The sequence below is a fragment of the Paraburkholderia nodosa genome, from assembly GCF_001718195.1.
GTDB lineage: Bacteria > Pseudomonadota > Gammaproteobacteria > Burkholderiales > Burkholderiaceae > Paraburkholderia > Paraburkholderia nodosa_A.
This window is the reverse complement of sequence record NZ_MCNV01000006.1, coordinates 283,460-329,021: the sequence shown is the minus strand read 5'-3', so window position 1 is coordinate 329,021 and position 45,562 is coordinate 283,460. Positions and strand designations below refer to the sequence as shown.

Sequence of the window (45,562 nt, the reverse complement as noted above, 5' to 3'; positions counted from 1 at the left end):
CGGGGTAGCGCCCTTCAACCGCGACTCGGGAGCGTTTCGCGGCAAACGAATGATCTTCGGCGGACGTGCCGCTGTCAGGCGCATGTTGTACATGGCGACGTTAGCGGCCGTACGCTTCAACCCGGTCATTGGGGCCTTCTACCATCGGCTCGTCGCCACCGGCAAGCCGAACAAGGTTGTTCTGGTTGCCTGCATGAGAAAGCTGCTGACTATCCTCAACGCCATCGCAAAAACAGGAAAGCCGTGGGATGAATCCATCCACACGGCTTGACAGGTAAGACAGTTGCTCATTACCGCCTCGCAAGGAGGCGGTTCTTTGCGCCGGCAAGCAGGCAGAAGCGTGTCGCTCAGATGGGCTGATCGGTCGACGGCTTCTCCCACAGGTTCACGCCGCCTTCGGTCGCATAGCGGTCGATCTCCGCGAGTTCTTCCTTCGAGAACTCGAGGTTCTTCAACGCCGCGACGTTCTCGCGCACCTGCTCCGCGCGGCTCGCGCCGATCAGCGCCGAGGTCACGCGGCCGCCGCGCAGCGTCCAGGCGATCGCCATCTGCGCGAGGCTCTGGCCGCGGCGCAGCGCGAGGTCGTTGAGCTTGCGCACGTGCTCGATGTTCTGCTCGCTCAGGTGCTCGCTCTTGAGCGAGCCGCCGCCCGGACGGTTCACGCGCGCGTCTTCGGGCACACCGTTCAGGTACTTGTTCGTGAGCACGCCCTGCGCGAGCGGCGTGAACGCGATGCTGCCCGTGCCCAGGTCCTCGAGCGTGTCGAGCAGTTCTTCCTCGACCCAGCGGTTGAGCATGTTGTACGACGGCTGGTGAATGAGCAGCGGCACCTTGTATTCGGCGAGCAGTCGCGCCATTTCGCGCGTCTTCGCGGGCGAATACGACGAGATGCCGACATAGAGCGCCTTGCCCTGCTGCACGGCCGTGGCCAGCGCGCCCGCCGTCTCTTCGAGCGGCGTTTCCACGTCGAAGCGGTGCGAATAGAAGATGTCGACGTAGTCGAGGCCCATGCGCTCCAGGCTCTGATCGAGGCTCGCGAGCACGTACTTGCGCGAGCCGCCGCCCTGGCCGTACGGGCCCGGCCACATGTCCCAACCCGCCTTCGACGAGATCAGCAGTTCGTCCCGGTAAGGACGGAAATCGTCCTTGAAAATGCGGCCGAAGTTAGTTTCGGCACTGCCGTACGGCGGCCCGTAGTTGTTCGCGAGGTCGAAGTGCGTGATGCCGAGATCGAACGCGGTGCGCAGGATATCGCGCTGGGTCGAGATCGGCGTGGTGTCGCCGAAGTTGTGCCACAGACCGAGCGACAGCGCGGGCAGCTTGAGCCCCGACTTGCCGCAAAAGCGGTACTGCATGTCCGAATAGCGTTCTGAGGCTGCTTCGTAAGCCATGATCTGAATCCTCGGCGAAAACGGGAAGTAAGCGAAGGGATGGGCGCGACGTGCCGTGGGGCGCGACGCTCGCGTGAGGCAGCTATGTTAGCCAATCCGCCCAAGCCGTGCAGATGCCCACTATGCGGGAAAGGCGATGGGGAGCGCGTGTCAGGCCGGTGAAAAAACCGCACCCTGGACGCGCCGCGGCCGCTCGCCTACACTGCGGCGTCCATCCTTTGCGAGAGGTTGTTCATGGCCAAAGCGATTTCGATCGCGCTCATCGCCTGTGGCGTCGTCCTGTTGTACTTCGGCGGCCAGTCGCTCCATTCGTTCGCGAACGACATGTCGCGCCTCTTTACCGGCGCGCCCACCAATCGCACGATCCTCCTGATTGGGGGCGGCATCGCCGCGACGCTCGCAGGCATCACCGGGCTCGCGATGTCGGGGCGTCGGCGCTAACGAAGAGCACGGCTGCATCGCCTCAGAACCTCACCTCGGGCTTCGAGGCCGAGCGCGTGCCCGGCAGCGGCACGTTGCTCGCGCCGTGATAGGTGTACACGAGCGAAAACTTCACCTGATCGCTCTGGTTCTGCCCCGCCGAATGCAGCGTGTTGCAGTGGAAGAAGACCACATCGCCGGCGGCGAGCGTCGGGGCGATGGCGCGATCGATCCACGCCTTGTTCTCCGGCAGGTCGGCGCGGAAGAATTTCGCGGCGTCGAACCTGTCCGAGGTGAACGGCGCGTCGTGCGAGCCCGGCACGAACCACAGGCCGCCGTTTTCCATCTTCTCCGGCCCGAGCGCGAGCCAGACCGACACGAGGTCGTCGCGCTCGAACGACCAGTAGCGCACGTCGCGGTGCCAGCCCGTCAGGCTGCCGTAGTGCGGGTGCTTCGTCATCATGCAGTTGTGATGCGCACGCGAGAGGACCGGCTCCTCGCCGAAATACAGCTCCATCCACCCCGCGATTTCCGGCGACGTGGCCCACTCGCGATACAGCGCGTGGCGCGAGTAGGCGTCGAGCAGGCGCCGCACCGTGTTGCCGCCGGGAGCGGCCTTCGATTCGGGCGCGCCGGGGTAGCGCAAATCGGCTTCGAATTCGAGCGGCGCCGCAGCCGCCTGCAACTGCTCCTGCGCAACCCGCTTGATCGCCTCGCAGCGCTCGGGCGAAACGAGCCCTGGCACGACCACGAAGCCGCGCTCGCGCAGCGCCTGCACCTGTTCTTTCTTTGAATGGACTGACATGGGACTTCCGTTATGCGATCTCGATGCGAGCAAGGGCCGCAGCCTGCGTTCGTCGCTTCGTCAAACGATAAGGCTGAGGCGTCGGCGCGCGCCGACTCATCGATTGTAAAGCGTGCCGGCACGGCGGGAAGGACCACTCGCTCACACGAAGTGGCTCCATGCGCGCCGCGGATCGACCCGCACGCGAATGGCGCACGCGCACCGCGATGAAGACAAAGGGCGGGATCGTGTGCATCAAAGACGCGCAGGGCCGGGTATTAACCGACTTTTTGCGGTCACGATTCGCGTGTAGCCTGTCGCGATGTTGTTCGACTTCGCCGAATTCTCATCGCACGGACGGATCGCCGTGAACGCCTTGCCACACAAGGTGCTCCAACAGAAGAATCCGTCGCGTCGCGTCCTACGCCGCGCCATGCGGCCCGTCTCCCGTCCACCGACATCGTGACGCCCTGAAAGACAGGCACGTTTGCTGCTCGATGCAAAGCGTCGCGCAAGGCGCACCTCGAACCCGATTGCTCAACCGCCATGCATACCCTCTTCGATACTCAACGCATGACCCACGCCGCCCACACTGCCCTGAAAGCGGCACGCCCAGCCCGCCGTCACCTCGTGCGCGCACTGCGACACCACGCCGCCCGCACCCGCGCGCTCACGCAACAAGTGCGCGAAGCGAAGCCCGTCGACGGCATGCGCAGCTGGTTCCACTCGTTCTTCGCCGTGCTGCGCATGCGCTCGGGCTCGCGTCACTTCTCGCTGCGCACGCTGCTGTATCGTCCGAATGCACCGCTGCGCACGCTCGCCGCGCCTTCCACGGTTCATGTGGCGCGCAGCACGCGCAAGCCGCGCCGGATGGCCGCGAGCAGTGCGGGCTGGTTCGGCTTCGCGATGCGCTGAGACCCGCGCGCGACCCACGCCGCGCGATCCGCAGAAAACAAAAAACCCCGCACGGGCTTGCGCCCTGCGGGGTTTTTCTTCGCTTGCTTCACTTGAGCCGGCGCGAGGCCGGCTTATGCGAACGCTTACGCGACGGCTGCGCTCACCGGCTCCGTGCCGGCGGCTTCGGCCAGAGTCAGCGCCTTGTCGGTCGCTTCCCACGAGAATTCCGGCTCTTCACGGCCGAAGTGGCCATAAGCGGCGGTCTTTTCGTAGATCGGGCGCAGCAGGTCGAGCATCTGGATGATGCCCTTCGGACGCAGGTCGAAGTGTTCGCGCACGAGCTTCGTGATCGTCGCGTCCGAAACCTTGCCGGTGCCGAACGTGTTGACCATGACCGAGGTCGGCTCGGCCACGCCGATGGCGTACGACACCTGAATCAGGCAGCGCGACGCGAGGCCGGCGGCCACGATGTTCTTCGCGACATAACGGCCGGCGTAGGCTGCCGAGCGGTCCACCTTCGACGGATCCTTGCCCGAGAACGCACCGCCGCCGTGCGGGGCTGCGCCGCCGTACGTATCGACGATGATCTTGCGGCCCGTGAGACCGCAATCGCCCTGCGGGCCGCCGATCACGAAGCGACCGGTCGGGTTCACGAGGAACTTGATGTCGCCCTTGATCAACTCGGCCGGCAGCACCGGCTTGATGACTTCTTCGATCACGGCTTCGCGCAGCGTGCCGAGGTCGATGTCCGGCGAGTGCTGCGTGGAGAGCACGACGGTGTCGATGGCGTGCGGCCGGCCGTCGACGTAGCGGATCGTGACCTGCGACTTCGCGTCCGGGCGCAGCCAGGGCAGACGGCCGTCGCGGCGCAGGTTCGACTGGCGCTCGACCAGACGGTGCGACAGGTGGATCGGCAGCGGCATCAGCTCGGGCGTTTCGTCGCACGCATAGCCGAACATCAGGCCCTGGTCGCCGGCGCCCTGGTCGAGGTTGTTGTCGTGCGCGCGGTCCACGCCCTGGGCGATGTCCGGCGACTGCTTGTCGTAAGCGACGAGCACCGCGCAGCCGCGGTAGTCGATGCCGTAGTCGGTGTTGTCGTAGCCGATGCGCTTGATGGTGTCGCGCGCGACCTGGATGTAGTCGACGTTGGCCGTCGTGGTGATTTCACCTGCCAGCACGACGAGACCCGTGTTGCACAGCGTTTCCGCTGCAACGCGCGAGTACTTGTCCTGCGTGAGGATGGCGTCGAGGATCGCGTCCGAGATCTGGTCGGCGACCTTGTCCGGATGGCCTTCGGAGACGGATTCGGAGGTGAAGAAATAGTCGTTTGCCACGTGTCTAGCTCCTTGTAGCTGGTGACGGTTGAGTTCACGTAGCCAGCTTCGGGAGCTTTGAAGCGGCGACGCTTTAGCGGAATTGCTGCCCGGTTGCCATGATTCGCGTTCGATTACGCGTAGTTCACAGCCCACCGGCTTCGCCCCGCAAGTTGTCTATTAACTCGGCGAAGCCCTTATTATAGCGACTTCCTTAAATTGTCGCAGAGTCTCTCCCGCGTGCCGCTCATCGTCCCCTTCACAGTTCGCAAGCCCTGCAGCGGAGTTGCCGCATGATAGGCAAACTCGGCTCCCGTTTCGCCATCGGCCTGCTCAAGCTGTTCGCGATCCTGCCCTATGGCTTCGTCGCGCGTCTGGGCGACGGCCTCGGCTGGCTGCTCTACAAGATCCCGAGCCGGCGCAAGCGCGTCGTTCATACGAATCTGCGCCTGTGCTTCCCCGAATGGAGCGACGAAAAGCGCGAGGAAGTGGCGGGGCTGCACTTTCGCCACGCCATTCGCAGCTACATGGAGCGCAGCGTGCAATGGTTCGCCTCGGCGAAGAAGCTCGAAAAGATCGTCGAACTCGACAGCGAGATCGATCTCACCGATCCGAACCTGCCGCCGACGCTCTTTCTCGGCCTGCATTTCGTGGGCATCGAGGCGGGCTCCATGTTTCTGAACTATTCGCTGCACCGGCCGTGCGGCTCGCTCTACCAGCCGTTCTCGAACCCGGAATTCGAAGCCGCGGCCAAGGCGGGACGCAGCCGTTTCGGCGCGGAAATGGTGAGCCGCGCGGACAGCGCGCGCGCCGTGCTGCGCTGGCTGCGCGACAAGAAGCCCGTGATGCTCGGCGCCGACATGGACTACGGCATGCGCAATTCCACGTTCGTGCCCTTCTTCGGCGTGCCGGCTTGCACGCTCACTGCGGTGGGACGTCTGGCGAAGGTCGGTCATGCGCAGGTGGTACCGTTCATCGGCGAGGTGTTGCCCAATTACAAGGGTTATCGGCTGAAAGTGTTCAAACCTTGGGAAAATTATCCGACCGGCGACGACGATCTCGACGCGCGCCGCATGAACGCTTTCCTCGAAGAGCAGATTCCGCATATTCCCGAGCAGTATTACTGGGTCCACAAGCGCTTCAAGACGCGGCCGCCAGGCGAGCCGAGCGTCTATCACTGAGCGTTGCGCACACGACCCGGGCCCGGGTTTTCGCCCGGGCCTCGCTTACAATGACGGCATGAAACTCAAATTCACCAAGATGCACGGCGCGGGCAACGACTTCGTCGTGCTCGACGGCTACAGCCAGGACCTCGCGCTCACGCCCGAGCGTGTGCGCGCGCTCGCCGATCGCCACTTCGGCATCGGCGCGGACCAGTTGCTGCTGGTCGAGAAGCCGACCGTGGAAGGCGTCGACTTCCGCTATCGCATCTTCAATTGCGACGGCGGCGAGGTGGAGCACTGCGGCAACGGCGCGCGCTGCTTCGTGAAATTCGTGCGCGACCGCAAGCTCACCGATTCGAATCGCGTGCGCGTGCAGGTGCAGAAGGGCACGATCACGCTCGTCGTGCAGGAAAACGGTGAAGTCGTCGTCGACATGGACCGCCCGGAGTTCGAGCCGGCGCACGTGCCGTTCAACGCGAACGGCCTGGAAGGCCGCCGCGAAGGCAACGACACGCTCTGGCCGCTCGACGTGAACGGCGCCCGGCGCTGGGTGTCGGTCGTCTCGATGGGCAATCCGCACGCGGTGCAGGTCGTCGACGACGTCGAGGCGTACCCGGTGAAAGCCGAAGGCGCGGTCATCGAAACGCATGCGCGCTTCCCGAACAAGGTGAATGCCGGTTTCATGCAGATCGTTTCGCGCCATGAAGTGAAGCTGCGCGTATTCGAGCGCGGCGCCGGCGAAACGCTCGCGTGCGGCACGGGCGCGTGCGCGGCCGTGGCGGCGGGCATTCGCCGCGGGCTGCTCGACACGCCCGTGAAGGTGCATACCCACGGCGGCCTGCTGACCATCGCCTGGGACGGCGCGCGCGACGAATCCGCCGCGCTCACCATGGCGGGCCCGGCCGCCACGGTGTTCGAAGGCGAGATCGAGCTGGCCGACTGACACGCAACATCGGCCTCGTACGGCGCGCGCAACGAGAGAACGTCGCGCCGCACGACTACTCGATAACAATCAACCGCATGACAGACTGCGCGCCGCCGTGCGCGCCTCACAACTACAACGCGTCCACAACATGAACGATCGCGAAGTTGCCGACTATCTGCTCGCCCACCCCGATTTTTTCGTTGAGCACGCCGAACTGCTCGCGACGATCAAGCTAGGCAATCCGCACGGCAAGGCTGCCGTCTCGCTGCAGGAGCGCCAGATGGAAATGCTGCGCGAGAAGAACAAGCATCTCGAGCGGCGTCTTTCTGAGCTGCTGCGCTACGGCCACGAGAACGATTCGATCGCCGCGAAGTTCAACCGCTGGACCACGCGCATGATCGCCGAGCGCGACCCGTACGCGCTGCCGCGCTCGATCACGCAGAACCTGCGCGACGTGTTCGACATGCCGCAAGCCGCGCTGCGCGTGTGGGACGTCGCCGAGTCCTACAGCCAGGCCGATTTCGCGCGCCATACCGGCGAGGAAGTGCGTATCTTCGCGAATAGTCTCGACACGCCGTATTGCGGCGCGAACACCGGCTTCGAGGCCGCGCAATGGCTCGACTCGAGTGAAGGCGCCGCCGAATCGGTCGCGATCATCGCGCTGCGCGCCCCCGCTGTGGCCTCGAACGACGCGCCAGGGGGCGAAGCTTTCGGCCTGCTGGTGATGGGCTCGCCCGACCCGCGCCGCTTCCACGAAGGCATGGCCACCGACTTTCTCACGCAGATCGGTGCACTGGCGAGCGCGGCGCTCTCGCGCCTGCTGCCGCACTGACGCACACCGAAGCCGCCCAACGTGAACCCAACCGATCCGATCGCCGACTATCTCGCGATGCTCGAACACGAGCGGCGGCTCTCGGAGCACACGCTGCGCGGCTACGCGCATGAACTCGACGAGCTGAAGAAGCTCGCGAGCGACAAGCCGCTCGAAACGGTCACCGCCGCGCAAGTGCGCGGCGCGGTGGCGCGCGCGCACGCGGGCGGCCTCTCGGCGCGCTCGATCGCGCACCGGCTGTCGGCCTGGCGTGCCTTCTATCGCTGGCTCGCGGGGCGCATCGAAATGGACGCGAATCCCGTGGCCGCCGTGCGTGCGCCCAAGCGCGCCAAAACGCTGCCGAAGGCGCTTTCCGTCGACGACGCCGCGCATCTCATGGAAGCGCCCGCCATCGCCGGCTCGGAAGAAGGCGGCCCGGAAGCGCTGCGCGACCGCGCGATGCTCGAGCTGTTCTACTCGTCGGGGCTGCGGCTCGCCGAACTCGTGGGACTCGACGTGCGTTACGTCAAGCGTGACGGCTACGAATCGGCGGGCTGGCTCAAGCGCGACGCCGCCGAAGTCGAGGTGCTGGGCAAGGGCAACCGTCACCGCATGGTGCCGGTCGGGCGCAAGGCGCTCGACGCGCTCGACGCCTGGCTCGCCGCCCGCAGCGCCTTCGTGAAGCACGACGACGCCCCGCTCTTTCTCTCCGTGCGCGGCAACCGCATGGCGCCCGGCGTGGTGCGCGAGCGCGTGAAGCGCGCCGCCATCGCGGCGGGCATTCCCGCGAACGTGCACCCGCACGTGCTGCGGCACTCGTTCGCCACCCACCTGCTGCAGTCGAGCGGCGACCTGCGCGCCGTGCAGGAACTGCTCGGCCACGCGAGCATCTCGGCCACGCAGGTCTACACGTCGCTCGACTTTCAGCATCTCGCGAAGGTCTACGACACCGCGCATCCGCGCGCCAAGAAGCGCGATTGATACGCCACGGCGCTCGCGCAACGCTGCGCGACACGAGTGCCGTTACCCAGCATCGAAGCCATCATGAATATAGTCACCCTCAAGCCGTCCAAAGAAAAATCCCTGCTGCGCCGCCATCCGTGGGTCTACGCGAACGCGATCGACCGCGTGGAAGGCAAGCCCGCGCCAGGCGCGACCGTGATCGTGCGCTCGGCCGACGGCCGCTTCCTCGGGCGCGCCGCCTACAGCCCGCATTCGCAGATTCGCGCACGCGTGTGGAGCTTCGACGAAAACGAGCCCATCGACCACGCGTTCTTCAAGCGACGCGTGCAGCGCGCCGTGGCCGACCGCCGCGCGATGGTGAGCGGCACGGGCGCGGTGCGCCTGATCTTCGGCGAGGCCGACGGCCTGCCTGGTCTGATCGTCGACTACTACATCGAAGACGGCGGTGATGTTGCACAAAGCGGCCGCGGCCAGCTCGTGTGCCAGTTCATGGCGGCGGGCGTCGAGGCGTGGAAGGAGGCGATCGTCGCCGCGCTCACGTCGGCCACGGGCTGCCCGAACGTCTACGAGCGCTCGGACGTGTCGATCCGCGAAAAGGAAGGGCTCGAACAGATCACCGGCCTGCTCGCAGGCGACGAACCGCCGGCCACGATCATCACGAGCGAGAACGGCGTGCGCTATCACGTGGACGTGCGCAACGGGCACAAGACCGGCTTCTACGTGGATCAGCGCGACAACCGCGCGCTCGTGCAGACGTACGCGCGCGAGCGCGAGGTGCTCAACTGTTTCTGCTACACCGGCGGCTTCTCGCTCGCGGCCATGAAGGGCGGTGCGAAACGGGTCGTGTCGATCGATTCCTCGGGCGAAGCACTCGCCACCGCGCAGAAAAACGTCGAGGCGAACGGCTTCGACGCCGCGCTCGCCGCCTGGCTCGACGCCGACGCCTTCAAGACGCTGCGCCGCCTCTATGACGATGGCGAGCGCTTCGATCTCGTGGTGCTCGATCCGCCCAAGTTCGCGGCCTCGCGCGAGCACGTGGACCGCGCCGCGCGCGCCTACAAGGACATCAACCTCACGGGTTTCAAGCTGCTGCGTCCGGGCGGTCTGCTGTTCACGTACTCGTGCTCGGGTGCGATCGATTCGGCGCTGTTCCAGAAGATCGTGGCCGGCGCCGCCGCCGACGCCAGGGTGGACGCGCGTATCCTCAAGCGCCTTGGCGCCGGTGTGGATCATCCGCTGCTCACGGCATTCCCGGAAGGCGAATATCTGAAAGGCCTGCTGTTGCAAATCGCCTGAGGCGGCCTTACTTGAGGCTTTTCGGCGCCGCGCCGGAACGCCTTTCGGGCCGCCTGTTCGCGCCCCGATTGAGTCTCACGCCCGGCCGCCGCATGCGGGCGCGGCGCAGATATGTTTCAATAGGAAGTTATGTTGTAACACTCGAAGGCAGCGACAGCACGAAGCGGCGCGCCTGAACGTACCCCTCGAACACCTACCAGGCAGACAGCATGGCAACCAGCATGATTCCCGTCACCATCCTGACCGGCTTTCTCGGCAGCGGTAAAACCACGCTGCTCAAGCGCATCCTGAACGAGAAGCACGGCATGAAGATCGCCGTGATCGAGAACGAGTTCGGCGAAGAGAACATCGACAACGAAATCCTCGTGCAGGACAGCACCGAGCAGATCATCCAGATGAGCAACGGCTGCATCTGCTGCACGATTCGCGGCGACCTCGCGCGCGTGCTCGGCGATCTCGCGCAGCAAAAGCGCGACGGCAAGCTGGACTTCGACCGCGTGGTGATCGAAACCACCGGCCTCGCCAATCCGGGCCCGGTCGCGCAGACGTTCTTCATGGATAACGAGATCGCCGACGAATTCCTGCTCGACGCGATCATCACGCTCGTGGACGCCAAGCACGGCAACCATCAGCTCGACGAGCACGAAGTGGTGCAGCGCCAGGTCGGTTTCGCCGACCGCCTCTTCATCACGAAGGCCGACCTCGTCGACGAGAATGAACTCGCCGATCTGCGCCATCGCGTGCTGCACATGAATCCGAAGGCGCAGATCCGCCAGGTCAATTTCGGCGAGGCCGACATCAAGGAAGTGTTCGACCTGCGCGGCTTCAACCTGAACGCGAAGCTCGAAATCGACCCCGACTTCCTCGCCGAAGACGATCACGCTCATGCGCATCACGATCATGACCACGCGCATGACCATGACCACGCTGATTGCGACCACGATCACGGCCAGTGCGACCACGAAGGCCACGATCACGCCCACCACCATCACGCACACCACGACGACAAGATCAAGTCGTTCGTCTACCGCAGCGACCGTCCGTTCGATCCGAACCGCCTCGAAGACTTCCTCGGCGGCATCCTGCAGATCTACGGCGAGCGCCTGTTGCGCTACAAGGGCGTGCTCTACATGAAGGGCGTGGACCGCAAGGTGGTGTTCCAGGGCGTGCACCAGATGATGGGCAGCGACCTGGCCGCCAAGTGGCTGCCGATCGAGAAGAAGGGCAGCAAGATGGTGTTCATCGGCATCGAACTGCCGCAGGACCTCATCACCGACGGGCTCGACGCCTGCCTCGCCTGAGCGGCTCCCCCGCTTTTCCCGATACGCCCGGCCCGCTGCCGGGCGTTTTCGTCTGGAGTTTGCACTGCGACGCAGCGCCGGCGCCAGGTTTGCGGCCGGCGCAAAGCATTCCTTCCGGTTCTGTGCGTCAAATAACGTACCCGACCATCGCTTTTTCACGATTGGCGCGTTATATTTTCTGGATATCGACCGGTGCGCAAACGGCCTGGCGACAGGCGGGTGGCAGCAGGGATTTCCCGCTTGCGGCGCGAGTTTGCGGTTCGGTTACAATACGGCCCCACTGGAAGAGAGGTGCCCCGGAATTCCCGAGGGACGCCCCGCCGGCAGCGCATCGCGTCGCAGCGCGCAGTCGGTACGATATATGCCTCAGAAGCATCTGATGACCGGTTTCCAGAGGAGTTCGGCCCCGCAGCGGCGCTTCGGGCGTCACGACAGTTCATCGTCCGTGCCCGCCAGCGCGCATATAACGGCGCGGTAACTGCGCCTGGCAAAGTGGTAAAGGTTGGTAACGGCCACCGCGGCCACTGCGGGCAACACAAAAGTGCAGGCAAGATGTGCCAGTTTTGCCTCACTCATTGAAGAAGCAAGCCAGATGACGACGAAACGACTCTTGACCGAAGCCGAAATCCTGAAGATGAGCGACAAGGATTACATGAACGAGGATCAGCTCGCCTTCTTCAAGAACCGGCTCGAACAGCTGCAGGCGGAAATCCTCCGCAATGCGGGCCAGACCACCGAGAATCTGCGCGAAACCGTGATCGTTCCCGATCCGGCCGACCGCGCGACGATCGAAGAAGAGCATGCGCTCGAGCTGCGTACGCGCGACCGCGAACGCAAGCTGCTCAAGAAGGTGCAGCAATCGCTCGCGCGCATCGATTCCGGCGACTACGGCTGGTGTGAAGAAACGGGCGAGCCGATCGGCATCCCGCGTCTGCTCGCGCGCCCGACCGCCACGCTCTCGCTCGAAGCGCAAGAGCGACGCGAACTGCGCCAGAAGCTGTTCGGCGATTGAGCTTTATTCTGGCCGCGAAGCCCTGCTTGCGCGGCTAGCGACTTGCCTTCCCTGTCGAAGCGCACGGAGCCCCGTGCGCTTTTTTCTTTTGCGCGTGGCCGCGGCGCCACCGAGCCGCCGTGCCGTTTTCTGCGCCCGCGGCCCTTGATATGCCCATCGCCGCCCTAAACTCCAGGTGATATGCGCTCGCGGCGCGCGAGAAGCGCGCGCGACGCGCCCGGATTCAGGGCGGCCGCGCCCGCAGCGTGCACGGCGCGCGAGCACCGCGGCGCCCACCCGAAAGCGGCAGGCATACCACCTTCGCATCCAACCCGGCATCAACGGTAAAAAGGAACGCACATGGAGCAATTTCACGGCACGACGATCGTATCCGTGCGGCGCGGCGACAAGGTCGCGCTCGGCGGCGACGGCCAGGTCACCCTCGGCAACATCGTCATGAAGGGTGGCGCGAAGAAGGTCCGGCGCATTTACGGCGGCAAGGTCATGGTCGGCTTCGCCGGCGGCACCGCCGACGCGTTCTCGCTGCTCGACCGCTTCGAAGCCAAGCTCGAAAAGCATCAGGGCAACCTCACGCGCGCCGCCGTCGAACTCGCCAAGGACTGGCGCACCGACCGCATGCTGCGCCGCCTCGAGGCCATGCTGATCGCCGCCGACTCGACCACCACGCTCGTGATCACCGGCAACGGCGACGTGCTCGATCCCGAAGAAGGCATCTGCGCGATCGGTTCGGGCGGCGCGTATGCGCAGGCCGCGGCTCGCGCGCTCGTGGAGAACACCGAACTCTCGCCGCGCGAGATCGTCGAAAAATCGCTCGAGATCGCGGGCGACATGTGTATCTACACGAATCACAACCGCGTGATCGAAACCATCGAATAACTCGCCAACCGACCGTACCGACGAGAAGGAATCAGGATGAGCACCATGACCCCCGCCGAGATCGTCTCGGAACTCGACAAGCACATCATCGGCCAGGCGAACGCGAAGAAGGCCGTGGCCGTCGCGCTGCGCAACCGCTGGCGGCGCCAGCAGGTCGCCGAGCCGCTGCGCCAGGAAATCACGCCGAAGAACATCCTTATGATCGGGCCGACGGGTGTCGGCAAGACCGAAATCGCGCGTCGTCTCGCGAAGCTCGCGGATGCGCCGTTCATCAAGATCGAAGCGACCAAGTTCACCGAAGTGGGCTACGTGGGCCGCGACGTGGATAGCATCGTGCGCGACCTCATCGAAATCTCGGTGAAGCAGACGCGCGAAACGGAAATGCGCAAGGTGCGCAGCAAGGCCACGGATCAGGCCGAAGACCGCATTCTCGACATCCTGCTGCCGACGGCACGCCCGGTAGGTTTCGGTTCGTCCGATGCGGCGAGCCACGCCGAAAGCGGCGACAACACGACACGCCAGACCTTCCGCAAGCGCCTGCGCGAAGGCCAGCTCGACGACAAGGAAATCGAGCTGGACGTCGAGCAGCCGCAAGTGGGCATGGACATCATGGGCCCGCCGGGCATGGAAGACATGACCGAGCAGATCCGCTCCATGTTCGCCAATCTCGGCGGCGGCAAGAAAACGCGCCGCAAAGTGAAGGTCAAGGAAGCGCTCAAGCTGCTGACCGACGAGGAAGCCGGCAAGATGCTCAACGACGAAGAGGTCAAGCAAAAGGCCGTGCAGAACGTCGAGCAGAACGGCATCGTGTTCCTCGACGAAATCGACAAGATCGCCTCGCGCAACAACGAAGGCAGCGGTGGCGAAGTTTCGCGTCAGGGCGTGCAGCGCGATCTGCTGCCGCTCGTGGAAGGCACGACCATCAACACGAAATACGGGATGGTGAAGACCGATCACATTCTGTTCATCGCGAGCGGCGCGTTCCATCTTTCGAAGCCGAGCGATCTGATTCCCGAGCTGCAGGGCCGTTTCCCGATTCGTGTGGAACTCGACTCGCTCTCCGTGAAGGACTTCGAAGCGATTCTGGTCGCGACCGACGCGAGCCTCGTGAAGCAGTATCAGGCGCTGCTCGCCACCGAGGACGTGCAGCTCGATTTCGCCGAAGACGGGATTCGCCGCCTCGCGGAAATCGCCTTCTCCGTGAACGAGAAGACCGAGAACATCGGCGCGCGCCGTCTGTACACGGTGATCGAGAAGCTGCTGGAAGATGTCTCGTTCGCGGCCGGCAATCACGCGGGCAAGAGCGTGACCATCGACGCTGCCTATGTCGACCGCGCGCTCGGCGAAGTGGCGCAGGACGAAGACCTGTCGCGTTACGTGCTCTAAACGTTATGCACGACGCATGAAAAAGGGACCCCGCGGGGTCCCTTTTCTTTTACCGCTCCGGACTGTGCTTACTGGCGCACCGGGCGCTTCGCGAGCTTGCGCTGCAGCGTGCGGCGGTGCATGTTGAGCGCGCGCGCCGTGGCCGAAATGTTGCCGTTGTGCTCGGCCAGCACGCGCTGGATGTGCTCCCATTCGAGGCGCGCGACCGAGAGCGGCGCCGGGTGCTCGATGGCCTCTTCGGCCTGCACGGCGCTCGCATCGCTTTGGAGTGCCGAGAGAATCATCTCGACGTTGGCGGGCTTGGCCAGATAGTTGTCCGCGCCGTCCTTCACGGCCTGCACCGCTGTGGCGATGCTTGCGTAGCCCGTGAGCACGAGCATGCGTGCGTCCGGCTGCAGTTCGCGCAGCGGCGCGATGAGTGACAGGCCCGAGTCGTTGCCGAGATGCAGGTCCACGGTGATCTGCGAGAACTTCTGCTGATTGGCGAAGCGAATCGCCTCTTCCGCATTGTGTGCCTGCTTCACCTCGAAGCCGCGCCGCGTGAGGCCGCGCGTGAGGATGTCGGAGAACACTTCGTCGTCGTCGATGACCAGAAAACTCATATCGCTCATGCCTGATTCTCCGTGTTGTTACGCGGCGTCGGACCGGGTCGGCCCCTCGCCTGATCCAATCTCCGAACCCGCGGGCGCTGCGCCTTCGCGCGCCGCCGCGGGGTTCGCCTGACCCGCCTTGACCTGCTTCGCCGGCAAGCGCAACACCGCACGGGTGCCGCGTGGACGGCGCGTGCGCGTGCCGCTGCCGGTTACGGCGCCGGTCGACGTCTCGTCATCCGCGCCGCTCACTTCGCCCGACGCGCTGCCGGGCGGCGTGACGTCGTTGAGTTCGATCGAGCCGCCAAGCCGCGCCGCCGACGAAAACGCCAGATACAGCCCGACGCCGTGACCGCCCTGGGTGCTGTCCACGGGCGCGGCGCCCAGCGAGGCGCGCAGCGAGGAAGGAATGCCGGGCCCGGCATCGCAAACTTCGAAATCGACGTAGCCGGCCCGCGCGGCCGCATAGGCGCGCAGCGTCACGAAATCGCGGCTGGCGCGCGCGGCGTTGTCGAGCAGGATGGTGAGGATCTGGCCAACGGCGACGGTGTCGTCGAGGGCGAAGTCGTTCAGTCCATTGTCGAGGAGTTCGAACTTCACGTGCGGATGGCGCAGGCGCCATTGCTCGACGAACGGCCCGAGCCATTCGCTCACGAGCTGGCGCGCGCCGGTGGATGAGGCGCGGCTTCTGAGTCGTGCGAGCGCCGAGGTGCAAAGCGAGATCTGCTTGTCGAGCAGTTCGAGGTCGGGGGCATACGGTTCGAGGCCCTTGTCCGTGCGCGCGACGTCGCGCAGCTCCTCGGTGAGCATGGCGATGGTCGAGAGCGGCGTGCCGATCTCGTGCGCCACGGTAGCGGCCTGCACGCCCAGCGCCACGGCACGCTCGTCGCGCAACAGGCGCTGCTGCGCGTCGCCGAGCGCGGTGTCGCGCTGGCGCAGCGCACGCGACATGCGCGCGACGAACCACACGATCAGGCACACGCTCACCATGAAGTTCACCCACATGCCCGCGCGATAGTAGTCGAACAGGTTGGCGGGATTGTCGAGATTGAGCGGCACGTTATCGAAGCCGAGCAGCACGTAGCAGGCCACTGCGAAGGCCGCGAGCCAGGCGGTGAGATACCACGGCAACACGGCGGCCGCGATGGCGAGCGAGGGCAGGTAGAGCGAGACGAACGGATTGGTCGTGCCGCCCGAAAGAAAGAGCAGCGCGGAAAGCGCGCCGAGATCGACCCAGAGCTGGCCGAACAGTTCGAGATTCGATTCCGGACGATCCTGCGTGACGCGCAGCCAGGTCACGCCGTTGAACGCCACTTCCATGGCGATCACGAACAGCATGGCGGGCAACGGCAACTGCACGCCGATGAAGAGTTGCACGAACGCGATCGTGCAGAGCTGGCCGATGATGGCGAGACTGCGCAGCCAGAACAGATGGCTGAGATTGACGCGAGCACTGACGGTTATGCGATGCATGCTGTCAGTTTACCGGTTAAGACTTATCTGATTCATCATCTTGAAAGGGTTTGCTTCAATCCATGTCATCCGCCGACCACTTTTGCTTCGGCGCTTTCTGACAAGCAAGACGGAACAATGCAAGCCTCGCCCCCTGACGTACTCCACGCTGTGCGCAATCTCTTTCTCGATTTCATCGACGCTGCCACCGCCAGCGGGACCGACGAGGCGACCGATGCGTCCGCACACGAATTGCTGGCCGCCACGCGCGCCGAGCTGCGCGGCCTGGACGACGACACGCTCGTCCTCATCGCCGCTCGCGCACAGGATAGCGCGCTGGCGCAAGAAGCCATACGCCTGAGCGCCGCGCTTGCCCGGCTCGCACCGGAGCGGGCCGCCGCGTGGTTCGCAGCGGGCCTCGCGCTGCAGTTTGCAAACCGTCACGCCGAAGCGGTAGAACCTTACCGCCACGCGCTGGGAATCGCGCGTACGTTTCCAAATCTGCGCAACAATCTTGCAACAGCTTTGATGCAGATCAATTTTGGAGACCGCGAGATTCTGCAGCTGCTCGAAGAAACGGTCGCCGAAGAGCCCGACAACGTCAACGCCTGGATCAACCTGGCGCGCGTGTTCCCAACCGATACCGACGCGGCGCGATCACTCCACGCCAGCCACCGCGCGCTCGAACTCGCGCCGCAAAGCCCACTCGCTCTGAACAACCATGCGATGGCCTGCAAGGAAACGCAGCAGTGGGACGAGGTCGAACGCGCCGCGCGCGCCGCCTGCCAGTATGCGCCCAACGACGCATCGCTACGTTCGAACCTGTCGATGATCCAGCTTCTGCGCGGCAACTATGCCGAAGGCTGGCCCGGACACGAGATGCGCTGGCAGGGCTCCAGTGAACTGGCCATGGGCCGCCCGGCGTTCCCGAAGCCCGAGTGGCGAGGCGAGCCGCTCGCGGGCCGCACATTGCTGGTGTGGGGCGAACAGGGCATGGGCGACCTGCTGCAATTCTGCCGCTACGTGCCCATGCTCGCCGAACGCGTGCATCGCGAAGGCGGCCGGCTCGTCTGGAATTCGTTTCCGCAGATGGGCGCGCTGCTCGCGCGCAGCCTGGGCCGCCATTGCGACCTGTACTGCGCGGGCGGCCCCGTCGAAAACCTGCCGCCCTACGATTGCGAAGTCTCGCTGTTGAGCCTGCCGCTGATATTCGGTACTGAAGAAGCGACTGTCCCGGGCCCCACCGGTTATCTCAAGGCCGATCCCGAGGCGGCGGCGCGCTGGCGCGAGCGCCTTGCGGGCGAACAGCGTCTGAAGGTCGGGCTCGCGTGGACGGGCCGCCTCACGCACAAGCGCAATCCGTTTCGTCGCATCGGACTCGAGCGGTATGCCCGGCATTTCGGCGGCATCGAGGGCGTGGCGTTCTATTCGCTGCAGCCCGGCGCACAGCAGGACATCGCCGCGGCGCACGAAGCGGGCTTCGAGGTGACCGACTTCAGCGCCCAGTGGAAGACCTTCGACGACACCGCCGCGTTCGTCGACGCGCTCGACCTGGTGATTTCCGTGTGCACGTCGAGCGCACACCTTGCGGGCGCGCTCGGCAAGCGCGCCTGGGTGCTGCTGGACGTGAATCCGCATTGGGTCTGGCTGCTGGATCGACGCGACAGTCCGTGGTATCCGAATACCCGGCTGTACCGTCAGCAGGCGTTCAGACAGTGGGAACCGGTGCTCGACGAAGTGAGCGCCGATCTCGCGGCGCTCGCGCACGCTGCGCAACGCAGCACGCCCTTCACGGCATAGCGCTCCTGCCCTTCGGCGCGTCGCTCGCTGCCGGCGCCGCCGCCGCCGCGAGACATTGGGGGCAGAGGCAGCGCCCGCGCGGGTCCAGCTCGCTCGCGGGCAAGGCGGGCAGCGACTTGCACCAGCAATCGAAGGGTTCGGTGTTCCTGCCGCAATCGAAGCTGTTGCCGCAGCGGGGGCAGCGGGCGCTTTTCATGCCGGTGGCGGGCACGGCGGAGGCGGTCATGGCGCGCACTCCTCTCGAAGCCATGGGTTGGCGACAGGAAGATGATGCCACAGCCCGCGCGCACGTCTTGCACCTCGCTTTTCACGCCCGCCTTTCCCAGCCGATTTCGCCCCGTTTTGCGGCGCGCCGATGCGCTCGCGCCCGTGTTGCGCATGTGCCTCGCGAAGCGTCCGGTGCCCGTCGTTTTCCCCGCCGTTTTCCCTGCTGCACCGCGCCAGTCCTGTACAATCCGCCCTGTTTCGACCGTTTTGCGGCCGCGTTCTTCGTCCGCGGATCTTCGTCCGCGAGTTTCGTCTGTTTTTCGTCCAAGTCTCCGCCGCCATGTCCGAGCCCATCGACCTTTCGCAGATCGCCCCCACCCTGAAAGCCGAAATTCTGGCCGAAGCGCTGCCTTACATTCGCCAGTATCACGGCAAGACCGTCGTCATCAAGTACGGCGGCAACGCCATGACCGAAGAGCGGCTCAAGCAGGGCTTCGCGCGCGACGTCATCCTGCTCAAGCTCGTGGGCATCAATCCGGTCATCGTGCACGGCGGCGGCCCGCAAATCGATACGGCGCTCAAGAAGATCGGCAAGCAAGGCACGTTCATCCAGGGCATGCGCGTGACCGACGAAGAAACCATGGAAGTCGTCGAGTGGGTGCTCGGCGGCGAGGTGCAGCAGGACATCGTCACGCTGATCAACCACTTCGGCGGCCACGCGGTCGGCCTGACCGGCAAGGACGGCGGCCTGATCCACGCGCGCAAGCTGATGATGCCGGACCGCGACAAACCCGGTCAGTACATCGACATCGGCCAGGTGGGTGAAGTCGAGGCCATCAACCCGGCGGTCGTGAAGGCGCTCCAGGACGACGCGTTCATTCCGGTGATCTCGCCGATCGGCTTCGGCGAAGACGGCCTCTCGTACAACATCAACGCGGACCTCGTGGCGGGCAAGCTCGCCGTCGTGCTCAACGCCGAAAAGCTCGTGATGATGACGAACATCCCGGGCGTGATGGACAAGGCGGGCAATCTGCTCACCGACCTCTCGGCGCGCGAGATCGACGCGCTCTTCGAAGACGGCACGATCTCGGGCGGCATGCTGCCGAAGATCTCGTCGGCGCTCGACGCAGCCAAGAGCGGCGTGCGCTCGGTGCACATCATCGACGGCCGCATCGAGCACTCCGTGCTGCTGGAAATCCTGACCGAACAGCCGTTCGGCACGATGATCCGCTCGCACTAAGCGCCTTCCTCCCAGCGGCGGCGCCGTGCCGCCGCCGCGTCTCACGTCCGCGATGACCGACTCCAGCCTTCATGCCAGGCGTGCCCGGCGCCGGCCGCGCCGCGTCGCCCGCAAAGTGGGCACTCCCGTCTGGCTCTTCGACCTCGACAACACGCTGCACAACGCGTCGCGCGCGATCTTCCCGGCCATCAACGCCGGCATGACGCAGTACATCATCGACGCGCTCGGCGTGAGCCGCGACGAAGCCAATCACCTGCGCACGAGCTACACGCGCCGCTACGGCGCGACGCTGCTCGGGCTCACGCGCCATCATCCGATCGACCCGCACGACTTTCTCAAGGTTGTGCACACCTTCGACGACCTGCACGGCATGCTGCACGCCGAGCGCGGCCTCGCCCGCACGCTCGCCGCGCTGCCCGGGCGCAAGATCGTGCTCACCAACGGCCCCGAGGACTACGCGCACGCGGTGCTCGCGGCGCTCGGCATCGAGGGGCTGTTCGAGCGCGTGATCGCCATCGAAGGCATGCGCTCGCGCAGCTACTGGCGCGCCAAGCCCGATTGCGCGATGCTGCGCGGCACGCTGCGCCGGGCCGGCGTGGCGCTCGCCGATGCGATCCTGATCGAAGACACGCGCAGCCATCTCAAGCGTTACCGGCGCCTCGGCATCCGCACCGTCTGGATCACCGGGCATTTGCCGGCGCATCTGCCGGGCACCGGCAGACCACACTATGTCGATCGTCGCATTCGTTCGCTAAAATCCCTGAAACCAGGCCTGCAGTCGGGACGCTCGAAGTAAAACGGGGGAGCGCCAACCCAGAGGCCAACGCCAGGGACGATATCCATGCAGCCGACACAAACGCGTGAAGCAGTCGAAGCAGCAGATTCGCCGGGCGCGGCCCGCCGCGCCCCCCGCCCGAAACCGGGCGAACGCCGTATCCACATTCTCCAGACGCTCGCCACCATGCTCGAGGCGCCGCGCGGCGAGAAGATCACCACCGCGGCGCTGGCCGCGCGCCTGGGCGTTTCCGAGGCCGCGCTGTATCGCCATTTCGCAAGCAAGGCCCAGATGTACGAGGGCCTCATCGATTTCATCGAGCAGACGCTCTTCGGCCTCATCAACCAGATCGTCGAAAAAGAGCCGAGCGGCGTCCTGCAGGCGCGTGCGATCGCGCTGATGCTCGTCAACTTTTCCACGCGCAACGCCGGCATGACCCGCGTACTGACCTGCGAAGCCCTCGTGGGCGAACATGAGCGCCTCGCCGAGCGCGTGAACCAGATGCTCGATCGCGTCGAGGCGTCGCTGCGCCAGTGTCTGCGCGTCGACCTCGCCCAGGAGGCCGAGCGCAAGGCAATTTCGGGGTCTGACCATGTCAACACGAAGCCGGCCGCCAAGGGATACGATCCAACGGTCCGGGCGAATCTGGTCGTGCGCTATGTGATTGGTTGCTGGCATCGCTACGCGCAAAGCGGCTTCACGCGTTCACCGAGCGAGCACGCCGACGAGCAGATCCGCATCATTCTTCAATAGCGCGGCCGCGGCGGCGTTGTTCCGTGGCGGTGGCTCGCGTCGCTAACAGGAAGGAGAACCGTCGCATGAACCGTCCCGTTCCTCCCCTCGGCCTGCCGCCCATCCTGATGGGCCTCTCCGCCCATTGGGGCTGGCTCATTGCGCGAGGCATTGCCGCCATCGTGTTCGGCGTGCTCGCCTTCTCGCTGCCCGGCCTCACCGTGCTCACGCTCGCCATCGTCTGGGGCGCCTACGCCCTCGTCGACGGCGCATTCGCGCTCATCTACGGGGCGCGCGGCGGCGGCACGCGGCGCTGGACCTACATCGTCATCGGTCTGATCGGCGTGATCGCGGGCCTCGTGGCGTTCTTCTGGCCCGGCGAGACCGCCATCGTCCTCGTCATGATCATCGGCGTCTGGGCGTTCTTCACGGGCATCTTCGAGATCGTCTACGCGATCCAGTACCGGCACGCCATCGCGCATCCGTGGGCGGTCGGGATTTCGGGGCTGCTCTCGGCCACGGTGGGCTTTTTCTTCGCGATGTTCCCAGGTGCTGGCGCGCTCTCGCTGATCTGGGTGATCGCCGCCTATGCGGTCCTCTACGGCCTCCTGATGATCATCGCGGCCTTGCAGCTGCGGCGCTGGCGCAACGCGAATCCGTCCGCACCCGGCAAGTGATAAGGCTTCGCGGCCTCGCGCGGTGCGCGGGCACGTGAAGGGACGGTGCAAAAGCGCGGGGGCGGCAGCGCGCCGCCCGGGCCGCCTTTCCCGTGCGCCGCGTCGCTTTGCACTTTTTCCGATATACTCTGCGTTCCTTTTGCAATACCCACGCGCCGATTTGCTGACTCGATTGCGGGCGCGTGAACTCTCAAGGCCTGGGCCCGGGAGTTCGATATAAATGCGGCTAAAGAGGTCGTCAGCTGCGCCAACCCTTTCGCACTCCGCGCCCGCCGACACCGTTTAGCCGCCCGAAAAACCAAGGCGGAACGAATGGAATCGATCGGCATCGTCGCTCCTCAAACACTGCATTTCGACGAGCCTCTGCAACTGCAGAACGGCACGGCGCTGGCCGGGTACGACCTCGTGGTCGAAACCTACGGCACGCTCAACGCCGCGCGCAGCAACGCGGTGCTCGTCTGTCACGCGCTCAATGCGTCGCACCACGTGGCGGGCGTCTACGCGGACGACCCCAAGAACGTGGGGTGGTGGGACAACATGGTCGGCCCGGGCAAGCCGCTCGACACCAACCGCTTCTTCGTGATCGGCGTGAACAATCTCGGCTCGTGCTTCGGCTCGACCGGCCCCATGAGCCTCGACGCGGCCACCGGCCAGCCCTATGGCGCGAAGTTTCCGGTCGTGACCGTCGAGGACTGGGTGGACGCCCAGGCGCGCGTGGCCGATCGCTTCGGCATCGAGAAGTTCGCCGCGGTGATGGGCGGCAGCCTTGGCGGCATGCAAGCGCTTGCATGGAGCCTGCGCTATCCGGATCGTCTCGGCCACTGCATCGTGGTCGCCTCCACGCCCAAGCTCTCGGCGCAGAACATCGCGTTCAACGAAGTCGCGCGCTCGGCCATCCTCTCGGACCCCGACTTCCATGGCGGCGACTACTACGCCCACCACGTGAAGCCGCGCCGCGGCCTGCGCGTGGCGCGCATGATCGGCCACATCACCTATCTGTCCGACGACGACATGGCCGAGAAATTCGGCCGGGCGCTGCGCCGCGCGGAAGGCGCCGAGAACGCCTACAACTTCAACTTCGACGTGGAATTCGAAGTGGAGTCGTACCTGCGCTATCAAGGCGACAAGTTCGCCGACTACTTCGACGCCAACACCTACCTGCTGATCACGCGTGCGCTCGATTACTTCGATCCCGCGAAGGCGTATGACGGCGACCTCACGCGCGCGCTCGCGCACACGAAGGCGAAATACCTCGTGGCGAGCTTCGCGACCGACTGGCGTTTCGCGCCCGCGCGTTCGCGCGAACTCGTGAAGGCGCTGCTCGATCACAAGCGCCAGGTGACCTACGCGGAAATCGACGCCCCGCACGGCCACGACGCCTTCCTGCTCGACGACGCGCGCTATCACAATGTGGTGCGCGCTTACTACGAACGTATTGCTGCTGAGGTGGGCGCATGAACCAGAGCGCTTTCGACAGTCTTTCCGCCCGTCCCGACTTTCGCACCATTGCGCGCTGGATCGAACCGCGCGCGAAGGTGCTCGACCTCGGCTGCGGCGACGGCTCGCTGCTCTCGCTGCTCACCGAGGAGCTGGAGTGCACGGGCTACGGCATCGAGATCAACGACGCGGGCGTGCTCGCATCGGTGAAGAACGGCATCAACGTGATCCAGCAGAATCTGGAAGACGGCCTGCGCCTGTTCGAGGACGCGAGCTTCGACTTCGCGATCCTCTCGCAAACGCTGCAGACCATTCACCAAACGGCCGCCATCCTGCGCGAGACGGCGCGCGTGGGCAAGGAGTGCATCGTCTCGTTCCCGAACTTCGGCTACTGGCCGCACCGGCTTTCGGTCATGCGCGGACGCATGCCGGTTTCGAAGTCGCTGCCCTACCAGTGGCATAACACGCCGAACGTGCGTGTTCTCACGGTGAAGGACTTCGAGGCGCTCGCGCCCGAAGTGGGCATCGAAATTCTCGACCGCGCCGTGCTCCATGGGGGTCAGACCGTTCGTTGGGGTGTGAACTGGCGTGGTAGTCTTGCGGTCTATCGCGTGAGAAAAAAATGACGCCGTGCGCGGCGTCGCGTGTTTTTCTGCCCGACCAGTTCACCTGGAACCGCACCCAACACCGCCGCCGCTAACGACGACATGCAGAATCCGCCCCACGAGGCACCCGCTCTTACCGCTCACGAATCCCACCCCGGCTGGCGTGCGTATCTGAATACGCACATGCTGATCTGCGTGTTCCTCGGCTTTACCTCCGGGCTGCCGCTCTTCACGCTCGTCTATCTGGTGCAGGCGTGGCTGCGCTCGGAGGGCGTCAATCTCAAGGAGATCGGCCTCTTCGCGCTGATCCAGTTCCCCTACACCTGGAAGTTCGTCTGGGCGCCGCTCATGGACCGCTACGTGCCGCGTCTGCCCGGCTGGCGCCCGGGGCGGCGGCGCGGCTGGATGCTCGTCACGCAGATTCTCGTGGCGCTCGCCATCGGCACGCTCGGCTACGTTTCGCCGAAAGATTCGATCTGGACGGTTGCCGCGCTCACCGCGCTGGTGGCGTTCTTCGGCGCGAGCCAGGACATCTCCATCGACGCCTACCGGCGCGAACTGCTCACTGATACGCAGCAGGGCCTCGGCAACGCCGTGCACGTGAATGCCTACAAGATCGCGGCACTCGTGCCGGGCTCGCTCGCGCTGATCCTCTCCGATCATCTGCCGTGGAGCACCGTATTCGTCGTGACGGCGGCGTTCATGATTCCCGGCATGATCATGACGCTCGTCGTGAAAGAGCCCGAAGTGCACGGCGCGCCGCCGAAGAACCTGCGCGAAGCGATCGTGCAGCCGTTCGCCGAATTCGTGCGCCGCGACGGTCTCGCCGCGGCACTCTTTGTGCTCGCGTTTATCTTCCTCTACAAACTCGGCGATACGATGGCGACGACCCTGTCCACATCGTTCTTCCTCGACATCGGCTATTCGCGCACGGAGATCGGCGTGATCGCCAAGATGACGGCGTTCGGCGCGAGCCTCGCGGGCGGCATTGTCGGCGGCGTGGCGCTCGTGAAGATCGGCATTGGGCGCGGGCTGTGGATCTTCGGCTTCCTGCAAATGATTTCCACTCTGGGTTTCGCGTGGCTCGCGCAGCTCGGCGCAGGCTCGCCCTCGCTCGCCGCCATCTACGATGCCGTGCTCGCCGTGAGCCACGCGGTTTCGTGGGCCGCAGGTCTCTTCGGCGCCACCGTGCAGTTCACGCTCGATCCGCGCGCCGTTGCGCTCGCGCTCGTGTACGGCTTCGAGACCTTCGCAACGGGACTCACGCTCGCTGCGTTCACTGCCTATATTGCAAGCACGACCGATCCGCGTTACACCGCCACGCAGTTCGCACTCTTCACGAGCCTCGCCTCCGTGCCGCGCACGCTGGCCTCCGCCGCGAGCGGCTACGTGGTGGCGAAGATCGGCTGGTTCGACTATTTCATCGTCTGCACGGTGCTCGCGGTACCGGGTATGCTCCTGCTCATTCGTATTGCCCCGTGGAGAGTCCGGTCGTGAGCACGCATGAGACCGTCGCGCAAAGCCCGCGTGCGCTGCAGCGCAGCGGCGCGCGCGCGCGTGCGCTCGTGCTGGCGCTCGCCACCGCCTGGCCGGCGCTTGGCGCATGGAATGCGTGGGCTGCCGAGAACCCCGCCGCGACGAACGCCCCCGCCGCCGTGCCAGGCAATCCTGCACTGCCGCCAGCCGGCAATGGCGCGACCAACCCGGCGAATAACACGAACGGCGCAGCAAACATCGGCGCAAACGCGAGCGCTACGCCGGGCAGCGTCGCCCCCGGCGCGCCGAACACGGGCCGCGTGGTGCGATTCGGCAACGCCGCCGTGTACCGCAATCTGATTCCCTCGCCGATGCTCGAAGCGCAGGCCACGGCCGAGTTCAACGAGATCGTGCGCGGCGCGGCCCATTCGAACCGCCTCTATGCCGAAAGCGATCCGCACGTGCAGCGCGTGCGGGCGTTCGTCGACCGGCTCGCGCCTTACTCGCTGAAGTGGGGCGATCGCGTCAAGAACTGGAAGTGGGAAGTGGCGGTGATCCGCTCGAACGACATCCGCATGTACGCGCTGCCGGGCGGCAAGATCGTCGTGTATGGCGGCCTGCTCGATCGCGTGAAGCTCAACGACAACGAGTTCGGCATGCTGCTTGGCCACGAGATCGCGCATGCAGTGCGCGAGCACGTGCGCGAGCGCCTGGGCGAACAACAGGCCGCGCAGATCGAATCGGGCTCTGTGCCGCAGCTATTCGGGCTCGCGGATCTCGGCGTGTTTCCGCTCGGTATCGGCTCGCAACTCGTGGAAATGCACTACGGCCGCGCCGACGAAACCGAAGCCGACGTGATCGGCAGCGATATCGCCTCGCGCGCGGGATTCGATCCGCGCGCGGCGCTCACGCTGTGGGACAAGCTCGCGGTGGCGACGCGCGCCGACCGCGACCAGGGATTCATCTACGTGCATCCGTACACGCCGGCGCGACGCGCCGATATCGCCAAGCGCCTCGCCGACATGATGCCGCTCTACGCAAAGGCCATGGGCAAGCCGCTCGCCGAGTTGCCCGACTACGAGGGCATCCCGGCCGTGCAAAAGCGCAAGGTGGTTTCGGCGCCCTGAAAGCGGTTTCACAGCGCGCCGCGGTGAGCGTCAGCTCTTGACCTTGTGGTCGTAGTCGATGGTCAGCGGCGCGTGGTCGCTGAACTTGATGTCCTTGAAGATCGAGGTCTTTTTCGCCTTGTGCGCAATGCCGGGCGTCGCGATCTGATAGTCGATACGCCACCCCACGTTCTTCGCATACGCCTGGCCGCGGTTGCTCCACCACGTGTATTGCTCGGGGCGCGGGTCGAGCGTGCGGAACACGTCCACGTAGCCCACGTCGTCGAAGAGGCTCGTGAGCCATGCGCGCTCTTCGGGCAGGCAGCCGGAGTTCTTCTGGTTGCCCTTCCAGTTCTTGATGTCGATTTCCTTGTGGACGATGTTCACGTCGCCGCACAGGATCACTTCGCGCTCACGCTTGAGTTCCGCGAGATGCGGCATGAATTCGTCCATGAAGCGGTACTTCGCGGCCTGCCGTTCGTCGCCGCTCGAGCCCGAAGGCACGTACACGGAGATCACCGAAAGCTTGCCGAAGCGCGTTTCCACATAGCGCCCTTCCGGGTCGAACTCCTCGCTGCCAAAGCCGATGATCACCTCGTCGGGCTCGTGGCGCGAATAGACGCCCGCGCCGCTATAGCCCTTCTTGACCGCATGCTGGAAGTAGCCCGTGAAGTCGTGCGGGGCGAGGAATTCCGGGGTCATGTCGTCCTGCGAGCACTTGATTTCCTGCACGCAGAGCACGTCGGCCTTCTGTTCGCCGAACCATTCGAAAAAGCCTTTCTTCGCCGCCGAGCGGATGCCGTTCAGATTCGCGGTGATCACACGCAACATGTCTTCTTTCCTCTTGATTGTGCGTTGCCTCGCACGGCGCGCCGAAGCGGAACTGCACCGCGCCGCGCGAGGGAATACGGTCGGTCTCAGTCGATCCTGAGACCCTTGAGTTCGGCCTTGGCCGGCGGAAATTCGAGTTTCAGACTGTCCATCAGGCGCAGCAGCAGTTCGGCCACCATGAGGTTGCGATGCGACTTCGAGTTCGCGGGAATCACGTACCACGGTGCGTACTCCGTGGAGGTAGCCGCGAGCGCGTCGTGGTACGCGGCCTGATAGGCGTCCCAATGCCTGCGCGCTTCGAGATCGGAGACGTCGAATTTCCAGTGCTTGGTGGGGTCGTCGATGCGCGCCTGGATGCGACTGCGCTGCTCGTCCTTCGAAATGTGCAGCATGCACTTGATGATCGACGTGCCGCTCTCGGCGAGCAGCGCCTCGAAATGGCGAATCTGCCGGTAGCGGCGCTCGCACTCGGCCGAATCGATCTGGCCAATCACGCGCGGCACGAGCACGTCTTCGTAGTGGCTGCGGTTGAAGATCGCCAGCTCGCCGGCCGCGGGCACTTGCAGGTGCACGCGCCAGAGAAAGTCGCGCGCGGCTTCGATGGGCGTCGGCGCGCGAAACGGCACGATGCGCAGGCCGAGCGGATCGACCTCGTGAAACACGCCGCGAATCGTGCCGTCCTTGCCGCTCGTGTCCATGCCCTGCAACACGAGCAGCACGCGCTGATGGCGCTGCGAATGCAGACGCTCCTGCAATATGTCGAGCTGGTTGCCGATCTCGGCGAGCCGGTCGCGGTCACCGTCCTTGCTGCCGGTCGAGAACGGTTTCGCGGCGGGGTCGAGCGCGTTGAGCGAGAACGTCTCCGCCTTCTTGTCGCTGAAGTACGGCACGCGGTAACTGTCGAGACTCGGGATGTGGGACATGCGTTGTTCTCCTCTCTCTCGTGAATTTGACGGCGCCAGCGCCGCAGCCCGCCTGAAGCGGCAAGGCGGCGCCGCGCTGCTACGCACGACGCCGCCTCGCTAGCATGCCCGAATCAGGGCGGCACGCTACTCAAACCCGCCCAAACTCAGCCCAGCTTCTTCTTCAGCAGCTCGTTGACCTGCTGCGGGTTCGCCTTGCCCTTGGTGGCCTTCATCGCCTGGCCGATCAGCGCGTTGAACGCCTTTTCCTTGCCGGCGCGGAATTCTTCCACCGACTTCTGGTTCGCGGCGAGCACCTCGTCGATGATCGCTTCGAGCGCGCCGGTGTCCGAGATCTGCTTGAGGCCCTTCGCTTCGATGATGCGATCGGCAGCGGCTTCGTCGGCAGCCTTCTCGTCCCACATCGCCTGGAACACTTCCTTGGCGATCTTGTTCGAGATCGTGCCGTCGGCGATGCGCGCGAGCAGCACGGCGAACTGCGCGGCCGAGACCGGCGAAGCGGCGATGTCGAGGCCTTCGCGGTTGAGCTGCGACGAGACTTCGCCCATCAGCCAGTTGGCGGCGGCCTTGGCCTGCGCCGCGCCCGCCTTCGCCACCACGGCTTCGAAGTAAGCCGCCATTGCCTTGCTCGACGTGAGCACGTTCGCGTCATACGGCGTCACGCCGTACTGCTCGACAAAGCGCGTTTGCATCGTCGCGGGCAGCTCGGGCAGCTCGCCCTTCACGCGCTCGACCCACGCGGCATCGATCACGAGCGGCATGAGGTCGGGGTCGGGGAAATAGCGGTAATCGTGCGCGTCTTCCTTGCTGCGCATCGAACGCGTCTCGCGCTTGTCCGGGTCGTAGAGGCGCGTTTCCTGCACCACCGTGCCGCCGTCTTCGATCAGCTCGATCTGGCGGCGCACTTCGTACTGGATCGCCTCTTCGAGGAAGCGGAACGAGTTCAGGTTCTTGATCTCGGCGCGCGTGCCGAATTCCTTCTGGCCGACCGGGCGCACGGAGACGTTCGCGTCGCAGCGGAACGAGCCTTCCTGCATGTTGCCGTCGCAAATGCCGAGCCACACGACGAGCGTGTGCAGCGACTTCGCGTACGCAACCGCTTCGGCGGCACTGCGCATTTCGGGTTCCGTGACGATTTCGAGCAGCGGCGTGCCGGCGCGGTTCAGGTCGATGCCCGTCATGCCCGCGAAGTCTTCGTGCAGCGACTTGCCCGCGTCTTCTTCGAGGTGCGCGCGCGTCAGGTTGACGGTCTTCTCGTAGGCTTCCTTGCCGGCCTTTTCGTTAGCCGGGACCTGGATCGTGATCTGCCCGCCCTGCACGACCGGAATCTCGTACTGGCTGATCTGATAGCCCTTGGGCAGGTCCGGATAGAAGTAGTTCTTGCGCGCGAAAATGCTGCGCGGCGCAATCGTCGCGTTGATCGCGAGGCCGAACTGGATCGCGCGCTCCACGGCGCCGCGGTTCATCACCGGCAGCACGCCCGGCAGCGCGAGATCGACGGGGCAGGCCTGCGAGTTGGGCGCGGCGCCGAACTGCGTCGATGCGCCCGAGAAGATCTTCGACGCCGTCGACAATTGCGCGTGCGTCTCCAGACCGATCACCACTTCCCACTGTGTTGCCATGTTCATACCCCTGCCGGCGCCTTGCGATGCCAGTCGGTCGCGCGCTGGAAGGCGTCGGCGACCTGCAGCATGCGGGCCTCGTTGAAATAGTTGCCGACGATCTGCAGACCGACGGGTCGCTGCGCGTTCGCACCCGCGCCGAAGCCGCACGGCACGCTCATGCCGGGCAGGCCCGCGAGGCTCGTGGAAAGCGTGTAGATGTCCGCGAGGTACATCTGCAGCGGATCGTCGCCCTTGGCGCCCAGGTCCCATGCCACGCTCGGCGCGACCGGTCCCATGATGACGTCGCACTGTTTGAACGCTTCCTGGAAGTCTTGCGCAATGATGCGGCGAATCTTCTGCGCCTGCAGGTAGTACGCATCGTAGTAGCCGTGCGAGAGCACGTAGGTGCCCACCAGAATGCGGCGCTTCACCTCGGGGCCGAAGCCCTCGGCACGCGACTTCTTGTACATGTCGAGCAGATCGCGGTATTCGGCGGCGCGGTGGCCGAAGCGCACGCCGTCGAAGCGCGAGAGGTTCGACGAGGCTTCCGCCGGGGCGATCACGTAATACACGGGAATCGACAGCTCGGTTTTCGGCAGCGTGACTTCCACGAGCGTGGCGCCGAGCGATTCGTACGTCTTCAGCGCGGCGTCGATGGCGGCGCGCACGTCGTCGGCGAGACCCGCGCCGAAGTATTCCTTCGGCAGGCCGATGCGCAGGCCCGCGAGCGGCTTGTCGGCGCTGGCCTCCTGGCTCCATGTCTGGCCGATGAAGCGCGTGTAGTCCTCGTGCTCGTGCGTGAGGCTCGTCGAGTCGCGCTCGTCGAAGCCGCCCATGGCGTTCAGGAGCAGCGCGCAATCGCCGGCGCTGTGCGCGAACGGGCCGCCCTGGTCGAGCGACGAGGCGAACGCGATCATGCCGTAGCGCGAGACGCGGCCGTAGGTGGGCTTGATGCCCGTCACGCCCGTGAACGACGCCGGCTGGCGAATCGAGCCGCCGGTGTCGGTGCCGGTCGCGGCGGGCGCGAGGCGCGCGGCGACGGCCGCGGCGGAACCGCCCGACGAGCCGCCCGGCACGGCCTTCGTGTCCCACGGGTTCTTCACGGCGCCGAAATGCGAGTTCTCGTTGGACGAGCCCATCGCGAATTCGTCCATGTTGGTCTTGCCGAGGCAGACCATGCCCGCGCGCTCGAGCCGCTCGACCACGGTCGCGTCGAACGGGCTCACGTAGTTTGCAAGCATCTTCGAGCCGGCGGTCGAGCGCCAGCCGCGCGTGACGAACACGTCCTTGTGCGCGAGCGGAATGCCCGCGAGCGGGCCCGCGTGGCCCGAGTGCAGGAGCGCGTCGGCGGCCTTCGCCTGGGCGAGCGTCAATTCGGGATTGACGTCGACGAAGGCGTTCAGGTCTTGATGCGCTTCAATCCGGCCCAGAAAGTGCTGGGCCAGCTCGACTGCGGAGCACTCCTTCGCAGCCAGCGCGGCGCGCAGTTCGGTCAAGCTTTTGTCATGCATTGCGTGATTCCTGGAAGAACGTCACGGCGTGGTCGAAATCCGATCGTTGCGCCGTCCGGGAGCCGCTCGACCGACGTTGGCAAACGTGTGGGCCGCTACCCGGAAAACCCCGGAAAATTCGGGAGTCCGTGCCGTTTCGAACTGTTCCGACGACTCGAAAGATTTCGAAATGGCGAAAAAATGCTGCGCGCTTACTCAATCACGCGCGGTACGAGGTAAAGTCCGTCCTGCACCGCGGGCGCGGGACGCTGCAGCGCTTCGCGGTCCACGATTTCGGTCACGGCGTCCTCGCGCAGACGCAGCGCGACGTCCTCGATCTGCTCGATCGGGTGGGCGAGCGGGGCGATGCCGGTCGTGTCCACGGCCTGCATCTGCTCGACGAGGCCGAAGAAGCCGTTCAGGCGTTCGAGCGTATTGCCGGCTTCGGCGTCGGCCAGTTCGAGGCGCGCAAGATGCGCGATGCGCTTCACATCGTTCAGGGTCAGGGCCATGCGGTCACCGGAAAAAGGGGCTGCGGCAGTGCGGAAATCGGTGCTGCAACAGCGGTTTATCGCGCCGGATCCGGCTCGGGAGGAAAGCTTCGATGAGGTCAAAAACTGCGTTCCGGATCCTGCAAAACAGGCAAAATTATAAGGTATCATTACGCGTTCGACCCAAACCCGGACCGCCTTGCATCCGCCTTTCAGGTCTGTACGCAACTCAATGCGGCCAGACAAGATCAAACGGGCGGCGCAGCCAGGCTGCCTCCGGTAACTATCCCCGCAGTCTCAGGCCCCTCGTGGCGCCCCTTGCGACGCCCTCCGCCGTGATTTCGGAGTGCTCTCGTGGTGGAGCATATCGCCCTGAGGCTGTGAATTTTTCCGCTGCCGCCCTCGCCCACCAAGCTGGAAGGACGGCCACAAGCGAGACAGGATTTTTGAATGTTCGGTTTTCTGCGTAGCTACTTCTCCAACGACCTGGCGATCGACCTCGGCACCGCCAACACCCTGATCTACATGCGCGGCAAGGGCATCGTCCTCGACGAACCCTCGGTCGTCTCCATTCGCCAGGAAGGCGGCCCGAACGGCAAGAAAACGATTCAGGCAGTCGGCAAGGAAGCCAAGCAGATGCTCGGCAAGGTCCCGGGCAACATCGAAGCCATCCGCCCGATGAAGGACGGCGTGATCGCCGACTTCACCGTCACCGAGCAGATGATCAAGCAGTTCATCAAGACGGCGCACGAGTCGCGCATGTTCTCGCCGTCGCCGCGCATCATCATCTGCGTGCCGTGCGGTTCGACCCAGGTCGAGCGCCGCGCGATCAAGGAAGCCGCGCACGGCGCGGGCGCCTCGCAGGTGTACCTCATCGAAGAGCCGATGGCCGCCGCGATCGGCGCGGGCCTGCCGGTTTCGGAAGCCACGGGCTCGATGGTCGTCGACATCGGCGGCGGCACGACCGAAGTGGGCGTGATCTCGCTCGGCGGCATCGTCTACAAGGGCTCGGTGCGCGTGGGCGGCGACAAGTTCGACGAAGCGATCGTCAACTACATCCGCCGCAACTACGGCATGCTGATCGGCGAACAAACCGCCGAAGCCATCAAGAAGGAAATCGGTTCGGCCTTCCCGGGTTCCGAAGTCAAGGAAATGGAAGTGAAGGGCCGCAACCTGTCGGAAGGCATTCCGCGCAGCTTCACCATTTCGAGCAACGAAATTCTCGAAGCACTCACCGACCCGCTGAACCAGATCGTCTCGTCGGTGAAGATCGCGCTCGAACAAACGCCGCCGGAACTGGGCGCCGACATCGCCGAACGCGGCATGATGCTCACGGGCGGCGGCGCGCTGCTGCGCGACCTGGACCGCCTGCTCGCCGAAGAAACCGGTCTGCCGGTGCTCGTGGCCGAAGACCCGCTCACCTGCGTGGTGCGCGGCTCGGGCATGGCGCTCGAGCGCATGGACAAGCTTGGCAGCATCTTCTCGTACGAGTAAGCGCGCCGCGCACCGCTGCGCTCGCCCGCGGCGCGGTTTCGGCGTCGTCGCGCCACTGATGGCATGGCGGCGCGCGCGCCGTTACGGCGCCCGCAACGGGACGTCCTGCGGGGCGCCGAAGATTCACACTTCGTTGTGCCCTCCGTTACACCCTCTGTTTCACCGAACCGCACACGCCCCCGGCGCCGACCATGGAATACAGTCCGCCGCCCCTCTTTAAACAGGGCCCATCGGCACTCGCACGGCTGATTTTCTTCGTCGTGCTGTCGCTCGCGCTCCTCGTCTCCGACGCGCGTTTCAAGACGCTCGAGATCGTGCGCGGCGTGCTCGGCGCGGGTCTCTACCCGCTGCAACGCGCGGCCCTCGTGCCGCGTGACTTCTTTATGGGCGCCGCCGATCTGGCCGTGACGAGTTCCACGCTGCGCACCGAAAACACCCAGCTGCACGTGCGCAATCTTCAGCTTTCGCAGCAGGCCAACGCGGCCGCTTCGCTCGCCGCCGAAAACGCGCACCTGCGCGCGCTTTTGCAGCTCTCGCAGCGCATCGGCGCGCAAACCACGCCTGCAGGGATCCAGTACGACACGCGCGACCCGTTCACGCAGAAGGTCGTGATCGGCGGCGGCTCGCAGCAGGGCGTGCAGAACGGCTCACCGGTATTGAGCGAGGACGGCGTGATCGGCCAGGTCACACGCGTGTTCCCCATGCAGTCCGAAGTCACGCTCGTCACCGACAAGGACCAGGCCGTGCCGGTCGAAGTCGTGCGCACGGGTCTGCGCAGTGTGATCTACGGCACGGCGAAGGGCGACCTGCTCGATCTGCGCTTCGTGCCGATCAGCGCCGATCTCCAAGTGGGCGACGAACTCGTGACGAGCGGGCTCGACGGCATCTATCCGCAAGGGCTGCCGGTCGCGAAGGTGCTGCGCGTGGACAAGCAGGCCGACACCGCGTTCGCACGCGTGGTCTGCCTGCCGCTCGCCGCCGTGCGTGGGGCGCGCCAGGTGCTCGTGCTGCACTATGTGCCGCAGGTGCCGCCCAACCCGATCGCCGCCGAGGAAGCCGCAGCGGCCGCCGAGGCGAAGGACGCGAAGAAGAAGGCCGCCAAGGCCGCGGACAAAAAGGCTGACAAAAAGGCCGATGACGCGAAGGCGAAGCCCGCCGCCGCCGCATCGGGCGCGGCCCCGGCGCCGGCGCAGCAGGCGAAGCCGGCAGCGAATGCAGCCGCAGCAGACACGAAGCCGGCGGAGAAAAAGCGGCCCAGGGAGAGCCTGCGCGAAGAGGCAGCGAAGGCCGTCGAGAAAGGGGGCCATTGATGCCGCGTCCGCAATACATTCTGCAGCCGGTCAATCCGTACTTCATCGTTTTCAGCCTCGCGGCGGCGTTCCTGCTGAACCTGCTGCCCTGGGGCAAGCTGCCCGGCGTGCCCGACTTCGTCGCGCTCGTGCTGCTGTTCTGGAACATTCACCAGCCGCGCAAAGTCGGCATGGGCGTCGCGTTCTTCCTCGGGCTCCTCATGGACGTCCACAACGCGAATCTGCTCGGCGAGCACGCGCTCGCGTACACGTTGCTTTCCTATGGCGCGATCACCATTCACCGCCGCGTGCTGTGGATGTCGATCGGCCTGCAGATGTTCGCCGTCACGCCCATGCTGGTCGGCGCGCAGGTCGTGCCGTTCGTGATCCGCCTGCTGATGGGCGCTTCGTTTCCTGGCTGGGGTTATCTCATCAGCGGCTTCGTCGAGGCGATCCTCTGGCCGATCGCGAGCGTGCTGCTGCTCCTGCCGCAGCGCCGCCCCGTCGATCCCGACGACACCCGGCCCATTTGAGCGGCCCGCCGCCCGCCGCTGGAAGACTCGCTTGACTACCTCTTACGCACCCCGGCCCGCCGTTCCTCGCGATTGGAACCGCGGCGCCTGGGTCTGACAGCATGACCGAATTCAAGGACACCCAGCAGCAGCTCACGAAGTTCCGCCTGCGCGTCGCGGCGGCGGGGCTGTTCGTGTTCGTCTGCTTCGGGCTGATCGCGTTCCGCTTCCTCTATCTGCAGGTCTGGAACCACAGCAAGTATTCGCTGCAGGCCGACGAAAACCGCATTTCCGTCGCGCCGATCGTGCCGAACCGCGGCATCATCACCGACCGCAACGGCGTCGTGCTCGCCAAGAACTACTCGGCGTACACGCTCGAAATCACGCCCTCGAAGCTCACCGACACGCTCGACAATACGATCGACGAGCTCTCAACCGTGATTCCGATCGATGCGCGCGACCGCCGCCGCTTCAAGAAGCTGCTCGAAGACTCGAAGAACTTCGAGAGCCTGCCGATCCGCACGCGCCTGACCGACGACGAAGTCGCGCGCTTCACCGCCCAGCGCTTCCGCTTCCCCGGCGTGGAAGTGCGCGCGCGCCTGTTCCGCCAATATCCGCTCGGGCCCACGGCCGCGCACGTGATCGGCTATATCGGCCGGATTTCGCAGCACGACCAGGAGCGCATCGACGATCTCTCCGACAAGAACGACAGCGATCCCGAGCACTACGATCCGCGTCTGGACGCGAACAACTACAACGGCACCGACTACATCGGCAAAATCGGCGTCGAGCAAAGCTACGAAACCGAGCTGCACGGCCTGACCGGCTTCGAGGAAGTGGAAGTGACGGCGGGCGGGCGCCCCGTGCGCACGCTCTCGCGCACCCAGGCCACGCCCGGCAACAACCTCGTGCTGTCGATCGACATCGGTCTGCAGCAGGTGGCCGAGCAGGCCTTCGCGGGCAAGCGCGGCGCGCTTGTGGCCATCGAGCCGTCCACGGGCGACATTCTCGCGTTCGTCTCGGCACCGAGCTTCGACCCGAACTCGTTCGTAGACGGCATCGACCAGCAGACCTGGGACGAGCTCAATAACTCGCCCGATCACCCGCTCCTGAACCGTCCGCTGCACGGCACCTACCCGCCGGGCTCGACCTACAAGCCGTTCATGGCGCTCGCCGCGCTCACGCTGCACAAGCGCACGCCGCAGTGGGGCTTCTCCGACCCCGGCTACTACATGTTCGGCGGCCACCGCTTCAACAACGACGTGCGCTCGGGCCAGGGCTGGATCGACATGAACCGCGCGATCATGGTGTCGAACGACACCTACTTCTTCATGCTCGCGCACGACCTGGGCGTGGACAACATCGCCAACTTCATGAAGCCGCTCGGCTTCGGCCAGCTCACCGGCATCGACATCGCGGGCGAGGCGCGCGGCATCCTGCCCTCCACCGAATGGAAGCGCAAGGCGTACCGCAAGCCCGAGCAGCAGCGCTGGTACGAGGGCGAGACGATCAGCCTCGGGATCGGCCAGGGCTACAACTCGTTCACGATCCTGCAGCTCGCGCATGCCACGGCCACGCTCGCCGACAACGGCATTCTGATGAAGCCCCACCTCGTGAAGGAGATCGAGAATCCGATCACGAAGCAGGAGCGCCTCACGGTGCCGAGCGAAAGCGGGCGCCTGAACGTGAGCCAGGCCGATATCGACGTCGTCAAGCGCGGCATGGAAAACGTGACGATGAATCCCTCGGGCACGGCCTACCAGGTGTTCCGCAACGCGCCGTACACCTCGGCGGGCAAGACCGGCACGGCGCAGGTCTTCTCGCTGCAGGGCGGCAAGTACAAGGCGCATGCGCTCGCCGAAAATCTGCGCGACCACGCGCTCTTCATCACGTTCGCGCCAGCCGAGAAGCCGCAGATCGCCGTCGCGCTGATCGTCGAAAACGGCGGCTGGGGCGCACAGGCCGCAGGTCCGATCGCTCGCCGCGTGCTGGATTACTGGCTCGTCGACCGGCTCAAGCCCGGCGTCGAGCAGGCGGCCGTGAGCGCGGCGGCTTCGGCCACGGAGGACGCGTCCGCGCCCGTGATCGGCGCGCCGCCTGAGGCGGCATCGGCGGCTTCAGCAGCCGCGGGGGCCTCGGGCGTTGCCCCGGCCACACCGGCCGTACCGGCCGCACAGCCGGTGCGGGTCGCAGCCGGCTTCACGCCGCTGCCGATTCCCGGCGCGGCATCTGCGGCTGCGGCTGCTTCGGCTGCTGCTGCGGCGGCTTCGGAAGCCTCGGGCGCGGCCGCTGCTGCGCCTGCCTCCGCTGCGCCTGCGGCCCCCGGCGCGGCGGCGCGGGCTACGCCCGCAAGCAGCGCCGCCGGCAAGACTCGCCAGCCACGCCAGAACGTTAGCCTCGATGCGCCCGCCACAACCGACGCCGTGAACGGCGGCACCGGCGGCACGAACGGCACGGCGGACACGGGTGCCGCCCGCCCCGCGCCCGCCTCCGTGCCCCGCCACTTCGGCCCTGGCCCCCATCGCCCGCACCGCCCCGCCAGCGCGAGCGACGCGGCTACGCTCGCACCGCCGCCCAAGCCCGCAACGGGCGGCATCGACGAGTAAGGAACCACCATGCCTTTCCTTCAGTTCGACAAGATCGACAAGCGCGCGGTGCTCGACACGCTGCGCAAGATGTTCCTCGGCTTCGACCGACCGCTCGCGCTCACCGTGTTCCTGCTGCTGTGCGTGGGCATCGTCACGCTGTACAGCGCGAGCCTCGACGTGCCGGGCCGCGTGGAAGACCAGCTGCGCAACATCATGCTCACCTTCGTGCTGATGTGGGCGCTCGCCAATGTGCCGCCCAACACGCTCATGCGCTTCGCGGTGCCGATCTATACCTTCGGCATCGCGCTGCTCATCGCCGTGGCGCTATTCGGCCTCACGCGCAAGGGCGCAAAGCGCTGGATCAACGTCGGCGTCGTGATTCAGCCCTCGGAAATCCTCAAGATCGCCACGCCGCTCATGCTCGCCTGGTACTACCAGCGCCGCGAAGGCGTGATGCGCTGGTACGACTTCGTCGTCGGCTTCGTGATTCTGCTCGTGCCGGTGGGGCTCATCGCCAAGCAGCCGGACCTGGGCACCGCCGTGCTCGTGTTCGCGTCGGGCCTCTTCGTCATCTATTTCGCGGGGCTCTCGTTCAAGCTGATCGTGCCGGTGTTGATCGCAGGCGTGATCGCGGTGGCCTCGATCGCGGCGTTCCAGGACAAGATCTGCCAGCCGCAGGTGAACTGGCCGCTCATGCACGACTACCAGAAGCACCGCATCTGCACGCTGCTCGACCCGACCTCCGATCCGCTCGGCAAGGGCTTCCACACCATCCAGGCCGTGATCGCGATCGGCTCGGGCGGCCCGCTCGGCAAGGGCTGGTTGAAGGGCACACAGTCGCACCTGGAGTTCATTCCCGAAAAGCACACCGACTTCATCTTCGCGGTGTTCTCCGAAGAGTTCGGCCTCGCGGGCGGCCTCGTGCTGCTCACGCTCTATATGTGTCTGATCGCGCGCGGGCTCTATATCGCCGCGATCGGCTCGACGCTCTTTGGGCGATTACTGGCCGGCTCGCTCACGATGGCGTTCTTTACCTATGCGTTCGTCAACATCGGCATGGTGAGCGGCATCCTGCCCGTGGTGGGCGTGCCGCTGCCGTTCATGAGTTATGGCGGCACGGCGCTCACCACGCTCGGCGTGGCGATCGGGCTCATCATGAGCGTGGGACGCCAGAAGCGGTTGATGCAGAGTTGAAGGCGCGGCAGACAGCTATGGCCGCCCGATCGCAGAAATCGAAGCAACCAAAAAAAACGCGCCAACATTGAACGGCGCGTTTTCGTTTCGCGGTCGCTTGCTGGCGCTTACTGGGTGGGCGCCGACTTCATCAGCTGCGCGCTCAACTGCTGGTACTTCAAACGCGCCACGGGATCGCCCTGCGCCGCCGCGGCGGCATAGTACGCGCGCGCGACGTTGAGGTTCTTCGGCACGCCGTCGCCGCCGCGCTCGTAGAACGAGCCGGTCACGTATTGCGCCGTCATGTCGCCGCCCTCGGCGGCCTTCTTGTACCAGTAGAACGCCTGCTTGTTGTCGCGCGTGGTGCCACGACCGTCCAGGTACTGGTTCGCGAGCGCCAGTTCCGCCTGCACGTGACCCTGCTTCGCCGCCTTGAGAAACCACTGGTGCGCCTGCACGGGATCGCGCTCGACGAAGTCGCCGTCGTCGTACATCTTGCCGTACACGTACTGCGCGTGCGACATGTTCGCGTCCGCCGCCTTGCGCAGCCACTTGCGGCCCTCGCCCACGTCGGCGGCCCCGCCTTCGCCGTTCACGAGCATCATCGCGTAGTTGAACTCCGCCAGCCGGTTGCCGCGCTCGGCCGCCGCCAGGAACTCGGCGCGCGCCGCGCTGAGGTTGCCCGCGTTGTAGTCGGCAACGGCGTTGGCCGTTTGCGGATCGGACTCCGCGCCTGCGGTGGCGCTCGCGGCGTCGGCGGCTGCCGTCACTCCGCTCACACCGAGCGCAGCGGCCGCGAGACAGCCGATGGCGAGCGCGCGCGCACGCCCGAAAAGCGCTTTCGGACGCTTCATGATCTCGCCTCCTGCAGCGCCTGGCGTGTCGCGCGCACGAGCCATATCACGTCGGCGGCCAGGGCGATGAAGCTGAAACCCATCTCGCGATACTGCCTGGCGGCGGCCGCATCCATGGCGAAGATGCCTGCCGCGACGCCCGCCTCGCGCGCGGCCGCGACGATGCGCTGCACGGCGGCGACGACGTCCGGATGCTTCGAGTCGCCGAGATGGCCGAGGCTCGCGGCCAGATCGGCGGGACCCACGAACAGGCAGTCGACGCCCGGCACCTTCGCGATCTTCTCGACTTCGGCCAGTGCCGCCGCCGACTCGATCTGCACGATCGTCGCGATCTGCGCGTTCGCGCCCTGAAGATAATCGCGCCGCATGCCGTAGGCCGCCGCGCGCACCACGCCCGCCACGCCGCGCTGGCCGCCGGGCGTGCGCGCGTCGGGGTACTGCGTGAGGCTCACAGCGCGTGCGGCCTCTTCAGCCGAGGCCACGTTGGGGAACATCACCGTGCGCGCGCCCGCGTCGAGCACATGCTTCACGAGCCACGGCTCGCTGTCCGGCAGACGCACCACGGGCTCGGTGGGCAGATGCGCGGCCGCGATGGCGCGCAGTTGCGCGATGGTGTCGGCGCTGTCGTTGGGCGTGTGCTCCATGTCGATCAACAGCCAGTCGAAGCCGGCGTGCGCGAGCGCCTCGGCGGCGGTCTCGCTGCCCATCGAAAGCCATAAGCCGAATAGCGCGTCCGCCTCCTTGAGGCGTTCCTTGAGGGGATTGGTGAAGGTGCTCATCGCCGTGCTCCCGGCGAGGCCGCGGGGCGCACGCGCCAGGCGCGGGCGGTGTCGCCCGGCAGCGCGGCAGCCGGCAGGTCTCGCTCCGTTATGTGTTTGTCGGGCCGCGCGCGGGGATGCGCAGGCCTTGCGGCAATGATCATACCGCGACAAAAACCTGGCGGTCGGCACGGAAACCCGCCTTGCGCGGGTCGTCGGAGCGAGGGTGAAGCGGCGGGTGAAACGACTGAGGCGGGGTCCTGCTCGCGTCAGTCGCGCGTGACTTCGGCCCAGCAGTTCGGCGTCTCGTACAGGCGCAGCTTGTGCAGGCGCAGATTCACGCCATAGTGCGCGTCGTACACGTTCGCGAGAATGTCGAACGCGATGGCCGCGAGGTTTTCCACGGTCGGAATGCGGTCGATCACGACTGTCTTGTGGCCCGGCAGCGTTTCGAGGAAGCCGCGCACCTGCGTGTCGCCCGCGAAGACGAGGAACGCGTGATCCCACAGATCGACGAGATGCTGGTTCGCGAGCGACTTCACATCGGCGAAGTCCATCACCATGCCGCGGTCGGGCGCGCCCTCGGTTTCGACGAGGTCGCCTTCCAGCGTGATTTCGAGCACGTAGCGATGGCCGTGCAGATTACGGCACTGGCTGCGGTGGTCGGGGATGCGGTGGCCCGCGTCGAATTCGAGTTTTCGGGTGATCGTCAGCACGGCGCTTCTTCAGGTAAATTCGCGTGAATCAGGGAATGTTCAGGTATTTGTGGGTCTGCATCGACAGGCGCCACTGCGGATGGCGCTTGCACCAGTCGATGGCGAGCTTCGTGTTCAGGTCGCGCGACGGGCCGTCCATGGGCTGCACGAGAAAATACTCGAAATCGAGCTTCGCATAGTCGGCCAGGCGCTGGTTCTCCTGCGGCACGACAACCTTCAACTCGTTGCCCTTCGTGACGACGAGCGGCGCGTCGGCCTTCGGGCTCACGCAGATCCAGTCGATCGTTTCCAGCACCGGCAGCGAGCCGTTCGTTTCGATCGCGATCTCGAAACCGGCGGCGTGCAGCGCGTCGACGAACGGCTGGTCGATCTGCAGCATCGGCTCGCCGCCCGTGCAGACCACGAAGCGGTTGCCCTCGCCTTCGGGCCAGAGCGAGGCGATCTGCGCGACGAGTTCTTCCGGCGTGCGGAATTTGCCGCCGTTCTCGCCATCGGTGCCGACAAAGTCGGTGTCGCAGAAGCGGCAAACGGCCTGCTCGCGATCTTCCTCGCGGCCCGACCAGAGATTGCAGCCGGCGAACCGGCAGAACACGGCCGGACGCCCGGCGTTCGCGCCCTCGCCCTGCAATGTGTAGAAAATTTCCTTTACCGCGTAAGTCATCGTGCAGCCTGGTTCTGGCTCATGCGCGCAAGGCGCGTGCAAAGCCGGTTGGTCTCGGGCGCGAAATCATCGTGTCGGCGGGGGGCGCGCCGCCCGTGCGCGGCCCTGGCCGTATTCATTCACCGCGAAAGTGACGCGCGCGGCCCGAGGCTAACACTCAGGCCGGGGCTTCCGTCACGTTCTCGCCGGCGAGATACGCTTCATACCCGCGCTTGCGCAACTTGCACGCCGGGCACTCGCCGCAGCCGAACCCCCACGCGTGAAGCTCCGCGCGCTCGCCCAGGTAGCAGGTGTGCGTTTCCACGCGGACCATATCCACCAGCGCTTCGCCGCCCAGCTTTTCGGCGAGGCGCCATGTATCGGCCTTGTCGAGCCACATGAGCGGCGTTTCCAGCACGAAGCGCGTGTCCATGCCGAGATTGAGCACTACCTGCAGCGCCTTCATCGTGTCGTCGCGGCAGTCGGGATAGCCCGAGAAGTCGGTTTCGCACATCCCGCCCACGAGCACCTTGAGCCCGCGACGATAAGCGATCGCCGCGGCGATCTGCATGAACATCAGGTTGCGGCCAGGCACGAAGGTGTTCGGCAAGCCGCTCGCGGCGGTTTCGATCTCGATCTCGCGCGTCATGGCCGTGTCGCTGATCGAGCCGAGCACCGAGAGATCGATCATGTGATCGTCGCCGAGACGCTCGCCCCACTCGGGGAACGTGCTGGCGATCGCCGCGCGAAAACCCTCGCGGCATTCCAGTTCGACGCGATGACGCTGGCCGTAATCGAAGCCGAGCGTTTCGACGCTCTGGTAGCGGTCGAGCGCCCAAGCGAGGCACGTGGCCGAATCCTGGCCGCCGGAAAACAGGACGAGCGCGCCTTTGGCTTCTGTTCGAGTCACCGTGAAACTCCGTGTATGAGGTTTCCGCGCGAATGCTTTCGTTGCTGGCGCTTTGCTGGCTTCCTTGCCCGCTTTTGTCGCCTGGCGCCCGGCGCCCGGCGGGCCGGCAGGGACAACCCCCGCGCCGGCTCATGCAGTATAGGCCGGGGCCCTTCTACGGGCATCGGCGCACCCTTATACCCCGGATACCGTCGATGTCCGGAGTTCAAGCCGCTGGACAACGCGCACAACGAAAAAGCCCCAGGAATCGAACGATCTCCTGGGGCTGCATTCTGGTGGCCTGGGACGGAATCGAACCATCGACACGCGGATTTTCAATCCGCTGCTCTACCAACTGAGCTACCGGGCCAACGAAGAAAGAAGATTATAGCGGTGAAATCAGCACTTGCCAAGTGGCTTTCGCAAAATTGACGCGCCTGTCCGCGCCGCTCACCTGCACGCGTTCATTCGCCCTTGCTCTTGCCGAGGTCCACGCCGAGCTGCTTGAGCTTGCGATACAGGTGCGTACGCTCAAGCCCCGTTTTTTCGGCCACGCGCGTCATGCTGCCGTTCTCGCGCGCGAGGTGGTACTCGAAGTAGGCGCGCTCGAACGCGTCGCGCGCATCGCGCAGCGGGATATCGAACGAGATCGATGCCGTTTGCGTGGCCGCCGCCTGCATGCCATGGACGCCGTCGGCGCCCAGTACCGGCAGCGCCGCCGCCGATGCCACGACCGCGGGTCCACCCGCCGCCGTCTTCCCCGCTGCCGCCGCTGTGGCCGGCGCGACCGGCGCGGCCGTGCCGCGCGCGAGCCCCTGCTCGACCGCCTTCAACAGCTTTTGCAGCGCGATCGGTTTTTCGAGGAAGTTGAGCGCGCCGATCTTCGTCGCCTCGACGGCGGTGTCGATGGTCGCGTGCCCCGACATCATGATGACCGGCATGGTGAGATGGCCCTGCGCGGCCCATTCCTTGAGCAGCGTCACGCCATCGGTGTCCGGCATCCAGATATCGAGCAGCACGAGATCCGGCACGTGGCGCTGCCGGAAGTCGCGCGCCTGCTGCGCATCTTCCGCGAGCTCCACGACGTGTCCTTCGTCGCTGAGGATCTCCGAGAGCAATTCCCGGATGCCCATTTCATCGTCTACCACCAGGATGGTTGCCATTTACGCTGCCCTTGTCTGCACTGTTGCTTTTGATCCTTGCTCCGCTTCGGCACGCGCCTGCCCCTCCCCGGATCGGCCGGGTCCGGGCGTGGCGGCATCGTCTGCCAACTGGAGAAAGAGAATCGAGATCTGCGCGCCTTCGATCACATCGCCCGCTCTCATTCGATTGCGGATGTCGATGCGCGCGCCGTGCTCGTCGACGATCTTCTTGACCATCGCAAGCCCGAGTCCTGTTCCTTTGGCCTTGGTCGTCACATAGGGTTCGAACGCACGCGTGAGAATGCGCGCCGGGAAACCCGGGCCGTTGTCCGATACCGTGAGACGAACCGCCACGCGCGTGCGTCCTTGCGCGTCGGGGTCTCCGTATTCTACGGCGCGGGTCTCGAGCGTCACGCGAGGATTCTGCGTGTCGGCCACCGCGTCCTGCGCGTTTTGCAGCAGGTTGTGGATCACCTGACGCAATTGTGTCGCGTCGCCGCGTATCACGGGCAACTCGGAGAGCTCGACCTTGATCGCGCTCTTGCCTTCTTCCGCGCCGTAGAGCGTGAGCACTTCGCTCACGAGTTCATTGAGCTGCAGGTTCGCGAGCACCGCCGGCGGCGTGCGCGCGTAATCGCGGAAGTCGTCGACCATCTGCTTCATCGCCGCGACCTGATTGACGATGGTGGTCGCGCCGCGCCTGAGCACTTCGGCGTCGGTGGGCGCGAGCTTGTCGGTGAGCTTCATCTGCAGGCGTTCGGCCGAGAGCTGGATCGGCGTGAGCGGATTCTTGATCTCGTGCGCGAGACGCCGCGCGACTTCGCCCCACGCCACCGAGCGCTGCGCCGAGATCACGTCGGAGATGTCGTCGAACACCACGACGTAGCCCGAGGTCTGCATGTCGCCCGCGTCGCGGCCCGTGTCGGATACGAGGCGCGCGCCGCGCACGAGCAGCGTGAGCGGATCGGTCTCGCCCGGAATCGGCACGGAGAACTGCTGCTGCCAATGGCCGCGCTCTTGATCGCCATCGCCGCGCGAAGCTTCCTGGTCGGCGAAGGCCTTGCGCACCATCGCGCCGAACTCCGTGAGCGCGCCGATGTGATCGAGCGCGACGCCGAGCTGCGTCTGGAACGGCTGACGGAAAATGCGCTCCGCGCCGGGGTTCGCCGTCGTGAGGCGGAACTGCCGGTCGAACACGAACACGCCCGCCGTGAGGTTCGCGAGAATGCTCTCGAGGTACGCCTTCGAATGCTCGAGCGCGACGCGGTTCTTCTCCACGGCCTGGCGCGCTTCGGAAAGCTGGCGCGTCATCGCGTTGAACGACTGCGTGAGGAAGCCCAGCTCGTCGCGCGACTTGATTTCGCGCTTGGGCGTGTAGTCGCCCTCGGTCACTTCCTTCGTGCCCTGCGCGAGCAGGAAGAGCGGCCTCGCGAGCTGGTTGCCGAGGGCGAGCGCGAGCATCATCGCGACGAAAGTGGCGAGAAAGAGCGCGAGTGTGAGCGTGCCGATATACATCTTGCGCAAGCCCGTGCG

At 65.6% G+C, this 45,562-nt stretch carries 44 protein-coding genes and 1 tRNA gene (1 of these 45 only partly in view); 26 read left to right on the top strand and 19 right to left on the bottom strand.

Annotation, left to right across the window (positions count from 1 at the left end; genetic code table 11):
- On the top strand, window positions 1-271 hold a 271-nt coding region (locus tag BFD71_RS14175), incomplete at its 5' end, for a transposase (protein ID WP_141710666.1).
- Between the two features lie 76 nt (window positions 272-347).
- On the opposite strand, the gene mgrA is transcribed toward BFD71_RS14175, so the two are convergent.
- Complete coding sequence (mgrA, locus tag BFD71_RS14170) at window positions 348-1,391, bottom strand: L-glyceraldehyde 3-phosphate reductase (RefSeq protein WP_069264686.1); 1,044 nt, start codon at window positions 1,389-1,391, stop codon at window positions 348-350.
- A gap of 234 nt (window positions 1,392-1,625) precedes the next feature.
- Between mgrA and BFD71_RS14165 the strand changes: the two genes are divergently transcribed.
- Window positions 1,626-1,832 carry a DUF3185 family protein gene (locus BFD71_RS14165; protein WP_069264683.1) on the top strand — a complete coding sequence of 69 codons (207 nt, stop codon included), beginning with the start codon at window positions 1,626-1,628 and terminating at the stop codon, window positions 1,830-1,832.
- Between the two features lie 22 nt (window positions 1,833-1,854).
- Here BFD71_RS14165 and BFD71_RS14160 read toward each other — a convergent pair whose 3' ends face one another.
- On the bottom strand, window positions 1,855-2,616 hold the full coding sequence (locus BFD71_RS14160) for a phytanoyl-CoA dioxygenase family protein (RefSeq protein WP_069264681.1): 762 nt from the start codon (window positions 2,614-2,616) through the stop codon (window positions 1,855-1,857).
- A gap of 525 nt (window positions 2,617-3,141) precedes the next feature.
- Here BFD71_RS14160 and BFD71_RS14155 point away from each other — a divergent pair.
- Window positions 3,142-3,510, top strand: a complete 369-nt coding sequence (locus BFD71_RS14155) for a hypothetical protein (protein ID WP_069264679.1) — start codon at window positions 3,142-3,144, stop codon at window positions 3,508-3,510.
- A gap of 125 nt (window positions 3,511-3,635) precedes the next feature.
- On the opposite strand, the gene metK is transcribed toward BFD71_RS14155, so the two are convergent.
- Entirely contained in the window at window positions 3,636-4,826 is a 1,191-nt protein-coding gene (metK, locus tag BFD71_RS14150; protein ID WP_028203182.1) for a methionine adenosyltransferase, read from the bottom strand.
- Between the two features lie 272 nt (window positions 4,827-5,098).
- Here metK and BFD71_RS14145 point away from each other — a divergent pair, with 272 nt between their 5' ends.
- The 9 genes from BFD71_RS14145 (at window position 5,099) to hslU (ending at window position 14,538) form a co-directional block, all read left to right on the top strand.
- Window positions 5,099-5,986, top strand: a complete 888-nt coding sequence (locus tag BFD71_RS14145; RefSeq protein ID WP_069264677.1) for a lipid A biosynthesis lauroyl acyltransferase — start codon at window positions 5,099-5,101, stop codon at window positions 5,984-5,986.
- Between the two features lie 58 nt (window positions 5,987-6,044).
- A complete protein-coding gene (gene dapF / locus BFD71_RS14140; RefSeq protein ID WP_069264675.1) occupies window positions 6,045-6,911 on the top strand; it encodes a diaminopimelate epimerase in 867 nt (288 codons plus the stop codon).
- A 130-nt stretch (window positions 6,912-7,041) separates the two neighbouring features.
- Window positions 7,042-7,725, top strand: a complete 684-nt coding sequence (locus BFD71_RS14135; RefSeq protein WP_069264673.1) for a DUF484 family protein — start codon at window positions 7,042-7,044, stop codon at window positions 7,723-7,725.
- A gap of 57 nt (window positions 7,726-7,782) precedes the next feature.
- A complete protein-coding gene (gene xerC, locus BFD71_RS14130; RefSeq protein WP_069264780.1) occupies window positions 7,783-8,685 on the top strand; it encodes a tyrosine recombinase XerC in 903 nt (300 codons plus the stop codon).
- 63 nt (window positions 8,686-8,748) lie between these two features.
- Window positions 8,749-9,963, top strand: a complete 1,215-nt coding sequence (locus BFD71_RS14125) for a class I SAM-dependent rRNA methyltransferase (RefSeq protein WP_069264671.1) — start codon at window positions 8,749-8,751, stop codon at window positions 9,961-9,963.
- Between the two features lie 221 nt (window positions 9,964-10,184).
- Window positions 10,185-11,264, top strand: a complete 1,080-nt coding sequence (locus BFD71_RS14120; RefSeq protein ID WP_176732886.1) for a CobW family GTP-binding protein — start codon at window positions 10,185-10,187, stop codon at window positions 11,262-11,264.
- 592 nt (window positions 11,265-11,856) lie between these two features.
- Window positions 11,857-12,276 (top strand): RNA polymerase-binding protein DksA, encoded by a 420-nt coding sequence (gene dksA, locus BFD71_RS14115; RefSeq protein ID WP_028203189.1) that lies wholly within the window; start codon window positions 11,857-11,859, stop codon window positions 12,274-12,276.
- Between the two features lie 339 nt (window positions 12,277-12,615).
- Window positions 12,616-13,152: an ATP-dependent protease subunit HslV gene (hslV, locus tag BFD71_RS14110; RefSeq protein ID WP_069264666.1), complete on the top strand. Its 537-nt coding sequence runs from the start codon at window positions 12,616-12,618 to the stop codon at window positions 13,150-13,152.
- A 36-nt stretch (window positions 13,153-13,188) separates the two neighbouring features.
- Window positions 13,189-14,538, top strand: a complete 1,350-nt coding sequence (gene hslU, locus BFD71_RS14105; protein ID WP_069264664.1) for an ATP-dependent protease ATPase subunit HslU — start codon at window positions 13,189-13,191, stop codon at window positions 14,536-14,538.
- A 68-nt stretch (window positions 14,539-14,606) separates the two neighbouring features.
- Here hslU and BFD71_RS14100 read toward each other — a convergent pair whose 3' ends face one another.
- Complete coding sequence (locus BFD71_RS14100) at window positions 14,607-15,149, bottom strand: response regulator transcription factor (RefSeq protein WP_069264661.1); 543 nt, start codon at window positions 15,147-15,149, stop codon at window positions 14,607-14,609.
- A gap of 18 nt (window positions 15,150-15,167) precedes the next feature.
- Entirely contained in the window at window positions 15,168-16,601 is a 1,434-nt protein-coding gene (locus BFD71_RS14095; RefSeq protein WP_069264657.1) for an ATP-binding protein, read from the bottom strand.
- Between the two features lie 117 nt (window positions 16,602-16,718).
- Here BFD71_RS14095 and BFD71_RS14090 point away from each other — a divergent pair, with 117 nt between their 5' ends.
- Entirely contained in the window at window positions 16,719-18,380 is a 1,662-nt protein-coding gene (locus BFD71_RS14090; protein ID WP_069264655.1) for a hypothetical protein, read from the top strand.
- Here BFD71_RS14090 and BFD71_RS14085 read toward each other — a convergent pair.
- On the bottom strand, window positions 18,370-18,606 hold the full coding sequence (locus tag BFD71_RS14085) for a cysteine-rich CWC family protein (protein WP_069264653.1): 237 nt from the start codon (window positions 18,604-18,606) through the stop codon (window positions 18,370-18,372). The genes BFD71_RS14090 and BFD71_RS14085 overlap by 11 nt on opposite strands.
- Window positions 18,607-18,927: 321 nt before the next feature.
- Between BFD71_RS14085 and argB the strand changes: the two genes are divergently transcribed.
- The 8 genes from argB (at window position 18,928) to BFD71_RS14045 (ending at window position 26,656) form a co-directional block, all read left to right on the top strand.
- Window positions 18,928-19,827, top strand: coding sequence for an acetylglutamate kinase (gene argB / locus BFD71_RS14080; RefSeq protein WP_069264651.1), 900 nt, complete (start codon window positions 18,928-18,930; stop codon window positions 19,825-19,827).
- A 52-nt stretch (window positions 19,828-19,879) separates the two neighbouring features.
- Window positions 19,880-20,623, top strand: coding sequence for a pyrimidine 5'-nucleotidase (locus tag BFD71_RS14075; protein ID WP_069264776.1), 744 nt, complete (start codon window positions 19,880-19,882; stop codon window positions 20,621-20,623).
- Window positions 20,624-20,668: 45 nt separating this feature from the next.
- A complete protein-coding gene (gene slmA / locus BFD71_RS14070; protein ID WP_069264649.1) occupies window positions 20,669-21,355 on the top strand; it encodes a nucleoid occlusion factor SlmA in 687 nt (228 codons plus the stop codon).
- Window positions 21,356-21,420: 65 nt separating this feature from the next.
- Window positions 21,421-22,011, top strand: a complete 591-nt coding sequence (locus BFD71_RS14065; protein WP_069264647.1) for an HdeD family acid-resistance protein — start codon at window positions 21,421-21,423, stop codon at window positions 22,009-22,011.
- Between the two features lie 312 nt (window positions 22,012-22,323).
- A complete protein-coding gene (gene metX, locus BFD71_RS14060; RefSeq protein WP_069264645.1) occupies window positions 22,324-23,469 on the top strand; it encodes a homoserine O-succinyltransferase MetX in 1,146 nt (381 codons plus the stop codon).
- The gene (gene metW, locus BFD71_RS14055) at window positions 23,466-24,074 is read left to right on the top strand and encodes a methionine biosynthesis protein MetW (protein ID WP_069264642.1); all 609 of its coding nucleotides are present in this window, start codon (window positions 23,466-23,468) and stop codon (window positions 24,072-24,074) included. The genes metX and metW overlap by 4 nt, the downstream gene beginning before the upstream one ends.
- A gap of 81 nt (window positions 24,075-24,155) precedes the next feature.
- On the top strand, window positions 24,156-25,550 hold the full coding sequence (locus BFD71_RS14050) for an AmpG family muropeptide MFS transporter (RefSeq protein WP_069264634.1): 1,395 nt from the start codon (window positions 24,156-24,158) through the stop codon (window positions 25,548-25,550).
- Complete coding sequence (locus BFD71_RS14045; RefSeq protein WP_256094708.1) at window positions 25,547-26,656, top strand: M48 family metallopeptidase; 1,110 nt, start codon at window positions 25,547-25,549, stop codon at window positions 26,654-26,656. Before BFD71_RS14050 ends, BFD71_RS14045 begins: the two co-directional genes overlap by 4 nt.
- 30 nt (window positions 26,657-26,686) lie before the next feature.
- On the opposite strand, the gene BFD71_RS14040 is transcribed toward BFD71_RS14045, so the two are convergent.
- From BFD71_RS14040 to gatC, 5 genes are all read right to left on the bottom strand, one after another.
- Window positions 26,687-27,466, bottom strand: coding sequence for an exodeoxyribonuclease III (locus BFD71_RS14040; RefSeq protein ID WP_069264632.1), 780 nt, complete (start codon window positions 27,464-27,466; stop codon window positions 26,687-26,689).
- Between the two features lie 86 nt (window positions 27,467-27,552).
- The gene (locus BFD71_RS14035; RefSeq protein WP_069264629.1) at window positions 27,553-28,389 is read right to left on the bottom strand and encodes a PPK2 family polyphosphate kinase; all 837 of its coding nucleotides are present in this window, start codon (window positions 28,387-28,389) and stop codon (window positions 27,553-27,555) included.
- A gap of 146 nt (window positions 28,390-28,535) precedes the next feature.
- Window positions 28,536-30,011, bottom strand: a complete 1,476-nt coding sequence (gene gatB / locus BFD71_RS14030; RefSeq protein ID WP_069264770.1) for an Asp-tRNA(Asn)/Glu-tRNA(Gln) amidotransferase subunit GatB — start codon at window positions 30,009-30,011, stop codon at window positions 28,536-28,538.
- 2 nt (window positions 30,012-30,013) lie between these two features.
- On the bottom strand, window positions 30,014-31,504 hold the full coding sequence (gene gatA / locus BFD71_RS14025) for an Asp-tRNA(Asn)/Glu-tRNA(Gln) amidotransferase subunit GatA (protein WP_069264628.1): 1,491 nt from the start codon (window positions 31,502-31,504) through the stop codon (window positions 30,014-30,016).
- Window positions 31,505-31,695: 191 nt separating this feature from the next.
- A complete protein-coding gene (gene gatC / locus BFD71_RS14020; RefSeq protein WP_028211911.1) occupies window positions 31,696-31,995 on the bottom strand; it encodes an Asp-tRNA(Asn)/Glu-tRNA(Gln) amidotransferase subunit GatC in 300 nt (99 codons plus the stop codon).
- Window positions 31,996-32,424: 429 nt separating this feature from the next.
- On the opposite strand from gatC, the gene BFD71_RS14015 reads away from it, so the two are divergent.
- From BFD71_RS14015 to rodA, 5 genes are all read left to right on the top strand, one after another.
- Window positions 32,425-33,468 carry a rod shape-determining protein gene (locus tag BFD71_RS14015; protein WP_004189550.1) on the top strand — a complete coding sequence of 348 codons (1,044 nt, stop codon included), beginning with the start codon at window positions 32,425-32,427 and terminating at the stop codon, window positions 33,466-33,468.
- Between the two features lie 191 nt (window positions 33,469-33,659).
- The gene (gene mreC, locus BFD71_RS14010) at window positions 33,660-34,778 is read left to right on the top strand and encodes a rod shape-determining protein MreC (RefSeq protein ID WP_069264627.1); all 1,119 of its coding nucleotides are present in this window, start codon (window positions 33,660-33,662) and stop codon (window positions 34,776-34,778) included.
- Window positions 34,778-35,290, top strand: a complete 513-nt coding sequence (gene mreD, locus BFD71_RS14005) for a rod shape-determining protein MreD (RefSeq protein WP_069264625.1) — start codon at window positions 34,778-34,780, stop codon at window positions 35,288-35,290. Before mreC ends, mreD begins: the two co-directional genes overlap by 1 nt.
- A gap of 101 nt (window positions 35,291-35,391) precedes the next feature.
- Window positions 35,392-37,875 (top strand): penicillin-binding protein 2, encoded by a 2,484-nt coding sequence (gene mrdA / locus BFD71_RS14000; protein ID WP_069264623.1) that lies wholly within the window; start codon window positions 35,392-35,394, stop codon window positions 37,873-37,875.
- Window positions 37,876-37,884: 9 nt separating this feature from the next.
- The gene (rodA, locus tag BFD71_RS13995) at window positions 37,885-39,051 is read left to right on the top strand and encodes a rod shape-determining protein RodA (protein ID WP_069264621.1); all 1,167 of its coding nucleotides are present in this window, start codon (window positions 37,885-37,887) and stop codon (window positions 39,049-39,051) included.
- Window positions 39,052-39,158: 107 nt separating this feature from the next.
- Here the strand turns inward: rodA and BFD71_RS13990 are convergent, their stop codons facing one another.
- The 8 genes from BFD71_RS13990 to BFD71_RS13955 form a co-directional block, all read right to left on the bottom strand.
- Window positions 39,159-39,884 carry a tetratricopeptide repeat protein gene (locus BFD71_RS13990; protein WP_083245245.1) on the bottom strand — a complete coding sequence of 242 codons (726 nt, stop codon included), beginning with the start codon at window positions 39,882-39,884 and terminating at the stop codon, window positions 39,159-39,161.
- The gene (locus tag BFD71_RS13985) at window positions 39,881-40,663 is read right to left on the bottom strand and encodes an HpcH/HpaI aldolase family protein (protein WP_069264618.1); all 783 of its coding nucleotides are present in this window, start codon (window positions 40,661-40,663) and stop codon (window positions 39,881-39,883) included. The genes BFD71_RS13990 and BFD71_RS13985 overlap by 4 nt, the downstream gene beginning before the upstream one ends.
- A gap of 248 nt (window positions 40,664-40,911) precedes the next feature.
- Window positions 40,912-41,355, bottom strand: coding sequence for a 6-carboxytetrahydropterin synthase QueD (gene queD / locus BFD71_RS13980; protein WP_028203213.1), 444 nt, complete (start codon window positions 41,353-41,355; stop codon window positions 40,912-40,914).
- A 31-nt stretch (window positions 41,356-41,386) separates the two neighbouring features.
- Complete coding sequence (queE, locus tag BFD71_RS13975; RefSeq protein WP_069264616.1) at window positions 41,387-42,019, bottom strand: 7-carboxy-7-deazaguanine synthase; 633 nt, start codon at window positions 42,017-42,019, stop codon at window positions 41,387-41,389.
- A 157-nt stretch (window positions 42,020-42,176) separates the two neighbouring features.
- On the bottom strand, window positions 42,177-42,908 hold the full coding sequence (gene queC / locus BFD71_RS13970) for a 7-cyano-7-deazaguanine synthase QueC (RefSeq protein ID WP_069264611.1): 732 nt from the start codon (window positions 42,906-42,908) through the stop codon (window positions 42,177-42,179).
- A gap of 273 nt (window positions 42,909-43,181) precedes the next feature.
- A tRNA-Phe gene (locus BFD71_RS13965) sits at window positions 43,182-43,257 on the bottom strand.
- A 94-nt stretch (window positions 43,258-43,351) separates the two neighbouring features.
- On the bottom strand, window positions 43,352-44,050 hold the full coding sequence (esaR, locus tag BFD71_RS13960; RefSeq protein ID WP_069264609.1) for a response regulator transcription factor EsaR: 699 nt from the start codon (window positions 44,048-44,050) through the stop codon (window positions 43,352-43,354).
- A protein-coding gene (locus tag BFD71_RS13955; RefSeq protein WP_069264607.1) for a sensor histidine kinase crosses the window boundary here: on the bottom strand, window positions 44,051-45,562 show its 3' portion. Its footprint extends 909 nt past the window's final position; only the last 1,512 of its 2,421 coding nucleotides appear in the window; its start codon lies beyond the right edge, outside the window; its stop codon occupies window positions 44,051-44,053.

What these genes read in the sequence shown, in the direction of transcription:
- gatA (WP_069264628.1), bottom strand. Translation starts at nt 31,504, where the DNA reads ATGCATGACAAAAGCTTGACCGAACTGCGCGCCGCGCTGGCTGCGAAG.
- BFD71_RS13985 (WP_069264618.1), bottom strand. Translation starts at nt 40,663, where the DNA reads ATGAGCACCTTCACCAATCCCCTCAAGGAACGCCTCAAGGAGGCGGAC.
- hslV (WP_069264666.1), top strand. Translation starts at nt 12,616, where the DNA reads ATGGAGCAATTTCACGGCACGACGATCGTATCCGTGCGGCGCGGCGAC.
- BFD71_RS14120 (WP_176732886.1), top strand. Translation starts at nt 10,185, where the DNA reads ATGATTCCCGTCACCATCCTGACCGGCTTTCTCGGCAGCGGTAAAACC.
- BFD71_RS14095 (WP_069264657.1), bottom strand. Translation starts at nt 16,601, where the DNA reads ATGCATCGCATAACCGTCAGTGCTCGCGTCAATCTCAGCCATCTGTTC.
- mgrA (WP_069264686.1), bottom strand. Translation starts at nt 1,391, where the DNA reads ATGGCTTACGAAGCAGCCTCAGAACGCTATTCGGACATGCAGTACCGC.
- metW (WP_069264642.1), top strand. Translation starts at nt 23,466, where the DNA reads ATGAACCAGAGCGCTTTCGACAGTCTTTCCGCCCGTCCCGACTTTCGC.
- gatC (WP_028211911.1), bottom strand. Translation starts at nt 31,995, where the DNA reads ATGGCCCTGACCCTGAACGATGTGAAGCGCATCGCGCATCTTGCGCGC.
- BFD71_RS14145 (WP_069264677.1), top strand. Translation starts at nt 5,099, where the DNA reads ATGATAGGCAAACTCGGCTCCCGTTTCGCCATCGGCCTGCTCAAGCTG.
- argB (WP_069264651.1), top strand. Translation starts at nt 18,928, where the DNA reads ATGTCCGAGCCCATCGACCTTTCGCAGATCGCCCCCACCCTGAAAGCC.
- slmA (WP_069264649.1), top strand. Translation starts at nt 20,669, where the DNA reads ATGCAGCCGACACAAACGCGTGAAGCAGTCGAAGCAGCAGATTCGCCG.
- BFD71_RS14065 (WP_069264647.1), top strand. Translation starts at nt 21,421, where the DNA reads ATGAACCGTCCCGTTCCTCCCCTCGGCCTGCCGCCCATCCTGATGGGC.
- BFD71_RS14075 (WP_069264776.1), top strand. Translation starts at nt 19,880, where the DNA reads ATGACCGACTCCAGCCTTCATGCCAGGCGTGCCCGGCGCCGGCCGCGC.
- BFD71_RS14100 (WP_069264661.1), bottom strand. Translation starts at nt 15,149, where the DNA reads ATGAGCGATATGAGTTTTCTGGTCATCGACGACGACGAAGTGTTCTCC.
- hslU (WP_069264664.1), top strand. Translation starts at nt 13,189, where the DNA reads ATGAGCACCATGACCCCCGCCGAGATCGTCTCGGAACTCGACAAGCAC.
- BFD71_RS14015 (WP_004189550.1), top strand. Translation starts at nt 32,425, where the DNA reads ATGTTCGGTTTTCTGCGTAGCTACTTCTCCAACGACCTGGCGATCGAC.
- queE (WP_069264616.1), bottom strand. Translation starts at nt 42,019, where the DNA reads ATGACTTACGCGGTAAAGGAAATTTTCTACACATTGCAGGGCGAGGGC.
- gatB (WP_069264770.1), bottom strand. Translation starts at nt 30,011, where the DNA reads ATGGCAACACAGTGGGAAGTGGTGATCGGTCTGGAGACGCACGCGCAA.
- BFD71_RS14160 (WP_069264681.1), bottom strand. Translation starts at nt 2,616, where the DNA reads ATGTCAGTCCATTCAAAGAAAGAACAGGTGCAGGCGCTGCGCGAGCGC.
- mrdA (WP_069264623.1), top strand. Translation starts at nt 35,392, where the DNA reads ATGACCGAATTCAAGGACACCCAGCAGCAGCTCACGAAGTTCCGCCTG.
- BFD71_RS14135 (WP_069264673.1), top strand. Translation starts at nt 7,042, where the DNA reads ATGAACGATCGCGAAGTTGCCGACTATCTGCTCGCCCACCCCGATTTT.
- dksA (WP_028203189.1), top strand. Translation starts at nt 11,857, where the DNA reads ATGACGACGAAACGACTCTTGACCGAAGCCGAAATCCTGAAGATGAGC.
- BFD71_RS14125 (WP_069264671.1), top strand. Translation starts at nt 8,749, where the DNA reads ATGAATATAGTCACCCTCAAGCCGTCCAAAGAAAAATCCCTGCTGCGC.
- mreC (WP_069264627.1), top strand. Translation starts at nt 33,660, where the DNA reads ATGGAATACAGTCCGCCGCCCCTCTTTAAACAGGGCCCATCGGCACTC.
- rodA (WP_069264621.1), top strand. Translation starts at nt 37,885, where the DNA reads ATGCCTTTCCTTCAGTTCGACAAGATCGACAAGCGCGCGGTGCTCGAC.
- BFD71_RS13990 (WP_083245245.1), bottom strand. Translation starts at nt 39,884, where the DNA reads ATGAAGCGTCCGAAAGCGCTTTTCGGGCGTGCGCGCGCGCTCGCCATC.
- BFD71_RS14050 (WP_069264634.1), top strand. Translation starts at nt 24,156, where the DNA reads ATGCAGAATCCGCCCCACGAGGCACCCGCTCTTACCGCTCACGAATCC.
- BFD71_RS14040 (WP_069264632.1), bottom strand. Translation starts at nt 27,466, where the DNA reads ATGTTGCGTGTGATCACCGCGAATCTGAACGGCATCCGCTCGGCGGCG.
- BFD71_RS14165 (WP_069264683.1), top strand. Translation starts at nt 1,626, where the DNA reads ATGGCCAAAGCGATTTCGATCGCGCTCATCGCCTGTGGCGTCGTCCTG.
- BFD71_RS14035 (WP_069264629.1), bottom strand. Translation starts at nt 28,389, where the DNA reads ATGTCCCACATCCCGAGTCTCGACAGTTACCGCGTGCCGTACTTCAGC.
- xerC (WP_069264780.1), top strand. Translation starts at nt 7,783, where the DNA reads ATGCTCGAACACGAGCGGCGGCTCTCGGAGCACACGCTGCGCGGCTAC.
- BFD71_RS14090 (WP_069264655.1), top strand. Translation starts at nt 16,719, where the DNA reads ATGCAAGCCTCGCCCCCTGACGTACTCCACGCTGTGCGCAATCTCTTT.
- esaR (WP_069264609.1), bottom strand. Translation starts at nt 44,050, where the DNA reads ATGGCAACCATCCTGGTGGTAGACGATGAAATGGGCATCCGGGAATTG.
- BFD71_RS14155 (WP_069264679.1), top strand. Translation starts at nt 3,142, where the DNA reads ATGCATACCCTCTTCGATACTCAACGCATGACCCACGCCGCCCACACT.
- metX (WP_069264645.1), top strand. Translation starts at nt 22,324, where the DNA reads ATGGAATCGATCGGCATCGTCGCTCCTCAAACACTGCATTTCGACGAG.
- mreD (WP_069264625.1), top strand. Translation starts at nt 34,778, where the DNA reads ATGCCGCGTCCGCAATACATTCTGCAGCCGGTCAATCCGTACTTCATC.
- dapF (WP_069264675.1), top strand. Translation starts at nt 6,045, where the DNA reads ATGAAACTCAAATTCACCAAGATGCACGGCGCGGGCAACGACTTCGTC.
- BFD71_RS14085 (WP_069264653.1), bottom strand. Translation starts at nt 18,606, where the DNA reads ATGACCGCCTCCGCCGTGCCCGCCACCGGCATGAAAAGCGCCCGCTGC.